The organism is Maricaulis sp. W15, from assembly GCF_001924955.1.
In the GTDB taxonomy this organism is placed as follows: domain Bacteria; phylum Pseudomonadota; class Alphaproteobacteria; order Caulobacterales; family Maricaulaceae; genus Maricaulis; species Maricaulis maris.
The window spans coordinates 399,817-457,487 of the sequence record NZ_LQXG01000012.1; the positions used below are offsets into that span (position 1 = coordinate 399,817).

53 protein-coding genes and 1 tRNA gene (2 of these 54 only partly in view) are annotated in these 57,671 nt (G+C 62.9%); 28 read left to right on the forward strand and 26 right to left on the reverse strand.

All coding sequences use genetic code 11. The annotated features are described in order from the left end of the window. Together AWH62_RS07315 and AWH62_RS07320 are read right to left on the reverse strand one after the other, a co-directional pair. Positions 1-302: the 5' portion of a CinA family protein gene (locus AWH62_RS07315; protein WP_075189817.1), read on the reverse strand. The gene continues 199 nt to the left of window position 1, outside the view; the window shows 302 of its 501 coding nt (coding positions 1-302); its start codon is at positions 300-302; the stop codon falls past the left edge of the window. Next, the gene (locus tag AWH62_RS07320) at positions 299-1,462 is read right to left on the reverse strand and encodes a bifunctional 2-C-methyl-D-erythritol 4-phosphate cytidylyltransferase/2-C-methyl-D-erythritol 2,4-cyclodiphosphate synthase (RefSeq protein WP_075189937.1); all 1,164 of its coding nucleotides are present in this window, start codon (positions 1,460-1,462) and stop codon (positions 299-301) included. Before AWH62_RS07320 ends, AWH62_RS07315 begins: the two co-directional genes overlap by 4 nt. 80 nt (positions 1,463-1,542) lie before the next feature. Here AWH62_RS07320 and dusB point away from each other — a divergent pair, with 80 nt between their 5' ends. The 10 genes from dusB (at position 1,543) to hflX (ending at position 13,934) form a co-directional block, all read left to right on the forward strand. Then, on the forward strand, positions 1,543-2,541 hold the full coding sequence (gene dusB / locus AWH62_RS07325; protein WP_075189818.1) for a tRNA dihydrouridine synthase DusB: 999 nt from the start codon (positions 1,543-1,545) through the stop codon (positions 2,539-2,541). After that, positions 2,538-3,602: a nitrogen regulation protein NR(II) gene (locus AWH62_RS07330; RefSeq protein WP_075189819.1), complete on the forward strand. Its 1,065-nt coding sequence runs from the start codon at positions 2,538-2,540 to the stop codon at positions 3,600-3,602. Before dusB ends, AWH62_RS07330 begins: the two co-directional genes overlap by 4 nt. Next, complete coding sequence (locus AWH62_RS07335; RefSeq protein WP_075189820.1) at positions 3,599-4,864, forward strand: sigma-54 dependent transcriptional regulator; 1,266 nt, start codon at positions 3,599-3,601, stop codon at positions 4,862-4,864. Before AWH62_RS07330 ends, AWH62_RS07335 begins: the two co-directional genes overlap by 4 nt. Before the next feature lie 72 nt (positions 4,865-4,936). Beyond that, positions 4,937-7,156, forward strand: coding sequence for a PAS domain-containing sensor histidine kinase (locus AWH62_RS07340; protein ID WP_198928866.1), 2,220 nt, complete (start codon positions 4,937-4,939; stop codon positions 7,154-7,156). 3 nt (positions 7,157-7,159) lie between these two features. Then, positions 7,160-8,548: a sigma-54 dependent transcriptional regulator gene (locus AWH62_RS07345; protein ID WP_075189822.1), complete on the forward strand. Its 1,389-nt coding sequence runs from the start codon at positions 7,160-7,162 to the stop codon at positions 8,546-8,548. A 21-nt stretch (positions 8,549-8,569) separates the two neighbouring features. Beyond that, on the forward strand, positions 8,570-9,943 hold the full coding sequence (gene trkA, locus AWH62_RS07350) for a Trk system potassium transporter TrkA (RefSeq protein ID WP_075189823.1): 1,374 nt from the start codon (positions 8,570-8,572) through the stop codon (positions 9,941-9,943). A 3-nt stretch (positions 9,944-9,946) separates the two neighbouring features. Then, entirely contained in the window at positions 9,947-11,350 is a 1,404-nt protein-coding gene (locus AWH62_RS07355; protein WP_075189824.1) for a potassium transporter TrkG, read from the forward strand. A gap of 10 nt (positions 11,351-11,360) precedes the next feature. After that, entirely contained in the window at positions 11,361-12,206 is an 846-nt protein-coding gene (locus AWH62_RS07360; protein ID WP_075189825.1) for a D-amino-acid transaminase, read from the forward strand. Positions 12,207-12,312: 106 nt separating this feature from the next. Continuing rightward, positions 12,313-12,585 carry an RNA chaperone Hfq gene (gene hfq, locus AWH62_RS07365; RefSeq protein ID WP_075189826.1) on the forward strand — a complete coding sequence of 91 codons (273 nt, stop codon included), beginning with the start codon at positions 12,313-12,315 and terminating at the stop codon, positions 12,583-12,585. After that, positions 12,582-13,934, forward strand: coding sequence for a GTPase HflX (gene hflX / locus AWH62_RS07370; protein ID WP_075189827.1), 1,353 nt, complete (start codon positions 12,582-12,584; stop codon positions 13,932-13,934). Before hfq ends, hflX begins: the two co-directional genes overlap by 4 nt. Before the next feature lie 16 nt (positions 13,935-13,950). Here hflX and mazG read toward each other — a convergent pair whose 3' ends face one another. The 7 genes from mazG to AWH62_RS07405 form a co-directional block, all read right to left on the reverse strand. Next, positions 13,951-14,772 (reverse strand): nucleoside triphosphate pyrophosphohydrolase, encoded by an 822-nt coding sequence (gene mazG, locus AWH62_RS07375; RefSeq protein WP_075189828.1) that lies wholly within the window; start codon positions 14,770-14,772, stop codon positions 13,951-13,953. A 330-nt stretch (positions 14,773-15,102) separates the two neighbouring features. Continuing rightward, positions 15,103-15,954, reverse strand: coding sequence for an MBL fold metallo-hydrolase (locus AWH62_RS07380; RefSeq protein WP_075189829.1), 852 nt, complete (start codon positions 15,952-15,954; stop codon positions 15,103-15,105). After that, a complete protein-coding gene (locus tag AWH62_RS07385) occupies positions 15,951-16,733 on the reverse strand; it encodes a TatD family hydrolase (protein WP_075189830.1) in 783 nt (260 codons plus the stop codon). The genes AWH62_RS07380 and AWH62_RS07385 overlap by 4 nt, the downstream gene beginning before the upstream one ends. Before the next feature lie 2 nt (positions 16,734-16,735). Next, positions 16,736-17,785 (reverse strand): DNA polymerase III subunit delta', encoded by a 1,050-nt coding sequence (locus AWH62_RS07390; protein WP_075189831.1) that lies wholly within the window; start codon positions 17,783-17,785, stop codon positions 16,736-16,738. Next, positions 17,782-18,417 carry a dTMP kinase gene (gene tmk, locus AWH62_RS07395; protein ID WP_075189832.1) on the reverse strand — a complete coding sequence of 212 codons (636 nt, stop codon included), beginning with the start codon at positions 18,415-18,417 and terminating at the stop codon, positions 17,782-17,784. The genes AWH62_RS07390 and tmk overlap by 4 nt, the downstream gene beginning before the upstream one ends. 3 nt (positions 18,418-18,420) lie before the next feature. Further along, positions 18,421-19,566, reverse strand: coding sequence for a D-alanyl-D-alanine carboxypeptidase family protein (locus AWH62_RS07400; RefSeq protein WP_075189833.1), 1,146 nt, complete (start codon positions 19,564-19,566; stop codon positions 18,421-18,423). 124 nt (positions 19,567-19,690) lie between these two features. Next, entirely contained in the window at positions 19,691-20,641 is a 951-nt protein-coding gene (locus AWH62_RS07405) for a septal ring lytic transglycosylase RlpA family protein (protein WP_075189834.1), read from the reverse strand. 123 nt (positions 20,642-20,764) lie between these two features. On the opposite strand from AWH62_RS07405, the gene AWH62_RS07410 reads away from it, so the two are divergent. After that, a tRNA-Ser gene (locus tag AWH62_RS07410) sits at positions 20,765-20,852 on the forward strand. 97 nt (positions 20,853-20,949) lie between these two features. Beyond that, positions 20,950-21,078, forward strand: a complete 129-nt coding sequence (locus tag AWH62_RS07415) for an entericidin A/B family lipoprotein (protein ID WP_075189835.1) — start codon at positions 20,950-20,952, stop codon at positions 21,076-21,078. 55 nt (positions 21,079-21,133) lie between these two features. On the opposite strand, the gene AWH62_RS07420 is transcribed toward AWH62_RS07415, so the two are convergent. From AWH62_RS07420 to AWH62_RS07430, 3 genes are read right to left on the reverse strand one after another with little or no spacing between them, the layout of a single operon-like run. Continuing rightward, a complete protein-coding gene (locus tag AWH62_RS07420) occupies positions 21,134-22,636 on the reverse strand; it encodes a RimK family protein (protein WP_075189836.1) in 1,503 nt (500 codons plus the stop codon). Beyond that, on the reverse strand, positions 22,633-23,121 hold the full coding sequence (locus AWH62_RS07425) for an N-acetyltransferase (RefSeq protein WP_075189837.1): 489 nt from the start codon (positions 23,119-23,121) through the stop codon (positions 22,633-22,635). Before AWH62_RS07425 ends, AWH62_RS07420 begins: the two co-directional genes overlap by 4 nt. Then, the gene (locus AWH62_RS07430) at positions 23,121-24,665 is read right to left on the reverse strand and encodes a bifunctional GNAT family N-acetyltransferase/carbon-nitrogen hydrolase family protein (protein WP_075189838.1); all 1,545 of its coding nucleotides are present in this window, start codon (positions 24,663-24,665) and stop codon (positions 23,121-23,123) included. The genes AWH62_RS07425 and AWH62_RS07430 overlap by 1 nt, the downstream gene beginning before the upstream one ends. A gap of 229 nt (positions 24,666-24,894) precedes the next feature. Here AWH62_RS07430 and msrP point away from each other — a divergent pair, with 229 nt between their 5' ends. Beyond that, entirely contained in the window at positions 24,895-25,881 is a 987-nt protein-coding gene (msrP, locus tag AWH62_RS07435; RefSeq protein WP_075189839.1) for a protein-methionine-sulfoxide reductase catalytic subunit MsrP, read from the forward strand. A 23-nt stretch (positions 25,882-25,904) separates the two neighbouring features. Next, positions 25,905-26,582, forward strand: coding sequence for a sulfite oxidase heme-binding subunit YedZ (locus tag AWH62_RS07440; protein WP_075189840.1), 678 nt, complete (start codon positions 25,905-25,907; stop codon positions 26,580-26,582). On the opposite strand, the gene AWH62_RS07445 is transcribed toward AWH62_RS07440, so the two are convergent. After that, the gene (locus tag AWH62_RS07445; protein ID WP_083635075.1) at positions 26,522-27,007 is read right to left on the reverse strand and encodes a hypothetical protein; all 486 of its coding nucleotides are present in this window, start codon (positions 27,005-27,007) and stop codon (positions 26,522-26,524) included. The two genes, AWH62_RS07440 and AWH62_RS07445, sit on opposite strands and share 61 nt — an antisense overlap. Before the next feature lie 114 nt (positions 27,008-27,121). Here AWH62_RS07445 and AWH62_RS07450 point away from each other — a divergent pair, with 114 nt between their 5' ends. The 3 genes from AWH62_RS07450 (at position 27,122) to AWH62_RS07460 (ending at position 30,680) form a co-directional block, all read left to right on the forward strand. Then, positions 27,122-28,246 (forward strand): M14-type cytosolic carboxypeptidase, encoded by a 1,125-nt coding sequence (locus tag AWH62_RS07450; protein WP_075189939.1) that lies wholly within the window; start codon positions 27,122-27,124, stop codon positions 28,244-28,246. A gap of 3 nt (positions 28,247-28,249) precedes the next feature. Continuing rightward, positions 28,250-28,696: a YaiI/YqxD family protein gene (locus tag AWH62_RS07455; protein ID WP_075189841.1), complete on the forward strand. Its 447-nt coding sequence runs from the start codon at positions 28,250-28,252 to the stop codon at positions 28,694-28,696. A gap of 121 nt (positions 28,697-28,817) precedes the next feature. Further along, positions 28,818-30,680: a M2 family metallopeptidase gene (locus tag AWH62_RS07460; RefSeq protein WP_075189842.1), complete on the forward strand. Its 1,863-nt coding sequence runs from the start codon at positions 28,818-28,820 to the stop codon at positions 30,678-30,680. Positions 30,681-30,742: 62 nt separating this feature from the next. Here the strand turns inward: AWH62_RS07460 and AWH62_RS07465 are convergent, their stop codons facing one another. Further along, complete coding sequence (locus tag AWH62_RS07465) at positions 30,743-31,327, reverse strand: HupE/UreJ family protein (RefSeq protein WP_233128273.1); 585 nt, start codon at positions 31,325-31,327, stop codon at positions 30,743-30,745. 164 nt (positions 31,328-31,491) lie between these two features. On the opposite strand from AWH62_RS07465, the gene kynA reads away from it, so the two are divergent. The 6 genes from kynA (at position 31,492) to AWH62_RS07495 (ending at position 36,694) form a co-directional block, all read left to right on the forward strand. Continuing rightward, complete coding sequence (kynA, locus tag AWH62_RS07470) at positions 31,492-32,340, forward strand: tryptophan 2,3-dioxygenase (protein WP_075189844.1); 849 nt, start codon at positions 31,492-31,494, stop codon at positions 32,338-32,340. Positions 32,341-32,344: 4 nt separating this feature from the next. Next, entirely contained in the window at positions 32,345-32,974 is a 630-nt protein-coding gene (gene kynB, locus AWH62_RS07475) for an arylformamidase (protein ID WP_075189845.1), read from the forward strand. After that, on the forward strand, positions 32,971-34,200 hold the full coding sequence (kynU, locus tag AWH62_RS07480) for a kynureninase (protein ID WP_075189846.1): 1,230 nt from the start codon (positions 32,971-32,973) through the stop codon (positions 34,198-34,200). Before kynB ends, kynU begins: the two co-directional genes overlap by 4 nt. 162 nt (positions 34,201-34,362) lie before the next feature. Then, positions 34,363-34,629, forward strand: a complete 267-nt coding sequence (locus AWH62_RS07485) for an Lrp/AsnC ligand binding domain-containing protein (protein ID WP_075189847.1) — start codon at positions 34,363-34,365, stop codon at positions 34,627-34,629. A gap of 26 nt (positions 34,630-34,655) precedes the next feature. Next, the gene (locus tag AWH62_RS07490) at positions 34,656-36,041 is read left to right on the forward strand and encodes an L-serine ammonia-lyase (protein ID WP_075189848.1); all 1,386 of its coding nucleotides are present in this window, start codon (positions 34,656-34,658) and stop codon (positions 36,039-36,041) included. Positions 36,042-36,169: 128 nt separating this feature from the next. Continuing rightward, positions 36,170-36,694 (forward strand): hypothetical protein, encoded by a 525-nt coding sequence (locus AWH62_RS07495; RefSeq protein WP_075189940.1) that lies wholly within the window; start codon positions 36,170-36,172, stop codon positions 36,692-36,694. Between the two features lie 47 nt (positions 36,695-36,741). Here AWH62_RS07495 and AWH62_RS07500 read toward each other — a convergent pair whose 3' ends face one another. The 5 genes from AWH62_RS07500 to AWH62_RS07520 form a co-directional block, all read right to left on the reverse strand. Beyond that, positions 36,742-37,812: an efflux RND transporter periplasmic adaptor subunit gene (locus AWH62_RS07500; protein WP_075189849.1), complete on the reverse strand. Its 1,071-nt coding sequence runs from the start codon at positions 37,810-37,812 to the stop codon at positions 36,742-36,744. Between the two features lie 22 nt (positions 37,813-37,834). Next, on the reverse strand, positions 37,835-40,918 hold the full coding sequence (locus tag AWH62_RS07505; RefSeq protein WP_075189850.1) for an efflux RND transporter permease subunit: 3,084 nt from the start codon (positions 40,916-40,918) through the stop codon (positions 37,835-37,837). Positions 40,919-41,054: 136 nt separating this feature from the next. Then, positions 41,055-41,714, reverse strand: coding sequence for a CoA transferase subunit B (locus tag AWH62_RS07510; protein WP_075189851.1), 660 nt, complete (start codon positions 41,712-41,714; stop codon positions 41,055-41,057). Next, positions 41,714-42,418, reverse strand: coding sequence for a CoA transferase subunit A (locus AWH62_RS07515; RefSeq protein WP_075189852.1), 705 nt, complete (start codon positions 42,416-42,418; stop codon positions 41,714-41,716). The genes AWH62_RS07510 and AWH62_RS07515 overlap by 1 nt, the downstream gene beginning before the upstream one ends. Positions 42,419-42,478: 60 nt before the next feature. Further along, complete coding sequence (locus AWH62_RS07520) at positions 42,479-43,405, reverse strand: YihY/virulence factor BrkB family protein (protein ID WP_075189853.1); 927 nt, start codon at positions 43,403-43,405, stop codon at positions 42,479-42,481. 91 nt (positions 43,406-43,496) lie between these two features. Between AWH62_RS07520 and AWH62_RS07525 the strand changes: the two genes are divergently transcribed. After that, positions 43,497-44,489, forward strand: a complete 993-nt coding sequence (locus tag AWH62_RS07525) for a YafY family protein (protein WP_075189854.1) — start codon at positions 43,497-43,499, stop codon at positions 44,487-44,489. Positions 44,490-44,496: 7 nt separating this feature from the next. Here AWH62_RS07525 and AWH62_RS07530 read toward each other — a convergent pair whose 3' ends face one another. Then, complete coding sequence (locus tag AWH62_RS07530) at positions 44,497-44,745, reverse strand: hypothetical protein (RefSeq protein WP_075189855.1); 249 nt, start codon at positions 44,743-44,745, stop codon at positions 44,497-44,499. 329 nt (positions 44,746-45,074) lie between these two features. Here AWH62_RS07530 and AWH62_RS07535 point away from each other — a divergent pair, with 329 nt between their 5' ends. Beyond that, positions 45,075-46,244 carry a pentapeptide repeat-containing protein gene (locus AWH62_RS07535; RefSeq protein WP_075189856.1) on the forward strand — a complete coding sequence of 390 codons (1,170 nt, stop codon included), beginning with the start codon at positions 45,075-45,077 and terminating at the stop codon, positions 46,242-46,244. An 18-nt stretch (positions 46,245-46,262) separates the two neighbouring features. On the opposite strand, the gene AWH62_RS07540 is transcribed toward AWH62_RS07535, so the two are convergent. Beyond that, positions 46,263-47,354: a CaiB/BaiF CoA-transferase family protein gene (locus tag AWH62_RS07540; protein WP_075189857.1), complete on the reverse strand. Its 1,092-nt coding sequence runs from the start codon at positions 47,352-47,354 to the stop codon at positions 46,263-46,265. A 95-nt stretch (positions 47,355-47,449) separates the two neighbouring features. Between AWH62_RS07540 and AWH62_RS07545 the strand changes: the two genes are divergently transcribed. Next, complete coding sequence (locus AWH62_RS07545; protein WP_075189858.1) at positions 47,450-48,766, forward strand: response regulator; 1,317 nt, start codon at positions 47,450-47,452, stop codon at positions 48,764-48,766. Here AWH62_RS07545 and AWH62_RS07550 read toward each other — a convergent pair. The 3 genes from AWH62_RS07550 to AWH62_RS07560 form a co-directional block, all read right to left on the reverse strand. Next, positions 48,763-49,062: a hypothetical protein gene (locus tag AWH62_RS07550; RefSeq protein WP_075189859.1), complete on the reverse strand. Its 300-nt coding sequence runs from the start codon at positions 49,060-49,062 to the stop codon at positions 48,763-48,765. The genes AWH62_RS07545 and AWH62_RS07550 overlap by 4 nt on opposite strands. 79 nt (positions 49,063-49,141) lie before the next feature. Continuing rightward, entirely contained in the window at positions 49,142-52,618 is a 3,477-nt protein-coding gene (gene mfd / locus AWH62_RS07555; RefSeq protein ID WP_143742979.1) for a transcription-repair coupling factor, read from the reverse strand. A 44-nt stretch (positions 52,619-52,662) separates the two neighbouring features. Continuing rightward, positions 52,663-52,956, reverse strand: coding sequence for a succinate dehydrogenase assembly factor 2 (locus AWH62_RS07560; protein WP_075189860.1), 294 nt, complete (start codon positions 52,954-52,956; stop codon positions 52,663-52,665). A gap of 76 nt (positions 52,957-53,032) precedes the next feature. Between AWH62_RS07560 and recG the strand changes: the two genes are divergently transcribed. Continuing rightward, positions 53,033-55,117: an ATP-dependent DNA helicase RecG gene (recG, locus tag AWH62_RS07565; RefSeq protein WP_075189861.1), complete on the forward strand. Its 2,085-nt coding sequence runs from the start codon at positions 53,033-53,035 to the stop codon at positions 55,115-55,117. Here recG and AWH62_RS07570 read toward each other — a convergent pair. Further along, on the reverse strand, positions 55,114-55,821 hold the full coding sequence (locus AWH62_RS07570) for a DUF502 domain-containing protein (protein WP_083635069.1): 708 nt from the start codon (positions 55,819-55,821) through the stop codon (positions 55,114-55,116). The two genes, recG and AWH62_RS07570, sit on opposite strands and share 4 nt — an antisense overlap. A 158-nt stretch (positions 55,822-55,979) precedes the next feature. On the opposite strand from AWH62_RS07570, the gene AWH62_RS07575 reads away from it, so the two are divergent. Beyond that, positions 55,980-57,182 (forward strand): DUF3089 domain-containing protein, encoded by a 1,203-nt coding sequence (locus tag AWH62_RS07575; protein ID WP_075189862.1) that lies wholly within the window; start codon positions 55,980-55,982, stop codon positions 57,180-57,182. 13 nt (positions 57,183-57,195) lie between these two features. Here the strand turns inward: AWH62_RS07575 and kdsA are convergent, their stop codons facing one another. Next, positions 57,196-57,671: the 3' portion of a 3-deoxy-8-phosphooctulonate synthase gene (gene kdsA, locus AWH62_RS07580; protein ID WP_075189863.1), read on the reverse strand. 373 nt of this gene lie beyond the right edge of the window; 476 of the gene's 849 nt are visible here — the last part of the coding sequence; its start codon lies beyond the right edge, outside the window — the gene reads right to left on this strand; the stop codon is at positions 57,196-57,198.

A 57,671-nucleotide genomic window follows, 5' to 3' on the forward strand; every position in this document is an offset into this window, starting at 1 on the left:
ACCGTGATATCAGCGTTCGAGCGCAACAGGGCTTCCTCGGCCATGCGACGGGCAACCTCGACCGAGACGGCGCCATTGGCCGCAATCACCCGGGCCGGAATGCCCAGCATCTCGGTCTTGGCGGCGTTGGAATAGGTCACGAAACCACGGTCGACGACGTCCGACGAGCCGGGAATCTCCGTCAACAGGCCGGCGACCATCCCGCCGGTGCAGCTTTCCGCCGTCGCAATCATCACGCCGGCGGTCTTGGCGCGGGCGATCAGGGTTTCAGCCTGCTCGATCAGGGAGTGGTTGAACATCATGCTGTCAGTCTCGCCGTGACAATGGCTTGCGCGGCCAGGCCTTCGCCGCGCCCGGTAAAGCCGAGTTTTTCCGTGGTGGTCGCCTTTATATTGACTCGCGCCTCCGGCAAGCCGAGCAGCTGCGCCACCCGCGCCCGCATGGCCACGCGATGCGGTCCGATCTTGGGCCGTTCGGCGATGATGGTCAGGTCGGCATGGACGAGCTCGCCGCCAGCGTCTTTCAGGAGTTTTACGGCGTGCAAAAGGAAGGCATCCGACCGCGCGCCCTTCCATTGCGGGTCCGATGGCGGGAAATGCTGGCCGATATCACCGGCACCGGCCGCGCCCAGAATGGCATCGGTGAGGGCATGCAGACCTGCATCGGCGTCGGAATGTCCCACCAGGCCCAGCCCGGCCCGGATCTCGATCCCGCACAGCCACATCACCTCGGCCGGCTCGAGCCGGTGCACATCATAGCCCTGACCGGTGACGGTGATCGTCTCGCTCATGATCTGTCTTTCTGCCCGGTCAAAATCATCCGCCGTCGTCAGTTTGAAATTCTCCGCCTCGCCGGGAACAAGCGCAACCTCACCCCCTGCCGCCCGGATCACCGCGGCATCATCGGGCAGGGCGGTGTCACCCAATTGCGCATAGGCGGCGAGCAGCGGCGCCAGATGGAAGGCCTGCGGCGTCTGCGCGGCGTACAGGCCGTCACGCGAGACCGGATCACCCATCGTGGTGCCGTCGTCGTCCGCGGACCGGAATAGCGCATCAGCGACCGGCAAGGCGGGGATAACTGCGTCGTGGGTCACCAGCGCGTCGACCAGGCGGTCGATCAGATTCTGGCCGACGAAGGGGCGGGCGGCGTCATGGATCAGGACGGCGTCGGCACCGGCCGCGCGAGCCGCCTCCAGACCGGCGCGGACCGAGGCGGTGCGGGTCGCGCCGCCGGGAATTGTATCCAGTTTCGTGCCCAGTTCCGCCTCGACCGCCGCGATATGGTCCTGGTCGGCCGGGTTGATCACCACGATGATGCCGACAAAGACCCGGCCTTGACGCAGACGATGAAGCGTACGGGCCAGCACGCTTTTGCCGGCCAGTTTGCGATACTGTTTCGGCACCCCGCCACCGGCCCGTTCGCCGCGTCCGGCGGCAACAATGACAGCAGCGATCTTCATCAACAGGCCTCGTGGATTGCCGCAGCGCAGCATACTCGCTAGCCTTCGGCCTTACGACGCACACCGAGGATTTGTCCAGCCGCATGCGCTTTTCGATCGACAGCCACGACATTGAAATACCGACGGTCCTGGCGCCGATGTCCGGTGTGACAGACCTGCCATTCCGTCGCCAGGCCCAGCGTTTTGGCGCCGGCATGGTGGTCTCGGAAATGGTCGCCTCGGACGCTTTGACCGCCGGACGCCGTGACATGATCCGCAAGGCGGCGCTCGATGCGTCGTTGAAACCCTGCGTCATCCAGCTCGCCGGACGCGAGGCTCACTGGATGGCCGAGGGGGCCAGGATCGCTGAGGATGCGGGCGCCGAAGTCATTGATATCAATATGGGATGTCCGGCCCGACAAGTGACCAAGGGCCTGTCCGGCTCAGCCCTGATGCGCGATCTCGACCACGCCCTGACCCTGATCGAAGCGACCGTCGGCGCAACCTCCAAACCGGTCACCCTCAAGATGCGGCTGGGCTGGGACCACGCCTCCCTGAATGCGCCCGACCTCGCCCGCCGGGCCCGCGATGCCGGCGTACGCCTGGTCACGGTGCATGGCCGAACCCGCCAGCAATTCTACAAGGGCGAGGCTGATTGGACCGCCGTCCGCGCCGTCGTCGAGGCGGTGGACATCCCGGTCATCGTCAATGGCGATATCGAGACGGCAGGCCAGGCCCGTGACGCGTTGCAACGCTCCGGCGCTGCCGCCGTGATGATCGGTCGTGCCGCCCAGGGCCGCCCCTGGCTGCTCGGCGAAATCGGTCGCGAACTGATCGGGCGGGAAGGCGGCGAAACGCCCTGGGCCGACAAGATCGACGCCCTCGGTCAGCAGTTCGAGGACAGCCTGTCCCATTATGGCGAAGCCTTGGGTATCCGTATGATGCGCAAGCATTTTGCCAGTTTCTGCGATGTTGAATGCGGGGCCGGTGATGCCGATTGGGTGCGCGCCCAACGCGCCAGCCTGTGCCGTTCGGACCGACCGTCCGAAGTCCATAGCGCCCTCGAAGGCCTGCGCGATGTGGCCGGACGTGCCGTCGCATGACGCCGGCAGCCACCCCGGGCACAGCCATCCCCGGCGCGGCCGAGCTCGCCGCCGATCAGGCCGCGATCCCGGTGCTGGTCTTTTCCGCTGAAGCGCGCTGCCTCTGGGCCAATACCCAGGCGGAGGAATGGCTCGGCCTGTCGATGCGGCACATGCGCAAGAGCCGGTTCGGAACGCTGTCGGCAACATGCGCCCATCTCGCCAACATCATCGAACAGGCCTGCGCCGCCAACCGCACCGTGGTTGCCCTTGGCCGCATGCTCGGCGGCCAGGGTCCGTTTGACGTCCATGCCCGTTGGTCGGACGAACACAGCCAGCTGATCCTGTCGGTCCTGCCGCACCAGGAAACCGGTGCCAAGGCCTCCGAGGCACCGGCCCTGGGCTTTGGCCGCATGCTCGCCCATGAGCTCAAAAACCCGCTCGCCAGCGTGCGCGGTGCCGCCCAGCTCATCCGCCGCGAAACCGACCTTGATGGCGCCCGCGACCTGGCTCGCCTGATCATCGACGATGTCGACCGGATCACCCGTCTGGCCGATCATTGGAGCCGTGTCGGGGATATCCAGCTGGGGCCGAATTCCGAGATCAATCTCAACCTGTTGGCGGTCAATGCGATGGACAGCCTGCATCGTGCCGATCCGGCGACCAAAGGCGTTCTCAAGGACAATTTCGACCCGTCCCTGCCAACCATCAGCGGCGATCCGGACCTGCTGATGCAAGCGGTGCTCAACCTGCTGCAGAACGCCTTTGATGCTGTCAAACCGGACCCGGCTGCGGAAATCATCGTTGAAACCCGCTTCGATGCCGGTCCGAAAAGCCGCACTGGCGGCAATCCGACCCCGCTCGTCCTGTCTGTCCGCGATAATGGACCGGGCATTCCCGATACGCTCGGATCGGGTATCTTTACGCCTTTCGTGACGACCAAGCCGGCAGGTGAGGGATTGGGACTGGCTTTCTCGGCCCGTATTGCCGCGCTGCATCATGGCCAGATCGATTTCGAGAGCCAACCGGGGCGTACGCTCTTCAATATCCGCCTGCCGATTGCCAAAAAGGACATGCCGTGACCGCGCGAATTCTGCTCCTGGAAGACGATGAAAGCCTGAAACTCATCCTGTCACGCGCGCTCGGCTCGGCCGGCTACCAGGTTCGCGCGACGGCCTCTCCCGATACCGCGCTCAACTGGATCCGCAATGGCGAAGGCGATCTCCTGCTTGCTGATGTCTTGCTCGACGGCACGAATTTCCTTGAAAACCTGGGTCTGGTGTCGCGTCTGCGACCGCAAATGCCGGTCATCGTGATGAGCGCGCAAGCCACCGCTTCGACGGCGATCGATGCGGCCAAGGGCGGGGTGTTTGAATATCTGCCCAAACCTTTTGATCTCGACGACATGATTTCAGCGGTTGGTGCGGCCCTTGGCGATGTGGCCAAGACCGGGCGCAGCCGGATGACTGACGAGCCGACCGGCTTCATCGGCCAGTCCTCGGCCATGCAGTCCTCGTTCAAGGCCATTGCCCGTGCTGCCACCAGCCAGGCGCATGTCATGATCACCGGCGAGCCCGGTGTCGGGAAACGTCAGGCGGCCGAGGCCCTGCTGCGCGCCCGCGGCATCTCGGCCGATGATGCGATCGTCGTGACACCGTCCAATACGGCAACGGAAATTTTCGGATCGACACAGGCCGCCCGCCAGGTGGTATGGCTCCGTCTTGAGGAGTGGAATGCCGAGCAGCAGCGCGCCGCCCGTGATGCGCTTGATGCCGGTATTGGCCGGGTCATCGCGACGGCGTCCCATTCACCGGAAGCGGCCCTCGATACACGCTTGGTGGCGCGACTGTCGGAATGCGTGATCACGGTGCCGCCATTGCGCGAGCGCCGCAGCGATATTCCTGCCTTGTGTGAGGCATTTCTCGGCCAGTTTGCTCGCCGTGACAAACAGAACGTCGTCCGGCTGTCCAAGGACGCCGTGCAGTATCTTCAGGGTTCGGCCTGGACAGGCAATGTTGTCGAACTGCGTTCGGTCTTGTCGCGCCTGTCGCTGGCCACCCGCGGCCGGGTCGCGGGTCTGGATGATGTTCTGGTGGCCTTCTCGGCTGATGCCGGTGATTCCCGTGAAGACCTCGACGTGCACGCCAATGCGATCGCGGCGCTGTCATTGACCCGCGACAATGCCCGCAATGTCGCGATTGATGCCATCGACCGGGCCTTGTTCGCGCAGGCGCTGGACCGGTGCGGCGGCAATCGTTCGCGGGCGGCTGAATTGCTCGGGCTGAACCGCAATACGCTCGCGCGGCGACTGGCCGAGCTGGATGGTGAAGACGCCGACATGTGACCCATGCAGCACGGGTGTTGATTGTGTGCAACAACGGAGTAATGATGCGCTTCTGCAACATGTGAGACACACTTGCCGAATACTGCATCGAAGCCATTGATCCGTAACATCTCACCGCGTTCCGCGGCGCTGTTTGGCATCGGTTTCGTCACCTCAGCGATTTTCCTGACCATCGCCGCAACCGGCTTGCTGGGCGATAATGGTCTGATGCGCCTGAACGACCGGACGGTGACCGCGCTCCTGATCGGCAATGCGGTGCTCATTCTCGGTCTGGGCGGTGTGGTGGTCGTGCGGTTCGTGCGGCGGGTCCGGGCCCGGCGTTTCGGCGAACCGACACCGCGGCTTCACCTTCGCTTTGTGGCATTGTTCTCGCTGGCCGCTGCCGCTCCGGCTGTGTTGGCGGCGCTCTTCCTTGGTGCAGTTCTCAATCGTGGTGTCGATTATTGGTTCGGCGAGCGCATCGCCACCGTCGTCGACGGCACGGCAATCGTGGCCGGCGAAATCTATGAACGAGAAACGCACGCGGCCGGCAACCGGCTGAGCGCCATGGTCGAGGCCCTGAATCAGCCCGATGCGGTGGAGGCCTTCAGCTCCAGTCGCATCCAGTATGTCTGGGGCCTGAGCGCACTGGCGGCGCAGCAAAGCTTCTCGGCGGCTTATGTCGTGGACGGACGCGGCAACCTGTTGGCCCGAACGCGATTCCAGGAGAACGAGCCCTATGTCGCGCCGTCAACCCGGCTCTATGAACTCGCCGATGAAGGCGAGGGTGGGGTCGCTGTGTCGACTCCGGAATTTTCCCCGGTCGGAACCGATGTTGTCCGCTTGCTGACCCAGCTGACGGCCTATGAAGACGCTTATCTCTACGCCTCTATCCCCATGAATGTGGACCTGTTCAGGCAGATGGAGGAGGCGCGGGTCGCGCTGCGCCGCGCCGACGAGCAGGAAAGTTCGATCCGGCAGACTTTCTTTTTGCTTTATTTCGAGGTGGCCGCGCTGATCCTGATCGGCTCGGTCTGGCTTGGCCTGAGCGCGGCGACCCGCGTCGTCACGCCGATTTCCCGCCTTGTGGCTGCGGCCGAACGGGTGCGTCGCGGTGATCTGGAGGCGCGCGTCCAAATGGGGCGCGATGATGACGAGATTGCCGCCCTGGCCCGCGCCTTCAACCGCATGACCCGGCAATTGCGCAGCCAGCGTCGCGAGCTGATCGAGAGCCATGCCGAAAGCGAACAACGCCGGGCTTTCATCGAGGCCATTCTGGCCGGTGTCCGGGCCGGTGTGATCGGCCTCGACAAGGACGACAAGATCACACTGATCAACCGTTCCGCGATCGGCATGCTGTCGCCCGGTTCGCACGATCAGATCGGTGCCCGGCTGGATGACATCACCCCGGCGCTCAGCGGGCTCGTCAATGAAGCACGCCGGCGTCCCGGCTCAGTCGCAGAAGCCCAGATCGATCTCGAGGCAGACGACGAACAAATCCGTCATATCACCGCGCGCGCATCGATGGATGAGGAAGCCGGCCTGGTGATCACCTTTGATGATGTGACGCGCCTTGTGACCGCCCAGCGCAATGCGGCATGGCGGGAGGTAGCCCGCCGCATCGCCCATGAGATCAAGAACCCGCTGACCCCGATCCAGCTGTCCGCCGAACGTATCCGCCGCAAGTATCGCGATGAGATAAAGAGCGATCTGGAGACTTTTGACCGCTGCACCGAAACCATCGTCCGCCAGGTCAGTGATATCGGTCGCATGGTCGATGAGTTTTCCTCCTTTGCCCGCATGCCGCAGCCCAAGGTCGAGGCGGTTGAACTTGGCGAGTTGACCAAGTCCGCCGTTTTTGCGCGACGCGTGGCGTCGTCCGGCATCGAAGTCAGTTTCGAAAAGCCGTCCGCCCCGGTGCTCGGCCTGTGCGACGCGCGGCTGTCCGGGCAGGCGCTTGCGAACATTCTCAAGAATGCGTCTGAAAGTGTCGAAGCGCGTATGGAAAGGGATGGCGGTTCGGGGGGCATTGCTGTCCAGCTGACCGAGCAGGATGGTTTCGCCATCATCTCTGTGACCGATGACGGGCTCGGCTGGCCGACCGCGAACCGGGAACGACTGACCGAACCCTATATGACCACGCGCGAGAAGGGGACCGGCCTTGGCCTCGCCATCGTCAAGCGCGTGATGGAAGACCATAAGGGGCGGCTCGAACTCGACCTGCCGCCCAGCGGAACGGGAGCGGTTGTCCGGTTGATATTCCCGCTCGCCGAACTGCCAGAACAAGAACTTCAAAGCACACAGGAGGCCTGATCGATGGCTCGCGACATTCTGATCGTGGATGATGAGGCGGATATCCGGGAGCTGATCGGCGGCTTGCTGGAAGATGATGGCTATGAAACGCGCGAAGCGGCGGATGCCGACGGCGCGCTGGGCGAAATCCGTGCCCGCAAACCTTCCCTCGTCATTCTCGACGTTTGGCTGCAGGGCAGCCGGTTGGACGGGATCGAACTGCTCGACGAATTCCGGGCCATTGATGCCAACATGCCGGTCATCGTGATTTCCGGCCATGGCACGATCGAGACCGCCGTCGCCGCGATCCGCAAGGGCGCCTACGACTTCCTGGAAAAACCCTTCAAGAGCGACAAGCTTCTGCTCACCGTGACACGCGCGCTGGAAACCAGCCGCCTGCGCCAGGAAAATGCCCAGTTGCGGGCACGCAGCGAGGCACAAAGCTCGCTGATCGGCGATTCCAGCGGCATCGTGCAGGTGCGCCAGCTTATCGACCGGGTCGCGCCGACCAATAGCCGTGTCCTCATTCGCGGCCCGTCGGGCGCCGGCAAGGAATTGGTAGCCCGGCTGATCCACGACAACTCGCCGCGCGCACAGGCCGACTTTGTCGCGGTCAGTGCGCCCGGCATGTCACCGGAGGGCGTCGAGGAGGAATTGTTCGGCCGCGAGAATGAGGACGGCAGCGTCAAGCATGTCGGCCTGCTGGAGCGCGCCCATGGCGGCACGCTCTATCTCGACGAAATCGCCGACATGCCCAAGGACACGCAGAGCAAGTTGTTGCGGCTCTTGGTCGAGCAACGTTTCCGGCGCATCGGCGGAGCTGCCGATGTACAGGTCAATGTGCGGGTGATTTCCTCGACGGCGCAGGATCTGGCCGGCCGGATACAGGGCGGCTTGTTCCGCGAAGACCTCTATCACCGCCTGGCCGTGGTGCCGGTGCAGGTGCCGCCCCTGGCGGACCGGCGCGAGGACATCCCGGCCCTGGTCGGTCATTTCGTGGACCGTCTAACAGCCTCTGCCGGCCTGCCGCGTCGCCGCTTCGGTGAGGATGTAATGGCCGCCTTGCAGGCCCATGGCTGGCCGGGCAATGTTCGGCAGTTGCGCAACAATATCGAACGCCTGCTCATTCTGGCGACCGGCGCGATGGATGAACCGATCACGCTGGACTCGCTGCCGTCAGAAGTCGTGACGCGGGAAAACCAGGATGTGGGGTTTGACGCCGAGAAGATGATCGCCTTGTCTTTGCGCGAGGCGCGGGAGAATTTCGAGCGTGAATACCTCAAGGCGCAGATTGACCGTTTCGGCGGCAATATCTCACGCACCGCAGCCTTTATCGGCATGGAGCGGTCGGCCTTGCATCGCAAACTCAAATCGCTCGGGGTTGGCAGCCCGCAACGCGAAGGCGCGGCCTGACGCCGGACGGATGGATATCTCATGAAAGCGATTGTCTGCGGAGCAGGGCAGGTTGGTGTGGGTATCGCCCGCGCACTGGCGCGCGAAGGGAATGCAGTCACGGTCGTCGACTGGTCGACCGAGCTGATCGACAATGTCGTCACCGATCTCGACGTCCAGGGCATTGTCGGCCACGGCTCGCACCCGGACGTGCTGGAGCGCGCCGGCGCCGCCCAGGCGGACCTGTTGGTCGCTGTCACCCATTCCGATGAAGTCAACATGGTGGCCTGTCAGGTCGCCCATTCGCTGTTCCACACCCCGATGCGAATCGCCCGCGTGCGAGCACAGAATTATCTCGACCCGGCCTGGGGCGACCTGTTTTCGACAGGGAATATGCCGGTCGATGTGGTGATCTCGCCGGAGCTGGAGGTTGGCCGGGCGATCCTGCAGCGGGTCGAAACGCCGGGTGCATTCAACACCGCCGTCTTTTCCGGCGGGCGGGTGCAATTGCTGGGACTGCGCCTTGACGAAAACTCGCCCGTCGCCGGCTCAACCACCGAACAGGTCATGGAGTTGTTTCCCGATCTGCGCCTGGCCGTGGTCGGTGTGCAGCGCGAGCAAACACTCTTCATTCCCAAACTGCACGACCCCTTGCTGGCCGGTGATGACGTCTATGTTGTCACCGAAAGCCGCCAGGTGCGCCGCATACTCGATATCTTCGGACGCAATTCCGAACAGATCCGCCGCGTTGTGGTCGTCGGCGCCGGCAATATCGGTGTCTATGTGGCGCGGGCGCTGGAGCGGGCCGGTGGCGTCAAGGTCCGGCTGATCGAGGCCAACAAGGCGCGCGCCGAAGCCGCCGCCGAACGCTTGAAAAAGACGGTCGTCCTGCATGGCGACGGGCTCAATGCCAAGCTGATGCGTGAAGCCGGCGTCGCCGATGCCGAACTTGTGGTCTGCGTCACCAATGACGACAAGGTCAACATGTTGTCCGCCGTCATGGCCAAGCGGGAAGGGGCCGAACGTGCCCTGTCGCTGATCAATGACCGGGCCTTTGAAAGCCTGCGCGATGCCCTCGATATCGATGTCCTGATCGATCCCCGGGCGACCACGGTCTCGACCATCCTCCAGCATATCCGGCGCGGCCGGATCACGGGGCTGCAAAGCCTGGGTGGCGGCCAGGCCGAAGCGCTGGAGGGCGTTGCCCTGTCCACCTCACCGCTGGTCGGCAAGACGCTCGACGAGCTGGAATTGCCGGACGGGGTTGCCTTGGGTGCCGTGGTGCGCGGCGACAAGGTGATCCTGCCCTGCGACGAGGGCCGCATCCGCGAGAATGACCGGGTCCTCCTGTTCTGCAACACCGCGCTCATTCCCAAGGTTGAGCACCTGTTCCGCGTCAGCCTCGAATATTTCTGAGTCATGACGCCTGTCGCCTTTCTCCGGCCGCTTGGCGCGCTCTGGGTTCTCCTGGCGGGCGTGGCCCTGTTTGCGGCCTTCGTGGCGGCGGCGGTCGGCGAGCCGCATCTTGCGCCGCTGTTCGGGACGACGGCGCTGATTGCCTTCATCCCCGGCATCTTCATCCTGACAGCGACGCGGGGCCTGCAATCAAAAGCGAGTGCGCTCGATGCGCTGGGTCTGGCGCTTCTATCCTGGATTACCGCGCCGGCCATGGCGGCCCTGCCGTTCTGGCTGACCGGGTATTTCGATCCGATCGATGCTGTATTCGAAGCTTATTCGGCGGTCACGACGACCGGTGCGACGCTATTGCCGGCCGAGGATTTGCCACGCTCGCTGATCTTCTGGCGCGCCATCCTGGCCTGGCTGGGCGGTTATGCGTCGCTACTGCTCGCGATCGGCATTTTCGCGGCACTCGATCGGGACATTCCGGCGATCCGCAAGTCGGCGCTTTTGACGCTACGGTCCGACAATGTGTTTTCCCACTTGCCGCAAGCGGCACGGCGCATCGGCGTCATCTACACCATTTTGACATCGCTGATCTGGCTCGGTCTCCTGTTTGGCGGCAACGGATTGTTCACCTCGACCGTGCTGGCAATGAGCGCCATTTCGACCAGCGGCTATACGGTCGCCGATGGTGGCCTGTTGGCCACGATCGGTCCGATCTCGACACTGTGGGTGGTTATTGGCTGCCTGCTCGGCTCGTTGAACATTGCCCTGTTCTGGGATGTCCTCCGTGACCGCTCGGTCCTGCGCGATCCCGACATTCTCGGCATCAGCGCCCTGATTATCGGTTTGGGCTTCTTTTATATCCTGGCGCGGCCCGGGACACCGTTTTCGGACTTCATGGATGCTGCCTTCATCGTGTCCACCAGTGGGTTCTCCGCTGGCGGTGGCGTGATACCGGCTCTCGCGGCATCGATCTTTGTCGCGCTGATCGGCGGAGCGGCAGCGTCGACGACAGGCGGCATCAAGGTGTCGCGGATACTGTTGTTGTGGAAACGCATGGGCGCCGAGCTTGCGGTCCTGTCCGACCCGCGAAGCGTTGTCCCGGTGAGCTTTCGCGGCCGCCGGGTACACGAGACGGCTTTGGTCGGGATCTGGGCCTATGTGCTCGCCTTCGTTGGCTCGATCGGATTGGGTACGATGGCGCTGACGGCGGCCGGTCTCAATTTCGAGGATGCTTTCCTCGCGATGACGGCGGCGCTCGCCAATATCGGCCCGTTGTTCGACCAGTCCGAGCCCTTGGCGAGCTGGTCGCACCTGCCCGACCAGACCAAACCCATCCTTATTTCAGCCATGATTTTGGGGCGTTTGGAAGTGCTCGCCGCGATCGCCGCCGTGTGGGCACTCTTCATCAGGAAGTGACGAAAAACCAATGCGCTTTGCCTATGTCAACGGACGCTTCTGCCGTCATGGCGATGCCGCCATTCATGTCGAGGACCGCGGCTTCCAGTTCGCCGACGCCGTCTATGAGGTCTGGAGCGTTCGCAACGGACAATTGATGGACGCGGACGGGCATTTCGGGCGTCTGGCCCGGTCATTGGGGGAATTGCGCATTCCCGAGCCACGCTGCCGTCCGGCGCTGGAACATATCATCCGCGAACTCCTGCGCCGCAACCGGATCCGCGACGGGCTGGTCTATCTGCAGGTTTCACGCGGGCAGGCGAGGCGGGACCATGCGTTTCCGAAAAAGCCGATCACCCCGACCATCGTCCTGACCTGCAAACGACTCGATTTCGCGGCGGCCGATGCCCGTGCGGCGACCGGAATCGCGGTGATCACCGTTCCCGACGAGCGCTGGGCGCGTTGTGACATCAAAACTGTCAACCTGTTGCCAAATGTCCTCGCCAAGCAAATGGCGGTGGAGGCCGGGGCTGTCGAGGCTTGGCAAGTCGACGCAGACGGCTTCATCACCGAGGGCAGTTCGACCAATGCCTGGATCGTGACCAAGGCCGGCACATTGCTCACACGGCAGGCCGATCATGGCATACTTCACGGCATAACTCGCGCTCGAATTATCGAATGTGCCCAAAGGCTTGGACTTGATGTCGTGGAACGCGCCTTCACCCCGGAGGACGCGCTGGATGCGCGCGAGGCTTTCCTGACGTCCGCGACTTCGTTCGTGACACCGGTAGTTTCGATTGACAATCATGTGATTGCCAATGGCGAACCCGGTTCACTGACCTCCGCGCTCCGCGAGGCCTATCTCGGCGAGGCGTGAGCCCATAATCCAGCTTCCCATGCAAAATGAAGTGGTTGCAGGGCAAGGCAGGGGCTGTATACCCTACATACGAATCGCTGATCAAAGCGACGCATGCGGAGCCAACATGTCGCACGATAAAAAACAAAATCTCCAGGATGTCTTCCTGAACTCTGTGCGTAAAACGAAGACGCCCCTGACCATTTTCCTCGTCAATGGGGTCAAGCTGCAGGGCGTTGTCACCTGGTTCGACAATTTCTGTGTCCTGCTTCGCCGCGACGGGCTGTCCCAGCTTGTCTACAAACACGCCATCTCGACCATCATGCCGGCCGCACCGGTCTCGTTGTTCGAGGATGACAAGGCGGATGAAGACGCAGCGGAAGAGAGCGCCACGGATTGATTGAGCGCGAGGCGCCGGTATCACGCGCCCTTGTCATTCATCCCGCCAGCCGCGCTGACATGGAACGCGCCGAGGCGCGTCTCGAAGAAGCCTCCGGATTGGCCGAAGCCCTCGACCTTGAGGTCGTGGACGCTTCCATATTGCAAATCCGCAAGATCGACAGTGGCCGCTATTTCGGCCGCGGAAAGCTCGCCGAACTGGCTGAGATGATTGCCGATCTCGAGGCCAATGTCGCGGTAATCGACACCGCCCTGTCGCCGATCCAGCAACGCAATCTGGAAAAAGCCTGGAATGTGAAAGTGATCGACCGGACCGGTCTGATCCTGGAAATTTTCGGCCAGCGCGCGCGTACAAAGGAAGGTGTGCTGCAGGTCGAACTGGCCCGTCTGGCCTATGAACGCTCGCGCCTGGTGCGGACCTGGACCCACCTGGAACGCCAGCGTGGCGGCCGCGGCTTCCTGGCCGGCCCCGGGGAGACACAGATCGAGACCGACCGGCGTCTGCTGAACGAAAAAATGGCCAAGCTGCGCCGTCAGCTCGACGAGGTCCGCCGGACGCGCGCCTTGCACCGCTCGAAGCGTCAGGATGTGCCGTTTCCGACGGTCGCGCTGGTTGGCTACACCAACGCAGGAAAGTCTACGCTTTTCAATTCGTTGACGGGTGCCGGCGTGTTCGCCCAGGACATGCCGTTTGCGACCCTGGATCCGACGGTGAGGGCGGTCGATCTGCCCGGTGGCACCCGTATTCTCCTGTCAGACACGGTCGGCTTCATTACTGACCTTCCGACCGAGCTTATCGCGGCCTTCCGGGCGACGCTGGAGGAGGTTCGTGAGGCGGACCTTCTGGTCCATGTCATCGACTCCTCGGATCCGGATCGCGACGGCCGGATCAAGGATGTCGAGAGCGTGCTGGATGCGATCGAGGCCGGGCCGGCGCACGAACAAGCCATGCTGGAAGCCTGGAACAAGGCGGATCGACTGGACGAAGACGGCGCCGAAGACCTCGCCATCACGGTTCAGATGGCCAATCTGAAGGCCGGCCGCCCGGTCAAGCTCGCCTTGTCGGCGGTGACCGGTGAGGGCGTCACCGTGCTCGTCGAAGCCGTCGAGCGGGCCTTGTCACGCGAGAATGAGCGGCTGGAAATCCGGATTCCGCCACAGGACGCGCGCGCCTTGGCCTGGCTGCATGCGCATGGCGATGTGTTGGCCAGCAAGATTGATGCGGAAACCGGTGCCACCACGATGCAGGTTCGCCTGCACCCGGTCGAGGCCGGACGGTTTCGCGCGCAATTCCCCGAACTGGCAATCCCGCAGGGGATTGGCGAGGTCGAGGACGAAGATGATTTCTGACCGGACCTGCCGCTGATCAGGCCGGTTCGGCGGACGATTTCTCGATCCGCTTGGCCTCGTCCCAAAGTGCTTCCATGGCGTCCAGGGACGTGTCTTTCATCGCCTGACCGCGGGCGGCGAGCGTGTCCTCGATATGCCGAAAGCGGCGCTCGAACTTGGCATTGGCGCTGCGTGTTGCCGCCTCGACATCGACCTTCATCTTGCGACCGAGATTGGTGCACACGAAGATCAAATCACCGATCTCCTCGGCGACCGCGTCGGCATCATCGGCCGCCATGGCTTCACGCACCTCGGCCAACTCCTCGTCGACCTTTTCCAGAACGCGGTCAGCGGTCGGCCAGTCAAAGCCGACCGTGGCGGCGCGCTTTTGCAGTTTCTGGGCGCGTTTGAGGGCGGGAAGGGCGACCGGCACATCGTCGAGCAGGCTCTCGCCCTTGTCCGAGGACTTTCGTTCGGCCGCCTTGATCGCCTCCCACTCAGCTGTCTGCGTCTCGGAATCGCGCGTGTCGGCATCTCCGAACACGTGCGGGTGACGGCGGATCATCTTGTCATTGATGGCAGCAGCGACATCGTCGAAGCCGAACAGACCGGCTTCAGCGGCGATCTGGCTGTGAAACACGACCTGGAGGAGGAGGTCACCCAACTCGTCCTTGAGCTCGTCATAGCGTTTGCGCTCGATCGCATCAGCGACCTCATAAGCTTCCTCGATCGTGTAGGGCGCGATGCTCGCGAAATCCTGTTCCAGATCCCAGGGGCAGCCGCCATCGGGATCACGGAGCTTCGCCATGATGACGCGAAGACGGTCGATAGGGGCGAGATTTTCGGGCGGCGTGGTCATGACGTCTCCGGATTTGTCGAGCGCAGTTTCGTCGCGACCATAATCCGATTTGCCGCGCTGTAAGCCCGCCGCCGATACTTAAAGCAGGAAGAAAATTCAGACCTCTCATACCACGCGAACGAATTCCTCGCTGATAGTGTGCCTTAAGTAGGTGGTGCGTCGCATTGAATTTATTCGATAAATTGGATGAGGCGGCACTACCGGGTGTCGGCGCATCTCGTTGCTGACGCACGTCCGTTTAGCGCATAATAAATATTATGAGAAATAAATGATGGATTTATCGAGCCCGGCGCTGCGCGAAACTGCGCGACAAAGTGCCGATCAAATCAGTCAGTCGCGGATCGAAATCACGCCGTCGACCTCTTCCACCATGAGACCGTCATGCCCTGGATGGACTCCGTCCGGGAGTCGCGCGGCGAGCTCGGCATGGTCGAGTGTGATGTGGAGATTGGTCAGAATGCCGATCGGCGCATCGACCCGGCTCAGTGCGGCGAGCGCCGCATCGACGTGAAAATGTGTCGGATGCGGTTCGTCGCGCAGCGCGTCGACGACCCAGCAAGTCACGCCGTCGAGAATTTCGGCGCTATCCTCCGGCAGTCCGTTGATGTCGGCCGAGTACGCGATCTGACCAATCCGGAACCCGAGCGATCGGATCCGGCCATGTTCCTGGTCAAACGGGATGATCGCAACCTCGCCGCCCGGACCGCCGACCAGCACGCGTTCGCCAAATGCCGGCATGTGACGCTGGTCCAGGATTGGCGGATAGCCGGAATTCGGTGCCGCCTGAAAGGTATAGCCAAAACGAGTGGTCAGGGTTTTCGCGGTCGCGGTGTCCATCCATACCGGAATGCGCTGGCGCTGCAGATAGGCAAAGGCGCGCAGGTCATCAATGCCATGGGTCTGGTCGGCATGGTCATGCGTCATCAGGACACCGTCGATCCGCGTCACGGCGGTCGACAACATCTGCTCGCGGAAATCCGGTGATGTGTCGATAACGACCCGGGTCACCGCCTCGCCACCCGCCAGATCGGCCTGGGAGTGTGCATGCTCGACAAGCGCGGAACACCGCCGACGCCGGTTTCTCGGGTTGGCGGGGTCACAATCGCCCCAATCACCATTGGCGCGTGGCACGCCGCCGGATGATCCTGTTCCCAGGAGCGTCAGGCGGGTGACCCCACTCACGGACCCGGGACCCGGTCAAACAGGCGGAAGAAATTCTCGGTCGTGCGTCGCTCGCACTCTGCTTCGCTCCAACCTTTCACCGCCGCCAGGCCGCGCGCCACATCCGGCAGGAAAGCCGGCTCGCAGCGGCGTCCACGGTGCGGCATGGGCGCCAGATACGGGCAATCGGTCTCGACAATGACCCGGTCGTCGGCAACCTCGTCGCGGAACACCACGCGGACCTCGTCGGCCTTTTTGAAGGTGATGATTCCGGAGGCGGCGAAATAGGCCCCCAGCCTCGACGCCCGTCGGGCCAGTTCGGCGCCGCCGGTGTAACAATGCAAGAGCGGGCGAAATGCCCCCTTCCCCATTTCCGCTTCCAGCAGATCAGCCATCGCCTCGTCGGCGTCACGCGTGTGCAGGATGAGCGGTAAATCGGTTCGACGAGCCGCTTCGATATGAGCAACAAGCGATTGAAATTGTTGATCCCTGGGCGAGTAGCCGTAGTGAAAATCCAGACCGGTTTCGCCAATGCCGACGACTTTGGGATGGGCGGCAATCTCGATCAACTCGTCCGCTGTAATGTCCGGACGATCCTTGGCATGGTGCGGATGCGCGCCGATCGTGCACCAGATATCGTCATGCGCTTCAGCAATCGCGGAAACAGCTTCAAAATCAGCAAGCTGGCAACAGATGGTGATCATGCGTCCCACACCGGCCGCCCGGGCTCGGTCGATGACCGCATCAAGATCCTCGGCGAATTGCTCGCCGTGCAGATTGACGTGACTGTCGATGAACATGTCTAGGCGCGGGCCTTTTCCTTGCGCGCAACATTGCGGACCTGGCCGAGCGCGCTCAAAATTGTCTGCTTGGGGTCGAGATAAAGGGCGTTGGCGTCGCGGACAAGCGTGTTGAGGTTACGCCAGCTATCCAGCCAGTCCGTTGCGTCGCGACCGGCCTCGGCTCGGTCACGCGCCTGGACACGGATCGCATTGGCCAACACTTCATAAAACAGGTCGCGCATCTCCTCCTGCCCCTTCAGGCTGAGGCGGTCAGCGATTTTGCGGATATCAGCGTCACTGGCTGCTGCACCGCGATCCACCAGAAGATTGACCTCGGCCGCCAGCTCGACACCTCCACCGGCAATCAGCGTCAGCGCCCGACCGGGTGCGCCGCCGGCCAGTTTCGAGGCTGCCAACGCCGACCCGGCATTGTCGGCGGCGCCCGTCTCTTCCAGCCAGCCCGCTGTGGCTTCGACCGAAGGCGCGCGAAGCGCCAAGCGACGACAGCGCGACCGGATGGTGGCAGGCAAACGTCCCGGCGTATGCGTGACCAGGAAAAGCACGCCGCGATGCGGCGGTTCCTCAAGTGTCTTGAGGAGTGCGTTGGCGGCGTTGTTGTTCATGTCGTCGGCACTGTCGACAATGCAGACCCGCCAGCCGCCACCGCCCGAGCTCATTTCAAAGAAATGCGGTGCCCGGCGCGCCTCCTCGACCGTTATCTCGCCGCGCCATCGCTTGCGCTTCTCGTCCCAGGGGCGCCGCAATAACAGAAGATCCGGCGTGGCTTGCGACTCGATCAGCTTGCAGACCGGGTCCTGCGCACTGGCGCCGAGCGGTCCCGCTTCCGGCATCGCGCGGGCTCCCAATACACGGCGCGCGGCGCGCCAGGCCAAGGTTGCCTTGCCGACGCCGCGCGGTCCCGTGATCATCCAGGCATGATGCAGGCGACCGCTCTGCCAGGCGTCGGCGAAGGCCTGTTCGGCGGCGTCATGGCCAAACACGTCGTAGCGTTCGCGTGGCGGCAGGCAGCCGGGCTGGACATCGGAGCCAATATCCGGATCGGTACTCATGTGGTGGCGATCAGCCGGGTGTCGATTGCGGTCATGGCTGCGTCAAGAAGCTGGTCGGGCGTGGAAGCGCCGTCCAGGACGGCGCATCGTTGCGGCGCCTCGGCGGCAATGTCGAGAAAAGCCTGACGCAGGCGCTGATGATATGCGGTATCGAATTTTTCAAACCGGGTCGCTTTTTCGCCCCGCTCCACCGTCCGTTCCAGACCGGTCGCCGGATCGAGATCGACGACCAGGGTAAGATCGGCGTTGAAGTCTCCGAGTGCGAAATGCTGCAGCTCGGCCAGATCAGATGCCGACAATCCGCCTGCCACGCCTTGGTAGGCCCGGGTGGAATCGGCAAAACGGTCACACAAAACCCAAGCGCCACAGGCTAGGGCCGGCTTGATGCGTCGTTCGACATGGTCAACGCGCGCCGCAAACATGAGCAGGGCTTCGGTGCGCGCCGACCAGCGTTTGACATCGCCATTGAGAAGAATGTCACGGAGGAGTTCAGCCCCCGGCGTCCCCCCCGGCTCGCGGGTCACCACGACGTCAATCCTGCGCTTGGCCAGTTTTTCGGCCAGCCCGCGGATCAGTGTGGTCTTGCCAACGCCCTCGCCGCCTTCCAGCGTGATGAATTTCCCCGCCGCCACGTCTCAGCCTCGCAACATGTGAGCAAGGGCAGCACCAATCCGGCCCATCAGGCCTTTCTGGGCGACGCTTTCTGCGGCAACGAGATCGTATTCGCGCGGCGGATAATCGGGGGCTTCAACGATCAGCGTGCCGACGACATCGCCTTCATTGACCGGGGCAACAAGCGGGCCGTCATAACTGACCGTGACACTGAGATCGCGCCGGGCGCGGCGATGCAGCCCGGCCGTGATGTCAGCATTGACCCGCAACGCAACCCGTTCCGCTTCGCCCATGAAAACCTCGGCTTGGTGATCAACCACATCACCAGCTTCGAACAGGCGGTAGAGGCCGTAATCCGACAGCGCTGCCCGCATCATGCGCTCGGCTTCGGTGGCGCGGGCGGCGTTCGACGTCATGCCATTGAAAACGATGATGCGGCGCTCGCCATCACGCTCGGCCGAGCCGACAAGCCCGTAGCCGCTTTCCTCGGTATGGCCGGTCTTCAGCCCGTCGGCACCGGAAAACACGCCCAGGAGCGGATTACGGTTATACTGGCGGATGCCGTTATACGTGAATTCACGCTCGGCCCAGAGACCGTAATAGTCCGGATGATCCTCGATCAGGATCCGGGCCAGACGGGCCAGGTCGAGGGCGCTGATGCGGTGATCGGGGTCAGGCCAGCCGGTCGCGTTGGCGAAGCTGGCGCTGGTCAGGCCAAGCTCATGGGCCCGATCGGTCATCATGTCGGCAAAACCCCGCTCGCTGCCACCGATCGCTTCGGCAAGCACGATACAGGCATCATTGCCGGACTGGATGATCACGCCGCGCAGAAGGTCCTCGACGCGGGCCCGCGAATTGACCTCGAGAAACATGGTGGAGGAACCGGACGCCGCACCGCCGGTCCGCCAGGCATGTTCAGAGACCGGGAGCTCGTCATCCAGTGACAATGAGCCGGCTTCAAGAGCCTCGATGACCATCAAAACGGTCATCATCTTGCTCATCGAGGCGGGCGGCATCGCCTCCTCGCCATTGCGCGAGAACAGGACTTCACCGGTCTCGGCGTCAAGAATGACGGCGTGGCTGGCATCGGTCTGATACGTGGCCTGTGCCGCAAGCGGCGCGGTGATCACGAGCGAAAGAAGGAAGGCAAATGCTGATAAGACGCGCACGTCGATACGCTCCCTGGCCGGAATCGGAACTGCTTCGAGGCGAGATGAGCATTGAAGCGCGGCAAGACGATGGCGTCCAGCGCCGCGGTCACGAAGACGGCAGTGGCCGGGACAACATCCCCGGTCAGTTCATCGCGACAATGCGTGTTTCATAGACGCCCCAATCGGCCAGCGAGCCGCGCGCAGCCTGGGCTGCGGAGCGATCGGCCCAGCGTCCGAAGAAGACCCGCCAGACCTGTCCGCGACCGGAATTGCCGGCTTCTACCCAGACCTCACCGGCACCATCCAGGCGCCGGGCGAAGGATTGGGCATTGTCGGGATCGGAAAAAGCACCCAGCTGCAGTGAGAAGGATCCGGACGGGGTGCTGGCCGGCTGCCAGGCCGGGCTTGGCTCGATCGTGGCCGGTTCAACCGCGGCAACTTGTGTCGTGACAGGCATTTGGGCCGGCACTCGTGTCGGCGTCGGGTCGGCATTGGCTTGGTAGACCCGATTGGGCGGTGCTCCGGCTTCATGGGCTGGTCCGAGATATCTGACCCGGACATGCGCCAGCCCCGTACCGATATAGTCGAGCTCCGTCGCCGCCGCACGGCTGAGATCGATCAGGCGATTGTCCACAAAAGGGCCGCGGTCGTTGAGCCGAACGATCACCGAACGGCCGTTTTCCAGGTTTGTGACCTCGACGATCGAGGGAATCGGCAGGGTCGTGTGAGCCGCCGTCATCGCATGCTGGTCGAAAATTTCCCCATTCGCGGTCGGACGGCCATGAAAATTGGGTCCGTACCAGGAGGCGATTCCGGTTTGATCATAGCTGTCATCACGTCGCGGCTGATAAGTCCGCCCGGCCACCGTGTAGGCACGGCCGACTTTTTGGTGGTCACTCGATGCGGCGATCAGGCCGCGTGTACTGACTGGTGCCGATGCGCGGGTCGCTGTATTGGTCGCCGGTTGCCACTGGCCTGCGCTGGCGGTTGTTGGGCCTCGGCCGGAATAACGACGCAGGTTGTCGGGTGTCGATGAACAAGCCGCCACCAGGCTCAAGCCCAGGGCCGCCAGTAAAAGCCGCCATTTCCGCACGACGCGATCACTCCGTTTTCAGATCTCGGTCCAGTCACCTGTTTAGCGCAGAATGGTGAAAGGAGCGTAAGCTGCATCTGGAGAGTTGCGCATCGGGCGCCAAGCCGTCTATTTGAAGCGACCGGAGGGGTGGCAGAGTGGTCGATTGCGGCGGTCTTGAAAACCGTTGAACCGCGAGGTTCCGGGGGTTCGAATCCCTCCCCCTCCGCCACTCGCTCGGCAACCGGCCCCGGCGCCGCGATAAAAGTGGCGTTGCCGCCCCAAGCGTCATCGGGCATTCTGCTCATCTCATATCAGCAGAGGTCGCCATGAAGAGAATCGTCACTTTTGCCGCCGTCGCGCTTTTTGCGGTCAGCCTCGCCGGGTGCAACACAATCCGCGGTGCCGGGCAGGATATCGAGCGGGCCGGCGAGGCCGTTCAGGACGCAACCAACTAGACCGAGAGAAACCAAGCTTGTTTGGGCGCCAACAACAGGCGCAACCGCCGACAATTCACGGCTTGGCCGCGACGGTATTGGCAGCGACCGTGTTGGCAGGCGTTCCGATGCGGGCTTCGAGGCGTCGGGCGAACCAGCCGATGATGGCTTCCCAAAGCTTGTCTTTGAGCACGGCGCCTTCGACATCGCTTTCCAGGTTCGGGTTGTCATTGATCTCAATGACATAGACGCCGTCCGGCGTTTCCTTGAGGTCGATGCCGTAAAGGCCTCGGCCGATCAATTTGGCGGCGGCGAGCGCTGTTTCGATGACGGCTGGCGGCGCGTCGGCGACATCAAAACTCGCAAACCCGCCCTCCAGCGATTTGCCGCCGTCGAGATGCTTTATGATCTGCCAATGGCCCTTGGCCATCTTGTATTGGCAGGCAAACAGCGCCTCCCCGTCCAGCACGCCAACCCGCCAGTCAAAACTGGTGGGCAGGTATTCCTGGGCGATGATCAGCGCAGTATCCTCGAATAATTGCTTGGCCCGCACCCGCAGGTCGGCCTCGGTCGAGACCTTGTGGACGGAGCGCGAGAAAGACCCGTCCGGCGCCTTGAGCACGACCGGCGTTCCCAAACGGTCCATCAACCCGTCCAGCGACTGATTCTCGTCGATCACTTCGGTGCGCGGCGCCGGCACGCCGCCCAATTCCAGCAATTCCTTCAGGAAGACCTTGTTGGTGCAGCGGATCATCGACGTGGTGTCGTCAATTACCGGCATGCCCTCCTGTTCGGCCCGGCGGGCGAAGCGATAGGTGACATTGTCGATGGCTGTCGTCATGCGGATGAAGAGCGCGTCGTATTCGGCGAGGCTGGCCAGATCGTTGGGGCCGATCGGAGCGACTTCGACGCCCATGCGGGCCGCCACTGTCGCCAGCCGCTTCAGCGAGGCGGGCCTGGACGGCGGCATGTCTTCGGACGGGTCGGTCAGCACTGCGAGCGACCAGCGTGCCGGCGCCTTTTCCTTGCGGTCCGACCAGCCACGCTGGGTGTGGCGTGCCAGGGCATCGAGAAAGAAGGCTCGCGCCTCGCCCCTGAGCGCATTGGGCGCCAGCGGCCGGATCCGTTCGATCGCCTGTCCCGATTTGGTGAGCGTGACTTCCAGTACCGGCACCCGGAACCAGTCGAACAACAGCTTGCCGAAGCGTCCCAGGCCGGGCTGGTCCACGCGACCGAAGGCAACCGTCAGGGCGGATGGCAACGACGCCGCGTCGGTGCGCTCGCGGGCCAGAGCCGCATTCAGTTCCGGCAAGGCCTGGGCATAGAGTGTCTTGCGCGACAGCTCGACCATGGTCTGGGCCGTCGGCGCAATCCGGTGACCACGGGCCTCGGCCAGCAGGGAGGCGTAATAGCCTTGCGTCTGGTAACCATAGGAACGCGCCAGATTGAGGATATTGGGGCGCCGCTGGGTGAACAGCCCCGGATTGGCGAGATAATCGCGGACTCGCAGGACTTTGTGCGGGGTCTCGTGTTGGGCGAGATCATTCGGGAATTCGACAAGGATGAGCCAGTCGCTCACGAGGGGCCATGCTCCGATGGAAGGGTCGTGGAACCGGTCCCGACGGGGCGCTCCAGAACCAAGGCTGTTTCGCCGTCCTCGTAATAGGCAATTCGCTTGTCATGCAAGCGAAAACCGAGGCGCTCATACAATTTGACCGCGGCCTTGTTCGAGGGCCGGACTTCGAGCCGTACACGGTCGCAATTCTCGGCCGCGGCGCAGGCGCTGGCGGCCCGTAAAAGCGCGTCCGCAATGCCCTGGCGTCGCGACACCGGATCGACGGCCAGCGAATAGATGCGGGCCACCGCACTGCCTGTGCGCAGGCTGAGGGCCAGATAACCGCCCTGCCCGGTTTCGGAATCCGCAAGGAAGAAGCGCGTGCGACCACCGGTCAGCATGCGCAGGAGGTTACCGCGCGCAAAACGATCAGCGGTGAAGCTTGCCGCCTCGATTGCGTCGATGCGATCAATGTCATCCCGCACCGCCAGGCGCACCGGGGGCGTCATCAGGCTTTCCAGTCGACCTTGTAGAGATCGAAGCGGCGATCGCGCAGATTGCGGACGGTGCCTTCCTGCCGCGCCCAATCGAGGTCGGTGAGATCGAGATCGGCGATCGCGACGGTTTCGACATTCTCGGTGCACTCAGCCGCTATCCCGTCGCGGGCAAAGCGGAAGTCGCACGGGGTGAGAATGCAGGACTGGGCGTATTGGATATCCATGTTTTCCACACCCGGCAGATTTCCGACATTGCCGGACATCACGACATAGCACTGGTTTTCAATCGCCCGGGCCTGGGCGCAATAACGCACCCGCAGATAGCCTTGGCGATTGTCGGTGCAGAAGGGCACGAAAAGCAGCTTGGCGCCCGCATCGACCAGCTTGCGGGCCAGTTCCGGGAATTCGCTGTCATAGCAGATCAGCACGCCGATCGGCCCGCAATCGGTGGGGATGGTGATGATCTCGTCGCCGCCCAGGATATTCCACCAGTGACGCTCGGACGGCGTCGGGTGGATTTTTTCCTGGGCGTGGACCGAACCGTCACGCAGGAAGACATAGGCGACATTCTGGATATCGCCATCCTCGGTCCGGGTCGGGTGAGATCCGCCGATGATGTTGATATTATAGCTGATCGCCAGCTCGCGCATTTTCTCGACGAAATGCGGCGTGTATTCGGTCAGGCGTTCAATGGACTGGGCCGGGGTGAGACGGGTCTCCTCCAGCGCCAGAAGCTGCAGGGTGAAAAGCTCCGGAAACACCACGAAATCGCAGCGATAGTCCGATGTGACATCGACGAAGTATTCGATATTGCTGATGAATTCGTCGAAACTCTCGACCCGGCGCTGCTGGAATTGCACCGTCGCGACCCGAACAATGTCCTTTTGCCCCGGCGGAGCGTTGTCACTCAGTTTTTGTTCAACCGCATAGGGATTGCGCCACACCATGTGGCTGGCCCAGCCACGCGAGGCGCGGTCGCTGGGCAAATAGGCTTTCAGGACGCCGATTGGCTCAAAGCCCATGCGCGCCTGGAAGCGGATCACCGGATCGGCGATCTCCTGGGCCATGACCGCATCGAGATAGCCCTTGGCGGTGGGGTATTGCTTGCGTTTGCGCTGCCAGTTCGGCATCCGGCCGCCGAACACGATGCCTTCCAGCTCATAGCGCTCCGCGAGTTCCTTGCGGGCATCATACAGACGCTGACCGATCCGCAATCGGCGCCGCGCCGGATCGACACAGACCTCCATGCCGTAGAGCCACTCGCCTTTCGGATTATGGCGCGAGGCATAACCGCCACCGGTGATCGCATCCCAGGTGTGCGGTTTCAGCGCGGTCTCGCCATCAATGATGAAGCTGGCCGCATAGCCGACGATCTGGTCCTCATACTCGACGACCACCTGGCCATCGGCAAAATTGCTGATCTGGCCCTGCAGCATGCCGGCGGAATAGGCGCCCATTTCAGGATAGACCCGACCGACCAGATCAATGATCCGGGGAATATCGTCCAGCGTGGCATTACGGACATTGAGCGTCGAGCGACCGGGTTGGCTGGGCAATCATATCCCCTGTAAGGCGTTGACCCCGGCCCATGGCCGCAGGTGCTTTCAAGACTGATCCGTAGAGCAACCATCAGTGTCGTCAACGACAATATTGCCGGCATAACTGCAAGCTTCACCCCTGTTTTCGGGTAACATCCGCGCGCAAAGCGATCACGAAACCGTAGACGGGGCAGACGCGCGGCCAAATCGGCTTATCTCTTGAGGCAAGCAGGCACGGAAACCACACATGTTCTTTCGCACCTCCCGCCCCTGGCAGGCCCGAGAATCCGAGGTCACACCCAGGGGCTTGTTCCTCAATCGCCGCAAGATCATCGCTTCGGGCGGCGCCTTGGCCCTGTCAGGTCTGGCGGCGTGTGAAGCGGAGTCGGGCAGCCAGCCGCGCGGTGGCGCGGCCTCCGGATCGCGACCGACCAGCGGTGCGCTTGACTATCGTGGCACCGCTTATGACGTCGCCGACGCCCAGACGCCCTACCCGGCCGTGACAGGCTATAACAACTTCTACGAATTCGGCGTCGGCAAGGATGATCCGGCCCGTTATGCCGACGCGATGACGACGGATCCCTGGTCGATCCAGGTCGAGGGCCATGCCGGCCGCACGGGTCGGTTTGCGCTCGAGGATGTCGTCGATTTCTCGAACCTTGAGGAACGCATCTACCGGCTGCGCTGCGTGGAGGCCTGGTCGATGGTGATCCCATGGGTTGGTGTGCCGCTGGCGCAGGTCCTGGCGGCCTTCGAGCCGACATCGGACGCCCGCTATGTCCAGTTCGAGACCAAGCTGGATCATGACGAGATGCGGGGCACGCGGTTCCGGGTGCTCGACTGGCCCTATGTTGAAGGCCTGCGCATGGATGAGGCGATGAATGAGCTCGCCTTCCTGGCTGTTGGCCTGTACGGCGAAGTGCTTCCCAACCAGAACGGCGCTCCGGTGCGTCTCGTCGTGCCTTGGAAATACGGCTACAAGTCCATTAAATCGATTGTGAAAATCCGTTTCGTGTCGGAACAGCCCGAAACCAGTTGGAACCGGTCGGCGCCGCGCGAGTACGGCTTTTATTCCAACGTCAATCCGAACCGTGCCCATCCCCGCTGGAGCCAGAGCTCCGAGCGCGTCATTGGCGGCAATGTCTTTGCCCGGCGGGATACGGAGATGTTCAATGGCTATGCCGAACAGGTGGCTCACATGTATGCCGGCATGGACCTGATCGAGAACCACTAGGCCGGACAGGATAATTTCGCCCCATGGCACGCAATCCGGTTCTGCGGACATTCAGCCGTCATATCATGAAGCCGCTCGCCTTCTGGCTTCTCGCCCTGCCCGGCCTGTGGCTGGGTTGGCAATGGGCGCTATTGCTCAGCGGCCAACCCCATGATCTCGGCTTCAATCCGATCGAGACCACGCACCGTTTTCTCGGTGATACCGCCATCCGCATCCTGCTTGTCTCGCTGGCGGTGACGCCTGTGCGTGATCTGACCCGGTGGGGACCGGTCATGATGATCCGGCGGCGGATCGGGCTGGCCGCCTTTTGGTATGCATTGCTGCACATCCTCGCCTATCTGGGCCTGGATCTTTTTTTGGCCGCCGGGATGAGTGTCTCCGGTGCCCTGGCGGGTCTGTGGCGCGATGTCGCCGAACGGATCTATATCACGCTCGGCATGACGGCTTTCGTGCTGCTCATTCCGCTCGCGATGACATCATTCAACCGGGTGCAGCGCTGGCTCGGCAGCCGGCGCTGGCAAGGCCTGCATCGCCTTGTCTACCCGATCGCCATCCTGGCGGTCTTCCATCACGGCTTCATGGTCAAGGGCAACCAGCTGGGCCCATGGATCCATGGCGGCATACTGGCGCTGTTGCTGGGCTATCGCTTGTTCGGGATGATCGCCCGGACGAGATCACAACCCAGCGCCAAGGCCTCCTGACGCTTGATCACCAGCAGGGTGAGGCAGGATAGCCAAACCAGACAGGCCGCCACGAACAGGCCGCCGCCATCGCTATTGGGATCGATGCCGAGCGGGGTGAAGAGATGGAAGCTGATCGCGCCCGTCATGATGGCCAGTCCGAGCGCGCTGCCGAGCAGCTGGAAACGGCGAAATGCCGGTATAAATCCAATCAATAGGAGCGTGGAAGCAAGGAGTTCTACCGATCCGATGACGTATTGGCTGAAGAGTCCGGCGTGGTCAAACAGGCCCGGCGCGCCCCAGCCGGCGGCCCATCCATCGAGCCGCCCGAAGATCACTTGTGTTTCCGGCGCATCGGTAAATTTGTAGCGCAGCGAGTCGAGAAAGATCGCTGAAACAAAGAGTGGCAGCCCGAAGCGGACGGCCCGTGAAAGCCAGATCATCATGTGCATGTCTCCCAAGCCGCGACGCAGGCACGCCGTCGATTGCTCGTGCGATATGGTCTATCACGGTCACAAGCGAGTCACCCTTTAGCGAGGAAAGCGGAGCACATTATGGGCCTGCACATCACCGACGCCTTTGACAGCGGCAATATCGAAGTTCTCGACGCCGCCGATCCGGCCCGTATTCGCCTTGAAATCCGCAAGGATAATGGCTCCGACTTCTATCAATGGTTCCATTTCCGCGTGACCGGCGCGATGGGCGAGCCGCTTTCCATGGCAATCGAGAACGCCGGCGGCGCGGCCTATCTGGAAGGCTGGCCGGGCTATCAGGCCTGTGCCTCCTATGATCGCGAAACCTGGTTCCGGGTCGACACCGATTATGCCGACGGCACCCTTACCATCCACCATCTGCCCGAAGCGGACACCGTCTGGTTCGCCTATTTCGCCCCCTTCTCGATGGAACGGCATCAGGATCTGATCGCCTGGGCGCAGCTGCATCACGCTGTCGAACTGGAAGTGATCGGCGAGACGCTGGATGGCCAGACGATGGACCTGCTCACGGTGGGCGAACAGGACAGCGCCACCCGAACGATCTGGGTCACGGCGCGCCAGCACCCCGGCGAGACCATGGCGGAATGGTGGATGGAGGGTTTTCTCGGCCGCCTGCTTGACGATGACGATCCGGTTGCCCGCAAGCTGCGCGAACAGGCCGTCTTTTACATCGTGCCCAACATGAATCCCGATGGCTCCAGGCGCGGTCATCTGCGCACCAATGCCAAGGGCGTCAATCTGAACCGGGAATGGGACAAGGCGACGATCGAGAATTCTCCGGAAGTCTTCCACGTCCTGGGTCGCATGCGCGAGACCGGGATCGACCTGGCACTCGACGTCCATGGCGACGAGGCCCTGCCCTACAACTTCATCGCCGGCGGCGAAGGGTCCCCGAATTTCGATGAGCGCGGGCAGGCGCTGCTGGACGGCTACAAGGACGCGCTCTGCCTCGCCAGTCCGGATTTCCAGACCGAGCACGGCTATGATGTCGACGCGCCCGGCACCGCCAACCTCTCCGTCTGCACCAATTATCTCGCCAATGAATTCAAATGCCTGGCGATGACTTTGGAGATGCCCTTCAAGGACAATGCCGACCTGCCGGACCCGGAGTTCGGCTGGTCGCCCGAGCGTTGTCGCAAGCTGGGGGCGGCCAATCTGGATGCCATGCTGGCCCTGGTCAGCGAGCTTTAGCGCATGACGATTTATGTCGATGCCGACGCCTGCCCGGTGAAGGACGAGATCATTCGGGTCGGAGAGCGACACCAGGTCGAGATGCTGTTTGTCTGCGATGGCGGATTGCGGCGACCGAACTCGCAATGGGCGCGGCTGGTGATCGTCGAGGGCAAGCTCGACGCGGCCGATGACTGGATCGCGGAGCATATCGGGCCGGGCGATGTTTTCGTCACCGCCGATATTCCGCTGGCAGACCGTTGCATAAAGGCGGGCGGGATCGGGATTGATCCGCGCGGCAAGCTCTGGACGGTGGACAATATCGGCGCCGCCCTGGCAACCCGGAATTTGATGACCGACCTGCGTGAAGCCGGGGCTGTCACCTCCGGTGCCAAGCCTTTCGGCCCCAAGGATCGCTCGGCCTTTCTCGACGGAATGGAACGCGTGATGCGGGCCGCTGCGGCCAAATAGCGCTAACATCCGATTTTTCAGCACACATTTGCGTGGCGGTGGCTTGACCTGCACGGCAAGCGCCGCAGGATAGCGCGCGATAGCCAAACCTGCCTGACACGGCAGACGGGGAGAGATGATCATGAAACGTTTGATGACGGGCGCCGCTGCGAGCGCCCTTCTGCTTGCTCTGGCAGGCTGCAGCGCGCCGACCGAAGGGCCGGCTGCGAACACCGCCGATCAGGCAGCGAACACCTCGGTTGATGCACCGGTTACGCTGGCCGATGCCGAGCGATTCCTGGCCGACGCCGAGAGCGAGCTGCGTGAATTCAGCGAGTTCGGTGCGCGCACCGCCTGGGTGCAGAACAATTTCATCACCTATGACACCAATTGGCTCTTGGAGCGCATGTCGACCCAGGGCACCGAGATTGCCGTGCGCCTGGCGACCGAGACCGCGCAATACAATGATCTTGAGCTGACCACCGAGATGGCGCGCAAGATGAATGTCCTGCGGGCCGGCATCACCCTGCCCGCCCCCTCCGACAGTGCGGCCGCGGCGCGCCTGTCCGAGCTGGCGACCCGCATGGGGTCGGCCTACTCGACCGGTCTGATGGAAATCGACGGCGAGATGGTTGATCACAACGAGCTGGAAAACATCATGCGGACCAGCCGCGATCCCGAATTCCTGTCGCATGTCTGGGCTGGCTGGCGTGACAGCTATGGTCCCGAGCAGATGGCGACGGATTATGCCGAAATGGTCGAGATCGCCAACCAAGGTGCTCGCGATCTGGGCTTTTCCGACCTCGCGGAGATGTGGCTGTCAAACTACGACATGCCGGCCGACGAGATGGAGGCCGAGGTTGAGCGTCTTTGGGGCCAGGTCGAGCCGCTCTATGAACAACTCCACTGCTATGTCCGTGACGACCTCAACGAGCTTTATGGCGACGAGGTCCAGGCCGCCGAAGGTCCGATCCGGGCCGATCTGCTGGGCAATATGTGGGCCCAGTCCTGGGCGGCCCTGTCCGACGTGGCGTCGGTCAGCGATGCCGGCCCGGCCTATGATCTGACCCAGCTTCTCGTCGACGCCGAATACGACCCGATCCGCATGACCGAGACGGCGGAAAGCTTCTTTACGTCACTGGGCATGGAAGAGCTCCCGGACACATTCTGGGACCGCTCCCTGATCACCCAGCCGCGTGACCGCCAGGTCGCCTGCCATGCGTCGGCCTGGAATCTCGACAGTGTCGATGATCTGCGCATCAAGATGTGTACCCGCGTCAATGCCGATGATTTCGTCACCGTGCATCATGAGCTGGGCCACAACTTCTATCAGCGCGCCTATAACCAGCAGGACTTCCTCTTCCAGGGCGGTGCCCATGACGGTTTCCACGAAGCCATCGGTGATTTCATCGCCCTGTCTGTGACACCGGATTATCTGGTCCAGATCGGCCTGCTCGATCAGGCCGATGTGCCGGATGCTTCCGCCGATCTCGGCTTGTTGATGGATACGGCCCTCGACAAGATTTCCTTCCTGCCCTTCGCCATCATGATGGACCAGTGGCGCTGGCGGGTGCTGCGCGGCGAGATCCAGCCGGAAAACTACAATGACGCCTGGTGGGAATTGCGCGAGAGCTATCAGGGTATTGTGCCGCCCGTTGAACGCGGCGATGGCGCTTTCGATCCGGGCTCGAAATACCATATCGCCAATAATGTTCCCTATCTGCGCTATTTCCTGAGCTTCATCATGCAGTTCCAATTCCATGAAGCGGCTTGTGAAATGGCCGGCTGGGAAGGCCCGCTGCATCGCTGTTCGATCTACGGCAATGAGGAAGTCGGCGCCCGCTTCAACGCGATGATGGAAATGGGCGCCAGCCAGCCCTGGCCGGACGCGCTGGAAGCCTTCACCGGCACCCGCGAGATGGATGGTTCGGCGATCATTGCCTATTTCCAGCCGCTGATGACGCATCTGGAAGAAGAGAATGCCGACCGCAATTGCGGCTGGTAATCAATCCATCGGGTTGAGTCAAAGGCGGCGCCGCACCGGGGCCGCCTTTTTTGTTGCTCGCCTTAGCCGCCGAGGAAGACGCGCTCGATGGTCCACCAGATCGCCATCAGGGCAATGGCCGCCGAGGCAATCCGCACCAACCGCGGATACCAGCTCGTATCGGCAAAGCGGTGAAGGACAAGCCAGCACACGCCGACAATCGTCAACTGCCCCGCTTCGACACCAACATTGAAGCTCAGGAGGGAGGGCAAAATCTGGTCCTGCGGCAGGCCGTAGTCGGACAGGACCCCGGCAAATCCCAGACCGTGGAAAAGGCCAAAGGCGAAGACGATCGCCGGACGCCAGCGCGTCATGTCCTTGAAGACCAGGTTTTCGATGGCGACGAAGGCGATCGACAAGGCGATGATCGGTTCGACAATCGCCGGATCCAGCGTCACATAACCCAGCGTGGCGAGGCCGAGCGTGAGCGTGTGGGCCAGGGTGAAGGCGGATATCTGCCAGATCAGCGGCTTGATCCGGGTCGAGGCGAAAAACAGTGCCAGCACGAACAGGATATGATCCAGCCCCATCGGCAAAATGTGGACATAGCCCTGGCGCAGATAGAGGGCGATTACGTCCCAGACGGTTTGTTCCACTGCAGTTTCCAAGACACGCTCCCCGATTGACGGGCCGCAGGCTAGGCAGGCGTGGCGGGCGCTTCAAGCGTGCGGCGCGGTTGCCAGTGAGCCTTGTTAGCCCCTACACCTCGACGCAACGACGACGGCATCCGCGAGTCGGTCAGACGCGCGACCGGAGAACGGGGAGTAACGGCATGAGTGAGGGTTTCACCACCCAGGTCGATGTGTCTGGTGAGGGCATTCACTGGGATTTCAAGGACGAGATGTCCTATGGCGGCTATCTCGCGCTCGACACGCTTCTGGCGGCGCAAAAGCCGATCACCGACGAGCATGACGAGATGCTGTTCGTGATCATCCACCATGTCGCCGAGCTGTGGATGAAACTTCTGCTTCACGAGACCGGTGCCGCTTTGGACGACCTGCGCCGCGATGATGCCGGCCCGGCCTTGAAAAAGTTCGCGCGCGTCAGCCGTATCCAGGAGCAATTGATTCAGGCTTGGGAAGTCCTGGCCACCATGACGCCCGCCGATTACCTCGCCTTTCGCGACAAGTTGGGCGCGTCCTCCGGTTTCCAGTCCTTCCAGTACCGCACGCTGGAATACCGGCTTGGAAACAAGAATGGCGCCCTCGCCCGCGTCCATGCCAGCAACCCGCCGGCCCACAAAATGGTCAGCGACGCGCTCAACACGCCCAGCCTGTGGGACGAGGCGCTGCGCTGGCTGTCGCGCAAGGGTTATGACATTCCGGCCGACAAGCTGGAGCGTGACTGGTCGCAGCCCTATGAGGCGAGTTCCGCCGTCGAAGACGTCTGGCGGACGGTCTACCGCGACAGCGACACGCATTGGGAAGCCTATGAGCTGGGCGAAAAACTGGTCGATCTGGAACACAAATTCCAGCAATGGCGCTTCAATCACATGAAAACCGTCGAGCGCATCATCGGCTATCGCCGCGGCACCGGTGGCACGGGGGGCGTCTCCTATCTGGTCAAAGCGCTTGATCTGCGCTTCTTCCCGGAAATCTGGACCGTACGGACTTCGCTCTGACGCCATGGCCAAGCTCTGGGACATATCGCAAACGCTTCGCCCTGCCCTTCCGGTCTGGCCGGGCGACACCGCCTTCAAGTGCGAGGCGGTCTGGACGATCGGGCCGGACTGCCCGGTCAAGGTCTCGCGCCTGACATTGTCGACCCATAGCGGCGCCCATGCCGATGCGCCCAGCCATTACGACCCGCACGGGATCGACATGGCTGCGACCGACCTCACCCCCTATGTCGGACCATGTGTCCTGCTGACCGCCAGCGGCGATCGTTCACACGTGCGCCCTGACGATCTCGACTGGACCCGGATCACCGGCGAGACGCGGGTGCTGGTCCGCACCTATGCCGAATTCCCCCATGAACGCTGGGATTCGCACTTCCGCGCCCTGCACGCCGACACGATTGGCCGCCTCGCCGCTGTCGGCTGCCGCTTGATCGGGGTCGATGCCGCCTCGCTCGATCCGGAAACCTCCAAGACCATGGACGCACACCATGCCGTGCAGCGTCACGATATGCGGATACTGGAAGGCCTTGTCTTCGACGACGTGCCCGATGGCCGCTACGAGCTCATCGCCCTGCCACTCAAGATCGCCGGCGCCGATGCCGCGCCGGTGCGCGCTGTATTGAGAGACGTGCCATGACCCGCCTGGATGATGTCCGCGCCCTTGATGCGGCCGACCCGCTTGCCGGTTTCCGCAACCGCTTTGCCCTGCCCGAAGGCGTGATCTATCTCGACGGCAATTCGCTGGGCGCCTTGCCGGCCAATGTTCCGGCCCGCATGGACCGCATGATCCGCGAGGAATGGGGTGTTGATCTCATCCGCTCCTGGAACACGCATGACTGGATCAACGCGCCGCGGCGCCTGGGGGCGAAGATTGCCCGATTGATCGGCGCCAAACCGCATGAAGTGGTCGCTGGCGAGTCGACATCCGTCAATATTTTCAAAGCACTCACAGCATGTCTTCAGCTGGCGCCGGAGCGGTCCGCCATTCTTTCCGAGGCCGGGAATTTCCCGACTGATGCCTATATGATGGAAGGCTTGGCGGCCCTGTCCGGTGGGCGCATCCGGCAAAGCCTGGTCGCCAGCGACGCCATCGAGGCGGCGCTCAACACCGATGTCGCAGCGCTTTTGCTGACCCATACGCACTACAAGTCCGGTCGCCTGCACGATATGGCCGATCTGACCGCCAAGGCGCAACAGCTCGGCATTCCGGTGATCTGGGATCTCAGCCACAGCGCCGGCGCCCTGCCGGTCGAACTGAATGCCTGCAACGCCGATTTCGCGGTCGGTTGCGGCTATAAATATCTCAATGGCGGGCCGGGAGCGCCGGCCTTCCTGTTCGTTGCCGAACGCCATCACGACGCGATCTTCCCGGTCCTGTCCGGCTGGCTGGGCCATGCCCGACCGTTTGACTTCCGCGATGACTACGAGCCGGCGGCCGGCATTGACCGTTTTCAGTGCGGCACGCCGGCCATTCTCGGCATGGCGGCGCTGGAATGCGGGCTCGACATCATGCTGGAAGCCGACATGGCGACCGTCCGCGACAAGTCGCAGGCGCTGGGTGATCTTTTCATCGAGCTGGTCGAGGATCGCCTCGAGGGATTTGACCTGCGCAGCCCGCGCGAGGCTGCCCTGCGCGGCTCGCAGGTCTCGATCGCGCACGAAAACGGTTATGCCATCATGCAGGCGCTGATCGCGCGCGGCGTGATCGGGGATTTCCGGGCGCCGGACATATTGCGCTTCGGCTTCACCCCGCTTTACGTCGGTTATGAGGATGTATGGACGGCGGTCGACACGCTGGCCACGATCATGCGGACAGGCGAATGGCGTGAAGACCGCTTCAATGTCCGCGCCGCCGTGACCTGAGCCTGACCCCCGGTACCTGTTTCGTACTCCGGGACCTGTTTCGCACTGGCGAACGATCCGCCGGGGTCGGGAATGCACGGTTCAACCCGCCGCCACTTGTCGATACTGTCCACCCGCCGCGCCAGAGTCGGCATTTGAATCAGCCGCCGCGAGGAGTTTGCCATGCGTCAATTCTACGTCTTCATCAAATGCGAGCTGGGTCACACCTATGACGTCGCCGCCAAGCTGGTCGATGATCTCGACGAAGCGCCAATGGTGCATTCCATCTCCGGCGCCTTTGACCTGCTGGCCCGGTTCACGCTGAAAGACGAGGCCGATATCGGCCGCTTCGTGAACCAGAAAGTCCAGACAATTCCGGGCATCAAGGACACCCAGACCATCATCTGTTTCAACGCCTTTACCCGCGACCAGGGTCTCGGCGACGGCTGACCCCCACGTCAAAGTGAGTACATGCCATGCATTTTGGTGTCTTCGACCTGTTCAAGATCGGTGTTGGTCCGTCCAGCTCGCACACGGTCGGCCCGATGAAAGCCGCGAAGGTCTTCGTCGAGCGTGTGCTGTCGGAGACCGCCGAACAGCCGATCGCACAGCTGCAGACCGAACTCTATGGCTCGCTTGCGCTGACGGGACTCGGTCATGGCACCGACACCGCCGTTCTCCTGGGTTTGGAGGGGCACGACCCCGCGCGGATCAATCCGGACAGTATTCCCGCCCGTTTGGCCCGCATTCGCGAGGACAAGACGCTGAAACTCGCAGACGGCCGCGAGATCGGGTTCGAGGAACGCCGCGATCTTGATTTTCGCGGTGATATCCGCCTGCCCTTCCATGCCAATGCGATGAAGTTCCGCGCCCTCGGTGAAGATGGCAGCGTTTTGCGCGAAGAGATTTGGTATTCGATCGGCGGCGGTTTCGTGATCGACGAGCACGAGGCCGGGCGCAACTCCGCCGCCGATGTGAAAGAGGGCGAGCCCTACCCGTTCAACTCGGCCGCCGAGCTGCTCGAAATTGGTGAGCGAACCGGCTTGTCGATCTATCGCATCATGCTCGCCAATGAGCGCACCTTCCTGCCCGAGGACACGATCCGGGCCGGGATTGATGGGCTGTGGCGGGCCATGGAAGACTGTATCGATCGCGGTCTGCGCCATGATGGCGTCCTGCCCGGTGGCCTCAACGTCAAACGCCGCGCTCCCAAAATGCATCGCGACCTAGTGACCGAGCCGGTCGATCCCAAGAAAGATCCGCTGGCGGCGATGGACTGGATCAATCTGTGGGCCATGGCCGTCAATGAGGAAAACGCCGCCGGTGGCCGTGTCGTCACGGCGCCGACCAATGGCGCTGCTGGCATCATTCCGGCCGTGGCCCGCTATTTCGACAAATATCATCGCGACCAGGATGACGAGGAAGCGCTTCAGCGCTTCTTCCTGACTGCTGCGGCCATCGGCTCGCTCTACAAGAAAAACGCGTCCATCTCCGGCGCCGAGGCCGGGTGTCAGGGTGAAGTCGGCGTTGCCTGCTCGATGGCTGCCGCCGCGCTCGCCGCCGCCATGGGCGCCAACAATGCCCAGATCGAGGACGCCGCCGAGATCGGCATGGAACACAATCTCGGCCTGACCTGCGATCCGGTCGGCGGGCTGGTCCAGATTCCGTGCATCGAGCGAAATGCGATCGGCGCGATCAAGGCCATCGACGCGGCCCGGCTCGCCTTGCGGGCGACCTCCTCGGACATGAAAGTCTCACTCGACCAGGTTATCGAAACGATGCGGCAGACCGGCGTCGACATGCAGGAGAAGTACAAGGAAACCAGCCAAGGCGGCCTCGCCGTCAACGTGGTTGCCTGCTAAATCAGAATGCACGCAAAGGTGTAATCGTGTCGTGTTCGAATTTGTGGTAGATTGCGCATCCCGGCCGGAATGGCCGGAGTGTAGTTCGCAGTTTCCTGTCTCAAACGAGCAATATGAAGGCGAACATCATGACATCTTCCCACACCAACAATGTGATCCTGCAGTCCGACGATATCCAGTCGATCACCTATATCGACGGCACATTCGTCATTACCGACGGCCAGCCCTATGATTCCGGCCCGACGCCGAAAAACCTCGGCAAGGGGCAATGGGAAATCACGGTCAATTGCGGTCGCAAGAAATCCGACCCCGTGGCCGACAAGTTCAACGGGCTTTGCGGTGGCGCACTCCACGAATACGCGCCGCAGGGTGGCGGTGGCGGAACGCCGGACCAGTTGAACTTCATGTTCGGCGTCCAGGTCACCTTCGCCAATGCGACACCCATTACGCTCTACCTCGCCCAAGGCAGCAATTCGTCGCACAATAACTGGTGGATCGGCGGCCAGAATGTCGTCAATGACGGCAAGCCCGACCTCATTCTCATTTCCAACAATCTGCCCATTCAGGTCATGCGCCTGTCCGGGTCGGTGTCGGAAATCGTCTTCGAGACGTTGGCAACCAGTGTTTCCAAGGACAAGCTCGCGACCGCGTAGCGGTCGTCGGCGCCACCGGGCAGTCCCTCTCCCCCCGGGCTGTCCGGTCAGGCGTCCTCGCCCAGCTCGGTGACTGTCCGTCCTTCTGACAGGGTCTCGGCGCCGGAGACGACCACCCGGTCACCCGCTTCAACCTCGCCGGCAATGGCGATATAACCGTCGGTGCGCACGCCCGGTGCAACTGCGACCTGGTGCGCGATGTCGTCATCATCAATCACGAAGACGAAATTGCCATTGGCGCGCAGGATGACCGCGTCATAGGGCGCGGCGAGTTGGGTCCGCGGTGTCTCCGCTGGCAGGGCGACACGGGCGGCCGAGCCGATGATCCAGTCCGACCCTTCCAGATCAATCCGGACTTCGAATGTCCGCGATACGGCGTTGCCGACGGGAATGATGGCCCGGATCGGGGCGCGAATGGCGCTGGCATCGGACAGGGACAAAGTCACATCCATGCCGACACGCAGGAAGGGCGCCACCGCCACCGGCACCTGGGCGACCGCTTCCTTGTGTTCGATATCGACAAGGCGGGCGATATCGCGACCCGGCGCCGACAATTCCCCGACCTGGATCAGGCGCTCGGCGACGCGGCCTGCGAACGGCGCCCGGATCTGGGTGCGCTCAAGGGCAAGCTCGGCCCGGTCGAGCGCCGAGCGCGCCTCACGTGCGTCCTGGACAGCCAGGTCGCGGGCCAGTTCAACCTCGCGCAAGCGCGTCGCCGGCACGGTGCCGTTTTCTGCCAATTGTTGATAACGCGCTGCCTCGGCACCCTGGTAGCTGGCATTGGCCGCGGCGCGGGAATGGCGTGCCCGGGCGGATTCCAGGTCGATCCGGGCCTGGCGGTCATCCATCTGGGCAATCAGTCCGCCCTCGGCAATCTCGTCGCCCGGCTCGGCGATGAAGGTGATGCGGCCGGATGCCTCGGCGGCAATCTGGGCATCATTGCGCGACATGACACTGGCCGGCGTCATGATCGTCCGCGCCATGTCCAGCGACACGACTTCCGCAGTGCGCACCACGGCGGGGGGCGGCGCCTGCTGCGCGTGAACTGGCGCCACCGAGGCCAGACCGATGGCGAGGGCGAGCGGTACGAGTGTCCGGATGAGCGTGAGTGCCAACATGTATGTGTCTTCCCTTTCGGGCCTATTCGGCCGGGATTGTCTGTGTCGATTGTACGCTCGATTTACGGGCGCCCTCTCCCAGCCGCAGCAGGCAGGGAATGAGGATGAGGGTGAAGACCAGGCTGATGCTCATGCCCCCGACGATCGCCGCAGCCAGCCCGCGATAAATCGCGCTGCCGACGCCGGGAACCAGCAACAGCGGCAGCATGCCCAGCAAACTCGTCATGGTCGACATGAAGATCGGCCGCAGGCGCATTTGCAATGCCTGCTCAACGGCCTCGCGGCGGCCAAGCCCGTCACGCTCGCCCTGCCGGGTCTGGTCCACCAGCAGGATGGCATTGTTGATCACCAGGCCGAGCAGGATGACGAAACCCATCATGGTCAGAAGATCGAGTGGCTGGGTGACGAAGAGGTTGAGGATCTGCAGCATCGCCACACCGCCAACGCCCGCCAGCGGAATCGAGACCAGTACCAGCACCGCGTCGCGCAGCGAGCGGAACATGCCGGCAAGGATCAGGAAGAGAATGACCATCGCCATGCCCATATTCATCAGCATGGTGTTGATCGCCCGGTCGAGACTGTCGGCACTGCCGCCATAGATCACCGAGCCATCGGCCGGCAACTCAGCGCGGATGGCCGGTTCGACCTCGTCCTGGACCACGGTCAGGATTTCTTCCAGCGAGACGCCCTCGGGCTGGTTGATATTGATGGTCACCGTGCGGCGGCGATTGAGACGCTGAATGCCCCCGACACCCACTTCCTCGCGGATCTGGACGAGATCACCCAGCGGCACCACGGCACCGGTCGGCGTGGCAATCGGCAGGCCGGCGAGCTGGTCCGGCGTGTCCCAGCCTTCCGAACGCAGGATGATGTTCATCCGGCTTTCGCCATCGAAATATTCGCCGATGAACTGGCCGTCGCCGAGCATGGAAATCATGCCGGCCACATTGCGGCGGGCCCAGCCCGCTTCCTGGATGCGGCGGTCATCAGGCACCAGGGTCAGGCGCGGCTGGGTCGATTGCGGCGGCGGATTGGCATTGATGTTGACGCCCGGGAAGCGCTCGCGCAGCAGCTGCAAACCGACCTGGGTCGCCCGCGCCCGCGCGCCTTCGTCCGAGGACTGGATATTGACCTGGATATTACCGCCCTGTGAGAAGCCGCCGAACAGATTACCCTGTTGGGCAAAGCCGATCACATCGGGAATGCCGGTGATGATCTCTTCGCGGACGATGCGTTCCAGCTCGCCAACGCGCGACTGGTCCTGCACCCGGATGCCCGCCGTCGCACCGCCACCGCCGGGGAAAGTGCCGAAATAATAATTGCGCAGAGCCGGTTCGCGCTCGCCGGACATGTAGGGCGCGAGGCGTTCGATCACCGTGGCCGCGACTTCCTCTTCGATCCAGTCGAGATTGGAGCCGGGCGGGAACATGAAGAAAGCATCGACAGCGTCGCGTTTGACCGGCGGCAGATAATCCATCGCCGGACGCGAGAACCAGGTGAAGGCCAATGGCAGGGCAATCAGCAAGGCGGCGACACCGATCCGGCGGCGCGGGCTGTCGCTGATCATCAGCACGAACCCGCCGATCCGGTTGAGAATAGGCTGCCGCGTGACAGTGGTGCGGTCCCGTATCCAGTATTTCGCCGCCACCGGCAGGATGGTCACGGCGACGATCATCGAAATCGCCACCCCAACCGCGATGGTCACGGCCAAGTCGGCAAAGATCTGGCCCTCCGCATTGCGGGTGAAGATGATGGGCAGGAAAATCGCCACGGTCGTCGTGGTCGAGGCCAGAAGTGCGCCCCAGACCTGCTGGGCGCCCTTGTCGGAGGCGGTGTCCGCATCCTCCCCGGCCTCGCGTCTTCGGATGATGTTTTCCAGCACAATGATCGCCGCATCCATCACCATGCCGGTGGCGAAAGCGAGACCGGCGAGCGAAATCACATTGAGCGAGCGTCCGAGCAGGAACAGCACGATCAACGTCGACAGCAAGGAGACGGGGATGGCCAGCGAGATGATCAGCGTCGCCCGCGCCCGGCGCAGGAAAAGCCAGAGGCCGAAGATCGCCAGCGCGACACCGAGCGCGAGATTTGTCCTCAAAAGGTCGATGGCGCGCATGATGAAGACCGACGCATCAAAGGACGGAGCCATGACGAGCTGGCGCTCGGCGAGAAGGTTTTCATTGATGTCGGCCACTTCCGCCTTCACCGCATCAAGCGCCGACAGGACATTGGCGCCGGGTTGCCGGCGCACCTCGATGCCCATGGCTGGATTGCCGTTCTGGTAGGTGAAATTGTTGCGCTCGCCGAAATTGACCGCGACCGTCGCGACATCGCCCAGCCGCACCGGCGTGCCATCGCGCCAGACAATGACCAGCTCGTCCAATTCCTCCGGCTCGAATTCGCCCTCAAACCGCATCTGATAGGACCGCCGGCCGATCTCGGCATTGCCGCCAGAGACGTCGGAATTGTTGACGATGGCACCGGAAATCTGCGGCAGGGTCACGCCCAGGGCGGCCGCGCGATACGGGTCGATCGTGACCTGCAGCTCCTCGGGGCGCTGACCCCAGCCGATCTGTACGCTGGCAACACCGGGAATGGCTTCCAGCCGCGGAATGACGGTGTCTTCGACGAAGGCGGAATAGTCGTGGATCTCGTTCGGATTGCCCGGCAGCGCCTGCATGAAGAACCAGATCAGGCTCTGCTGCGCGTCACCGCCAAAACCACCGATATTGGGGCCGACGGCATCGCGCGGCAAAGGTGGCAATTGCGACAGGCGGTTCGATATCTCGATCGCCGTCTGGGTCATGTCGGTTTCAAGTGCGAAAGTGAGATTGATGAAGGCCGAGCCCTCACCCACGAACACGCGCATTTCCTCCAGCCCCGGAAGGCCGGTCAGCAATTGCTCCTGCGGTTCGATGATCTCGCTTTCCATCTCCAGCGGCGAGGCGGAGCGCCAGAAAGTCGCGATATTGACTTGCGGCCGCTCGGTATCAGGAAAGAGCTGGATCGGGAGTTTGGTGAACGCCACGACGCCCATCAGGGCAATCAGGGCGATGCCGACAAAAACGGCGGCCGGATTGTTCAGCGACAAACGTGTCAGTGGCATGTGAGTCTCCCCTCGCATGCCGGTCCTAACCGAGTACACATGTCCGTGAGTGTGAAACGCAGATTAAACAATGCTAAGGCGGCTCACGCATCCGTGAGCCGCCTCGACATTTCAACAGCTTGTGTGTGCAGCTCGATCAGGCAGGCTCGTGCTGGAGCAGGCTGTCCGACACCGCGTATTTCGCTTCTGTCTGCTGTGCCACCAGGTCCAGCGAAACGCCGGGTGCCAGTTCGATCAGCTTGAGACCATCCTCGACCACATCAAACACGCCCAGCGTGGTGATGATGCGGTGGACACAGGCCTTGCCGGTCAGCGGCAGGGTACATTCCTTGAGCAGTTTCGGCTCACCCTTCTTGTTGGCGTGATCCATGATCACGACGACGCGCTTGACGCCGGCGACCAGGTCCATGGCGCCGCCCATACCCTTGACCAGCTTGCCCGGGATCATCCAGTTGGCAATGTCGCCGCCCTCGGAAATCTCCATCGCGCCCAGGATGGATAGGTCGATATGGCCGCCCCGGATCATGCCGAAACTGTCAGCCGAGGAGAAATAAGACGTCCGGCGCAGCTCGGTAATGGTCTGCTTGCCAGCATTGATCAGGTCGGCATCGACCTCGTCATCATAGGGGAACGGCCCCATGCCCAGCATGCCGTTCTCCGACTGCAGGGTGACATCGATATCCTCAGGAATGTGATTGGCCACCAGGGTCGGAATGCCAATGCCGAGATTGACGTAGAAACCATCCTGCAATTCCTGGGCGGCGCGGGCCGCCATTTCATCACGTGTCCAGGCCATTATGCGACCTCCCTCTCACGAATGGTGCGTTGTTCGATGCGCTTTTCAAAACTGCCGACAAACAGGCGCTGGACGAAAATGCCCGGCGTGTGGATCTCGTCCGGATCCAGCGAGCCGAGCTCAACGATTTCCTCGACCTCGGCCACGGTGACCTTGCCGGCGGTCGCCATCATCGGGTTGAAATTGCGTGCTGTTTTGCGGAAGACGAGATTGCCCTGCGGGTCGGCCTTCCAGGCCTTGACGATGGAGACATCAGCCTTGAGGCCGGTTTCCATGATGAAGGTCTCGCCGTCGAACTCGCGATGTTCCTTGCCCTCGGCGATCAGCGTGCCGACACCGGTCTTGGTGAAGAAACCGGGAATGCCGGCTCCGCCAGCGCGGATACGTTCGGCCAGCGTACCTTGCGGATTGAATTCCAGCTCGAGTTCGCCGGACAGGAATTGGCGCTCGAACTCCTTGTTCTCACCGACATAGGAGGAGACCATTTTCCTGATCTGCTTAGCGTCCAGCAACACGCCAAGGCCGAAACCGTCGACGCCGCAATTGTTGGAGATCACGGTCAGGTCCTTGACGCCGGACTTGTGCAGAGCGGCGATGGAATTTTCCGGAATGCCACACAGGCCGAACCCGCCGGCCATGATCGTCATCCCGTCGAAGACCAGCCCGTCAAGCGCGGCCTGGGCGTCGGCAAAAACCTTTTTCATGCGAACCCCGTTTCAAAGTTGATATTCGGTTCATGTTTATATCGCGCAAGCCGCAAATTGCTAGCCCGCGTCTGATGTCGGCCCGCCCTCACCGGTTTGATCGGTCCGGGCCGCCTTGACCCGGTTGTCGATCTCGATCGCCAGTGCACCTCCGAAGAAGACGGCATAGGCCGACCAGTAAATCCACAACAGGAAGACGACAAGTGCACCAAGTGACCCATAGACGCTGAAATCGATCACTTCGCCGACATAGGTGGAAAATCCTTTCGACAGGCCCAACCACAGGGATGTGGCAACGATGGCCGCCGCTGTCGAGGCCCGCCAGCTCACCGCTGCGTGCCGTTTGCGCATGGTCACGCGATAGAGAAGCTCCAGCGCGATGAACATGAAAGCCGCTGCGGCCGACCATTCATTGATGATCGAGTCCATGTCCAAGGCTTCCAGCCCGAGCATGCGGAACAGACGGGCAAGCAGGACGGGAATCAGCAGCACCGCGAGATTGGCGGCGGTCAGCAAGGCACCACCGACCAGCACGCTCATCATGGCGAGGATGTTGAACTGGAGAATATTGCGGATATCGCGATCTTCGGCGAGATGATTGAGGCCGGCAATGATCGCCTTGGCGCCGCGCGAGGCCGCGAAAAGTGCGATCAGCAAGGCGATAAAGCCGTTCAGCGACAGGGCGGCAATCGGCGCGTCGGCCAGTCGTCCCATCTGTCCCAGAACGAAATCCTGTGCCCCTGGCGGCATGACTTCGGCAAACCGGGCGATCTGTTGTTCGGCATCGGTTGCCGAGAAAACCAGACCATAGACCGACATCGCGAGGGCGATTGCCGGGAACAGGGCCAGCATGCCGAAGAAGGAGGCCCCACCGGCGAACAGCATGACATCGCGCGCCATCGATCGGCTGACGGCGGCAATGATGACGGCGGCGAAACGGATCAAAAAATGATGTTTCGGCGGGTTCGGGTTGAGTGGCGTGTTCATGTCCTGTCGAATGCAAATCGCGCGCCGCTGAGTCTAGCAGACCAGGCCGGTTTCAGGCGCGGAAAATCAGACCGGTAGTCAGGACGTCGACATGTCATTTTCCAAAGCTGTTGACCTGCTCCGGCTGGCCCGCCTCGCGACCAGCTTTAATGGCATTTCGTTGAGCGAGATCGAGGCTGAATTCGGCTGTGTCCGCCGCACGGCACAGCGCATGACCCAGGCGTTGGAACAGGTGTTTCCGGACACCGAAGACCATGTCGATGGCGAGGGCATCAAGCGCTGGCGGGTGCCGCGTCGCCGGGTCGGCGAGTTTTTTGCGCCGCAGGCCGATGAAGTTGCGGCACTGGAACTGGCGCTCTCGACACTTGAGCGCGACGGTCTTGGCCGTGAGGCCGGCCAGTTGCGCAGCCTGCGTTCGAAGATTGATCTATTGATGCCGGACCGTGGCCGGGCCCGGGTCGAGGCCGATGAGGAAGCCTTGCTGGAAGCCATGGGGCATGCCGCCCGCCCCGGACCACAACCCGCGTCGGATCCGCAAGTCGATGCCGCGATCGCCGATGCCCTCAAAGGCCCCTTCGTGCTGAAAATCCGCTATCGCGGCCGCCGCGACGAGACGGCGCGGGACCGCTGGATCGAACCCTATGGGCTTCTGCTCGGCGCCCGGCGCTACCTGGTCGGTCGCGACCGCGACCGGACGGACGGCCATATGCGGCACTTTCGCGTCGAGGACATCGAGCAGGCCGAAGCCACGGCCGACTGGTTCGCCCGCGAGGACGGATTTGATTTCGACGCCTATGCCAATCGCGCCTTTGGTGTCTTCCAGGATGAGCGTGAATTCGGCGAAGTGGTGTGGAAATTCAGCCCGGACGCGGCACCACATGCGGCGCGATATCGCTTCCATCCCGGCCAGACCAGCCAAACCGGTGAAGACGGGGCGCTCACAGTGCGTTTTGAGGCCTGCGGCTGGCTGGAAATGTGCTGGCATCTTTATGCGTGGGGTGACCAGGTTGAAGTGCTTGCCCCACCGGAACTGGCCGAGATGGTCCGCGAGCACCGCCGCAGCGATTTTCCCGGCCTGCCATGACGGAAAACTAGCGGATCGCGATCCGCACGGTTTCTGCCGGCTGCCAGGACGGCATGGAATGGCCGTCCGACGTGCTCATGGCCAGCTGATAGCCCTTGTTCAAATAGCGGCAGACCGAGCGCAGGTCTTCCACGTGCAAACAGTCGATCTCGTCACCGGGACGCTGCATGCGGTAAAAACCATCGCGGAAACGGTGCGGCACCACATTGCGCAAGCCGCTGACACCTTCGACATAAGCATTGATCGCGATAGCCATTGTGATCTCTCCATACGTGCATTCGCTTCGTTGAGGATCACAATGACAGGGGTGCCAGACAAAACCTGTCACCCCTTCCGGGGCCTGTCATTTCAGGCGCCCACAAAGAAGAAACGCCGATCATTGGGGGTGATCGGCGTTTCGGGGGCTATCTTTACGATACCGAGTTCAGCGAACGAGCGAGGGACTAAAAAGATTGTCCGCTGATCTCGAGGATGAAGATGACGCACGCCCCCTGAACCCGACATGAACGCTTTCCTGAACGGCTATCCATCGTCTAACCTGTCCCGGCTACTCCCCGACTCCAGACTGCCAGACCGGACCCGCGCTTGCCCCAGCCCGCTGTTTCTTCCATCGACCAGATCGCGCTTGACCGGATCTGCGAGGCCCATGAACGCCTGCTCGCCGGAAAGCCGGGCGGGCAATTGGCGCGCTTGGCCGGTCAGGTCCTGACCGGATTGTCGCTGACTGGTCGAAACCTGTCTGATGCGGATCTGCGTGATTGTGTGATGACGGGCTGTGATCTGAGCGCAGCGGACCTGCGTGGCGCCCGACTGGCCGGCGCCCGTCTCGATGCGGCCAATCTGGCCCGGTGCCAGTTGGACGGTGCGGACCTGCGCGGCTGCGACTTTACCGCTGCCGACCTGACAGCCAGCCAATGCTGCGGCGCGGATTTCCGTGAACTGGCACGACCGGCATCGCCGGGCGTCAGCCGCTCAGAATCGGCCAGCCAAGCAACCCGGTTGGATGCTGCTCGCCTGTCGGGCTCGGTCCTTGATGGTGCCCGCCTTGCAGGCGTCAGCGCTCGTGGCGCCCAATTCGACGAAACCAGCCTGGCCGGCACCCGCTTTCATCGGGCCGATCTGGAAGGCGCGGTCTTTGCCGGCGCCCTGATCGCCACCACCAGTTTTGGCAGTGCCAATCTCACCGACGCCGATTTTCGGGGCGCGGACGAGACCGGCGCCGATATGGCAATGGCGACGACCAAGGGCATGCTGACCGGCGCCCTGCCCGACAAACGCCAATTGCCGGACCTTCCGCCCGACAGTGACAATCGGACCCCGCAACAGCGCATTGATGATCACATCAAACGTGTCCGGACCGGCGGCAAGGAAGGCAGTCCGGCCCGGCTGGACGGTTGCGATCTGCGTGCTGTCGCAGGGCTCACCGGGGCGTCGCTCACGGCGCTGCAGGCGGTACAGGCCAATCTGAGCGGGCTTGACCTGCGCGGCGCCGAGCTGCAGGGCGCGCGCCTGACCGGGGCCGATCTACGCCGTTGTGACTTGCGCCAAACCGATCTGCGCGGCGCAGACCTGGCCGGCGCCAATCTCGCGCATGCCGATTTGCGCGGTGCCTGTCTCGACCCGCTGACGCTTGGTGGTGGACGCGAGCTGCCAGTCAATCTGACGGACGCACGTCTGCGCTTTGCGGACCTGCGCGATTGCGATCTGTCGAAGGCCCGCACAACAGGCTGCGACACGGCCCATGCCCGCACCTGAACGGGTCAGGGCCTGACGTCAATCATCCAGCCAGTCGGCCAACACGGCCTCACGGTCGGCGCCGGGCGTCGGCGCCTGTCCCTGGATCGCACCGGGCGTTCGTGAAAAGCGCGGCGCCGGTGCCGCCTGGCGAACCCCGTCCAGCTCGACATAAACACCGCGTTCCACCATGTGCGGATGCGTGGCCGACTCCTCAAAGTCCAGAACCGGCGCAAAACAGGCATCGCTTCCTTCGAGCAAGTTGCACCAGTGATCGCGGGACTGGCTCTTGAACAGGGCCGCCAGTTCGGCTTTTGCCTCGGGCCAGCCCTTGCCGCTCCAATCGGCTGGCCGTTTGCCGCCGTCAAAGCCCGTCTTCTCGCACAGCAGCGCATAGAATTCCGGCTCGAGCGGGCCGACCGAGATGAAACCGCCATCGGCGCACTCATAGACCGTGTAGAAGTGCGCGGCACCGTCGAGCAGGTTGGTGCCGCGATCACGAGACCACAGGCCAAGCGCAGCCAGCTGGTGCTGCGAGGCCATGAGGGACGCCGCCCCGTCGACGATTGCGGCGTCGACAACCTGGCCCTCGCCCGTCGCGCGGGCATGGTGCATGGCGGCGAGCACACCAAAGCCCAGATACATCGCCCCGCCACCGAAATCGCCGACAAGATTGAGCGGAATGGCCGGCTTGTCGGTGTCCCCGATGGACCCCAAAGCCCCGGTCAGGGCGATGTAATTGAGGTCATGACCGGCAGCATGGGCCAGCGGGCCAAACTGACCCCAACCGGTCATTCGCCCGTAGACCAATGCCGGATTACGCGCCAAGGCGACGTCCGGGCCGAGACCCAAGCGTTCCATCACGCCGGGTCGGTACCCCTCCAACAGAATATCCGCCGATGCGATCAGACGCAGCGCGATTTCGAGTTCGGCCTCGCTCTTGAGATCGAGCGCGACCGAGCGTCGCCCCCGGCCCAACACGTCCGCCGCGCCCAGCCCAAGCGCGTCCGGGCGGTCAATCCGCACCACGTCCGCGCCCATGTCCGACAGCATCATGGCGCAGAAGGGAGCCGGACCCAGACCAACAAACTCCACCACTTTAACGCCTTTTAGAGGACCTTGGGCTTTCATGGGGCTTCACCTCTCGAATCGATTGTTTTGAAAGCGTGGCACTTGTGACAAACTCGCGAAACACCGGAGGACCGGGGACGATGGCTGGGGGACGAATGGGACGCGAACTCGACGTCCTTGTATTTGGCTTGTCCGACCGCGTGGAGGCCTTGGCTGAAAAGCTCGGGCGCCTCGCGCTGAATTGTCGTCTCGTCCGCGCTGACAGTCCGCCGGCACGCCGCCATCATTACTGGGCCGTCGGCGTTGTGCTCGCCGAATGCGACCGCGATGTCGAAGACGGCATGAAGGCCTTCCAGCGTTTTGCACCGGGCGAACGGCCGCTGCTCGTGGTCGGGCCTGACAGTTATGGACCGACCGACTTGGTCGATGCCTGGATCCGTGAGCCGGCATCGGCGGTACAGATTGCCGCCCGCATCCGCGCCCTTTTCCGCCTGCATACGATGGAAATCATCGCTCGCCGGCGCACCGAGGTCAGCGCGCTCTACGGGCAGAAACCGGGTCTTGTCGAGCGTCAGGACCAACCGCCCTGTGTGCTTTATGTCGGTGACGCTTCGCCGCGTTTCATGGCCCTGCAGCACACACTCGCCTCGGTCGATGCCGAGGTGATCGCCGCGTTCTCGTCCTATTCCGCCTTCGACTACCTGCACGAGCGCGCTTTCGATGCGGTGGTTCTCAATGCTGCCGGCAAGCGCGACATTGCTTTCACGATCTCGTCGGCAATGCGTCGCAATGCGCGGCTTTATCATACGCCCGTATTGTTGTTGACCGACGATGTTGACCCTGGCGCCGCAGAAGAAGCCTTTGCCCGCGGTGTGTCTGATCTCCTGCCGCCGCGCACCGATGATGACGAGTTGCGCGAACGCGTCCTGACCCTGACCGCCGAACGTCGCCGCCGACGCGAAGCCAAGGCGATCCTGGAATCGTGCCGCGACACCCGTTCGCTCGACATCGAGACCGGCCTGTTTCACCCGGCCTACCTCGTTTCACACATCCAGGACCTGCTGAACGAGACCGGCCGCGACCAGCTGCATTTCTCGTTGATCGCCTTGCAGACTCTGTTGCCCGAGGGCAGCGAACGTCCGGACGACGTCTCCGCCGAGAAGGCGCGCCGCCAGTTTGCCGCCATGCTGCGCCACTTGCTGCGGACCGAAGATGCGGCGGCCCGGTTTGAGGATGATGTCTTCCTCGCCGTCCTGCCCTTTACCGATCCGGCAGGTATTGATTGTGTCGCCGCGCGTGTTGCCGCAATCGCCGAATGCACCGCGTTTGAGAGTGATGATCCGCTGCGTCCCTTCCGGCTCAGCGTCCGGGCCGCACCGGTCCAGACCCGGCCCGGTGAAACTGCAGACGCCCTGGTTGAACGCGCACTGGCCAGCCTGGTCCGGCCGCGCCCGATCATCGCCAGCGCCTAATCTTTAGCGGCGGCCTCACGACCGGCCAGCAGCCAGACCCCTGTCGCCAACAGCAACAGGCTGACCGCCATGGTGCCACCACCGGCCAGCCAGAGCGTGCTCGCCTTGTTGAGTGTATTCTCTGCCCCGCCACGCGCGATGATCAGAAAGCCTAGCGGCATCACCATCATGGCGAGTTTGAGCAGGACGCCTCCGGCGGATCGCAGACGTGTCCGGGCGCGCATCATGACCAGCAGAAAAACCAGCCAACCCAGACCTGTCAAAAGTTGGAATACCGGTTCGAGATACTCTTTCATGTCGATGTCTCCCCAAGGCAGGCGCCGAGGGTAGACACAAGTCGGCAACCGGCAGATCCCCTGTTCAAGGGAGAGCCGTCTAACTTGCGGACTTTGCCTTGGTCGCCAGCTCCGCAAGCGGCGCCATGGCCCGCTCGATCGCGCGCAGACGATCCTCCGGTTCATCCCATTCCGCCCGCAGCACCAGCTTGTGGTCCGGACGCACCTTGAACAGGGCCGGATTGGCGGAGATATGAGCGATCAGGCCGGCCGGATCGGCAAAACGGTCATTGCGGAAATGGATGACAGCACCCTTGGGTCCGGCATCGACCTTTTCAATCCCGGCCTTTTTGCACAGGGCCTTGACGGCCACGACCCGCAGCAGGGTCTCCACCTCACGCGGCAAGGGTCCGAAACGGTCGATCAGCTCGGCCGCATAGCCCTCACGTTCGGCTTTCTCGTCCAGCGAGGACAGGCGGCGATAAAGCTGCAGGCGCACGTCGAGATCAGGAACGTAGTGATCCGGGATGAGGACCGCACCACCGGCATTGATCTGTGGCGACCAGTCCCCGTCATCGCTCTCATCACCGCCCGAGCGCAGCGAGGCGACGGCTTCTTCCAGCATCGACTGATAGAGCTCGACGCCGACATCCTTGATATGCCCGGACTGTTCTTCGCCGAGCAGATTGCCACCGCCGCGCAGATCGAGATCGTGGGAGGCCAGGGTGAAGCCGGCGCCAAGTGAATCGAGCGATTGCATCACTTTCAGCCGCTTTTCGGCGCTGTCGGTGATCTTCTGGCGCATCGGCGTTGTCAGATAGGCATAAGCCCGCGTCTTGGACCGCCCCACTCGTCCGCGCAGCTGGTAAAGCTGGGACAGGCCGAACCGGTCGGCGCGGTGCACGATCAGCGTATTGGCGGTCGGGATGTCGATCCCCGATTCAATGATCGTGGTCGACAGCAGAACATCATACCGGCCCTCATAGAAGGCGGTCATGATGTCCTCGAGCTGGGAGGCCGCCATCTGGCCGTGCGCCGCCACGAAACTGATTTCCGGCACACCTTCCCTCAGGAAACGCACCGTCTCCTCCAGATCGCTGATGCGCGGCACCACAAAGAAGGCCTGGCCGCCACGATATTTCTCGCGCAGCAAGGCTTCACGCACGCTGACCGGGTCAAAGGGCGCGACATAGGTGCGCACCGCCAGTCGATCGACCGGCGGGGTGGCGATGATGGACAGGTCCCGAATGCCGGTCAGCGCGAGTTGCAGCGTGCGCGGGATCGGTGTTGCGGTCAGCGTGAGAACGTGCACGTCCGAACGCAATTCCTTCAGCCTTTCCTTGTGCTTGACCCCGAAATGCTGCTCCTCGTCGACAACGAGAAGACCCAGATCCGCGAATTTCACCGTCTTGGCCAGCAGCGCATGCGTGCCGATGACGATTTCGACCTTGCCGGCCGCCAATTCGTCCCGCGTTGCCTTGGCTTCCTTTGCCGTCACCAGGCGCGACAACAGCCGCACCTTGACCGGCCAGCCACGGAAGCGATCGGAGAAGGTCTTGAAATGCTGACGCGCCAACAGCGTCGTCGGGGCCACGACCGCGACCTGCTGCCCGCTCAGGGCGACCACGAAGGCCGCGCGCAATGCCACTTCGGTCTTGCCGAAACCGACATCACCGCAGATCAGCCGGTCCATCGGCCGACCCCTGCCAAGATCGGTCAGGACATCATCAATGGCGTTGAGCTGATCATCGGTCTCCGGATAGGGGAAGGCGGCACAGAACTCATCGAATACGCCGGAGGCCGGTTCGATCGGATCGGCGGTCCGGGCCAGGCGTTGAGCCGCGATCTTGATGAGCTGATCTGCCATGTCGCGCAGGCGCTTCTTGGCCTTGGCCTTGCGCGCCTGCCAGGCGACTCCGCCCAGCTTGTCGAGCTGGGCCGTTTCCGACTCGGCGCCATAGCGCGACAACAGCTCGATATTCTCGACCGGCAGGTAAAGCTTCGCCGCACCGGCATATTCCAGCTCGATACAGTCATGCGGTGCGTCCTGCACCGGCAGGGTCTTCAGGCCGAGAAAACGGCCCAGGCCATGATCGGCATGGATGACCAGATCGCCCGGCGACAGCGATCCGGCCTCAACGATGATATCGGCCGATTTGCGTTTCTTGCGCGGTCGCGCAAGGCGGTCGCCGAGAATGTCCTGCTCGGACAGCACTGCCAGCGTGCCGGTCTCGAAGCCACGCTCGAGCGGCAGCACGGCGCGGCACACACCGCCCTTCCCGCCGGACGCGACATCGCGCCAATTGTCGACAAGCGGGATGCGCGCGATGCCGTGATCGTGCAGCACGCTGGCCAGGCGCTCCGACGCGCCACCGGTCCACGAGGCCAGCATGACGGTCTTGCCATCCGCCGTCAGCGCTTTGATATGCGAGGCGACGGCGTCGAACACATTGGTGTTCTCGGCCGCCCGTTCGGCCGTGAAGCCGCGGCCCTGCTTGCCGCCAATATCAATGGTCTGGGCGCCGGGCTCGCGGAAGGCCGTATAGCGACGAACCGGGCGCTCCTTGAGGGCCGCATCCCAGTCCTGCGGTGCGAAATAGAGCGCCTTGGCTGGCAGGGCGCGATAGGTCGGCGCCGACAGCGCCGATTCATGCTTGCTCTCGCCGGCGGCAATTCGCGCATCGTAATAGTCGGAGACCTGACTCAAACGCTCGTCCAACGCTTCATCGGCGAGATGATCAATGGCGATCAGACTGTTGTCCGGCAGATAATCGAAAGGCGTGTCGAGCTGTTCATAGAAGAGCGGCATCCAGTGTTCGACCCCGGCCGGACGGGCGCCGACGCTGACAGCCTCATAGACCGGATCGCCGCCACGCACGGCACCGAATGTCTTCACAAAACCCGAGCGGAAACGCGAAATACTTGCTTCGTCCAGAAGCACTTCACTGACCGGCGTGAAATCAATCGATTTGAGCTGGCGCAGCGAGCGCTGGGTCTCGGGATCGAAAGCCCGGATCGATTCCAGCGTATCGCCAAAGAAATCCAGCCGGACCGGCTCTGCGGCGCCGGGCGGATAAACATCCACGACGCCGCCACGCACGGCAAAGTCACCTGGCTCCATCACCGTCGCGGCGCGGGCATAGCCATTGACGGTGAAATGGTGGATCAGCGCGTCCAGATCGACACTACCGCCAGGGCGCACGGCGATACCAACCTCTTGCAGCCCGGCCCGCGGCGGCACGCGCTGGGCCATCGCATTGACGGTGGTGACGACGAGCACGGTGTCCGGCAGCGTACCCGACGCCAAACGCGCCAGCGTCGCCGCTCGGCGGGCGGCAACACGCGGACTCGGCGAAATCCGGTCATAGGGCTGGCAGTCCCAAGCCGGCAGGCGCAGCAATTCGGTGTCCGGCGCAAAAAATTGCAGCGCCGAGACGAAGGCGGCAGCCCGGGAATCATCGCGCGCGATGAAGACATTCACACCGCCGCGCAGGCGTGCTGTGTCTACGAAGACAAGCGCGTCCAGACCTTCCGGCGCCCCGCACACGGTCGCTTGGCCGCGCACGGCGGCAATCATTTCAATTTCGGACAAGCCGGTCGTCGTCGCGTCGCTCACAATGCCTATTCCTTCGGTCCGTCACCGAAAGCGGCGTCGGCATCAACACGAAACCCTTTCAACGCGTCCATGACCGGCGTGTCGAACCGGTCCGGCGTTGCGGCCTTGCCGATGATCCAGGCATAGATATCGGCGTCATTTTCGTCGAGCAGGGCTTCGAACGCGTCGAGCGAGGCCGGCGACAGCCCGTCGAGATGCGCGTCGGCGAAGCGCCCGAGAATCAGGTCGGCCTCCTTGAAGCCACGGCGCCAGGCGCGAATGCGCAGTTTTTTGCGTTGGGTTTCGATGTCATCAGTCATGACCGGGGCATATAGTCCTCCCCATCGCCGCCGTCGACCGGTGGCAGCCGCACAACTTGCCGATAAGGTGCATGCCATGCGCCCCGAGATTCTCTTTCCGCTCTTTCAGGATGTCACCAAATTGCCCGGCATCGGCCCGCGTCTGGCAACGCTGGTGGAGAAAGTCTGTGGCGGGCGTATCCGCGATATCCTGTTCACACCGCCGACGGGCGTTGTCGATCGCAGCCGCGGGGTCGAGATCGCCAACTCGCCGACTGGCGAGATCGTGACCCTCACCGCGGTTGTCGAAACGCATATCCCGGCCCAGCGCCAGGGACAGCCCTACAAGGTGCGCATGCGTGACGAGACCGGCTTCCTGCACCTGATCTTCTTTCACGCCCGCCGCGATTATCTCGCCAAACTCCTGCCCGAGGGCGAAACACGGGTCGTTTCCGGCAAGCTCGAACGCTTCGGGTCGGAAATCCAGATCGTGCATCCCGACCTCGTCGCCAGCGAGGACGAAGCCAGCGAGATGGCGCTGATCGAGCCGGTCTATCCGCTGACCGCAGGGCTCAGCGCCAAAGTCATGCGACGCGCGGTAGAAGGGGCGCTGACTTTCCTTCCGGCTCTGCCGGAATGGATCCCCGGGGATGTGCGCGGCGAACATGGTTGGCCGGACTTCAAGGCCGCGATGAAAGCGCTGCACGCGCCGGAAGGCGCAGTGTCGCTGGCCCCGGACAGGCCCGAGCGCGAACGGCTGGCCTTCGATGAGATATTTGCTCGCCAGTTGGCCCTGCAGATCGTCCGCGCCCGGCGTCGGGCCCAGCCAGGCCGGGCGCTGGAAGCTGACGGCAAGCGCGTCGAAACCGTGCTCGCCAAGGCGCCCTTCAACCCGACCGGCGCCCAGCTGCGCGCTTTCGAGGATATCCGCGGCGACCTGCGCTCAGACGCTCGCATGACCCGTCTGCTGCATGGCGATGTCGGCGCCGGCAAGACCTTCGTCGCCGCTCTTGCCGCCGCCCATGCCGCCGATGCCGGCGTCCAGACGGCGATCATGGCACCGACCGAAATTCTTGCGAGGCAACACGCGAAAACATTGTCGCAAATGCTGGAACCCGCAGGTATTTCCGTGACTGCATTGACCGGCCGCGACAAGGGCAAGGCACGCACGGCCATCCTCGAACGCATGGCTGCCGGCAGCGTCAATGTTGTGTGTGGCACGCATGCCCTGTTCCAGGACGGAATCGAGTTTGCCGATCTCGGCCTGGTGGTGATTGATGAACAACACCGTTTCGGCGTGTCGGACCGGATGCGCCTGACCTCGAAGGGGCGGCGGCCGGATACGCTGGTCATGACGGCGACGCCGATCCCGCGCACATTGTCCCTGTCGGTCTATGGCGATCTCGATGTATCGCGGCTGGACGAGAAACCGGCCGGGCGTATCCCGCCGGAGACACGGCTGGCTTCGATGGACCGGCTCGACGAGGTGGTCGAGGGCGTACGTCGGGCGATCGGACGCGGCGACCGGGTCTATTGGGTCTGCCCGCTGGTCGAAGAAAGCGAGATGTCGGAGCTCTCCGCCGCCGAAGACCGCTGGCGCCATCTGCGCGCGGCGCTGGGCGATGAGCGTGTCGGCCTGTTGCACGGACGCATGAAGCCGGCCGAGAAGGAAGACATTGCGACGCGTTTCCGGGCTGGCGAAATGGATGTGTTGGTCGCGACCACGGTGATCGAAGTCGGCGTTGATGCCCCGGACGCGACCGTGATGATCATTGAGCATGCCGAGCGTTTCGGCCTGGCCCAGTTGCACCAGCTGCGCGGCCGGGTCGGGCGCGGCGACAAGCCATCCTCCTGCCTGCTGCTCTACAAGGGGCCGCTGGGCGACACGGCCCGGGCCCGCCTGGAAATGATGCGCGAGACCGATGATGGGTTCAAAATCGCCGAGGAAGACTGGCGCCTGCGCGGGGCCGGCGATCCGCTCGGTCTGCGCCAGAGCGGGCTGCCACAATTCCGGCTCGCCGATCTGGAGGCCCATTCAGAGCTGATCGAACTGGCCAATGACCATGCCCGCCTGATCGTGCATCAGGACCCGGAACTGGCGGGCGAACAAGGCGCCGCGCTGCGCACCCTGCTCTACCTGTTTGACCATGATCAGGGCGTGCGTTTCCTGCGCTCGGGCTAGTCGGGCTTGTCGGATTTGCCGCCATCGACCGGCTCGACCAGGTCGACAGCATCTGCGACACCGACCGGCAGTTTGGCCTTGACCTCGTCCGGCAGCTTGTCCGGTGTGACCATCCCGAAAGAGATGATCAGCTTGGCCGCCTCCTCGACCGACATGTCAACATGGATCGTATTGGAGCGCGGGGTGTAGAGCAGGAAACCCGAGGTCGGGTTGGGGGTGGTGGGCACAAAAAGCGCCACGACATCATCACTGATCTTGCGCTTGAGGTCGCCCTGGCCCTGAGCCGAGACGAATGCGACGACATAAAGCCCCTTCATCGGGTATTCGATCAGCACCACTTCCTTGAAGGAATTGGCCTTGCCGGAAAAGACCGTCTCCATGATCTGTTTCAGTGCGCCATAAACATTGCGCACCAGCGGCACGCCATTGAGGATGCGATCACCGATGCCGATCAATGTCCGCCCGAAGATATTGGCAGCCAGGGCGCCCAGCGCGGTCAGCAGCAGGACGGCGATCAACACACCCAGTCCGGGGATGGTGAAATCGGCCGGCAGATAGGTCTCGGGATTGTAGCGCGCCGGGATCAGGGGCTTGACCACATTGTCGACGAAGCCGACGAATGACACGATGAGGTAGAAGGTCACGCCCAGCGGGGTGGCGATGACAATGCCTGTGAGGAAACTATTGCGAAGCCAGCGAAACATGGCGCTCCCGTCCTGATGACTTCCGGCCGGATAACACCCGGGCCAGCGTAAACACTACCCCCCGGCAGCCGGGTCAGCATAGGGTAAGGCAAATGGGTCGCCAATCGCCCGACACAATGTTCGCACGATGCGTTGAGTAACAGGGGAATACCAAGCACATGCTCGCGAATCCGATCACGATCGCGCGCTGGATGGTCCTCGCCGGAACCGCCGGCGTCCTGGTCATCGCAGCGCTGGCGAGCTGGTTCCTGCGTGACCAGATCTTCCAGACCTTCCAGGACCCGGGCGAACCCTTCCAGACCTATACGCCGCCAACCGGTGCCGATTATGCCAATGCCAATGCCTGGTACGCGCTCGGCGTGCCGGACGACGATGAAGAGGCGGCGGTGTTCTTCGTGCATCCGACCACCTATTCCGGCGGCGCCAACTGGAATGCGCAACTCGACAAGGAGAGCGCCAACCAGGCCGTAATCGACATCGCCCTGCCCAATTACGCCGCGCCCTTCGCCCGATCAGGCACGCTTTACGTGCCGCGCTACCGCCAGGCCTCGCTCTATGCCTTCATGAATAATCGCGAGGACAGCGTGCAGGCCCGCCTTTTTGCCTATGACGATGTCGAGCAGGCCTTCGATGCCTTCCTGCTGCGGGTCGGCGATGACAGGCCGATCTTGCTCGCCGGCGTTGGCCAGGGCGGATTTCATGTTCTCGGCCTGCTTCTCAATCGGTTTGCCGATGCTCCCGCCCTGCGCGCCCGCCTTGTGGCGGCCTATGTCATTGATACCCCGGTTCCGCTCGACCTGTTCGCGGGCCCGCTGGCGACCATTCCACCCTGCGAGACAGCGGAGGATGTACGCTGCGTGCACGCATATTCCTATGCCCGGCCGGACGATACCGACCGGATCCGCATCCTGACCGAACGGACAATGAGCTGGACGCCCAGCGGCGATCTTGCCTTTGTGGAAGGTCGCGGCCTGTTATGCGTCAATCCTGTTCTCGGCACACGAAGCAGCGAGTATGCGACCGCGCGCCAGCATCGCGGCGGCGTTGCCGCCGAGGGTCTGCCGCCCGACACGACACCGGCGCCGATACCCGGGCAGACGAGTGCGCAATGCGCTGACGGTATCCTGTTCGTCGATGAACCGCGTCACCGTGACCTGCAACGCCCCCATCGGCTTGCCGAGGATTTCCGCGAACCGCCCTTTAATCTTTTCTATGAGGATTTGCGGCTGGATGCGGCCCGCCGGGCCTTTGCCCTGACCAGCATCCTGCAGGAGGAACGGCGCTGGGCGCCGCCGCTTGAGACGCTGGAAGAGGTTGAAGACGCGCCGGTGGTTCCGATCCCGGACCGGCGCGAATTCTGATCCCCGAAGTCGGCTAGTAGCCCTTGGCGACGGCGTCGAATTCCAAAAGGCGCTTCACCAGTGCTTCGAACTCATTGAGCGGGACCATGTTGGGGCCGTCCGACGGTGCGTTGTCCGGATCGGGATGGGTTTCCATGAAGACCGCCGCAACACCGATCGAAACCGCCGCCCGCGCCAGCGTCGGCACGAATTCGCGCTGACCGCCCGATGAGGTGCCTTGCCCGCCCGGTTGTTGCACCGAATGGGTAGCATCGAAAACTACCGGCGCACCGAATTGCGCCATGATCGGCAATGAGCGCATGTCGGACACCAGCGTGTTGTAGCCAAAGCTGGCCCCGCGCTCACAGGCCATGATGTTGGGATTGCCGGCAGCCGCCAGCTTCTCGATCACGTTTTTCATGTCCCAAGGGGCCAGGAATTGACCCTTTTTGACGTTGATCGGCTTGCCGGTCTTGGCGGCGGCGATCAACAGGTCAGTCTGGCGACACA

Bases quoted from the DNA above. Each gene is read 5' to 3' on its own strand.
- dusB (WP_075189818.1), top strand. From the start codon at position 1,543: ATGCGCTTTTCGATCGACAGCCACGACATTGAAATACCGACGGTCCTG.
- AWH62_RS07330 (WP_075189819.1), top strand. From the start codon at position 2,538: ATGACGCCGGCAGCCACCCCGGGCACAGCCATCCCCGGCGCGGCCGAG.
- AWH62_RS07345 (WP_075189822.1), top strand. From the start codon at position 7,160: ATGGCTCGCGACATTCTGATCGTGGATGATGAGGCGGATATCCGGGAG.
- trkA (WP_075189823.1), top strand. From the start codon at position 8,570: ATGAAAGCGATTGTCTGCGGAGCAGGGCAGGTTGGTGTGGGTATCGCC.
- AWH62_RS07355 (WP_075189824.1), top strand. From the start codon at position 9,947: ATGACGCCTGTCGCCTTTCTCCGGCCGCTTGGCGCGCTCTGGGTTCTC.
- AWH62_RS07360 (WP_075189825.1), top strand. From the start codon at position 11,361: ATGCGCTTTGCCTATGTCAACGGACGCTTCTGCCGTCATGGCGATGCC.
- hfq (WP_075189826.1), top strand. From the start codon at position 12,313: ATGTCGCACGATAAAAAACAAAATCTCCAGGATGTCTTCCTGAACTCT.
- mazG (WP_075189828.1), bottom strand. From the start codon at position 14,772: ATGACCACGCCGCCCGAAAATCTCGCCCCTATCGACCGTCTTCGCGTC.
- AWH62_RS07385 (WP_075189830.1), bottom strand. From the start codon at position 16,733: ATGTTCATCGACAGTCACGTCAATCTGCACGGCGAGCAATTCGCCGAG.
- AWH62_RS07390 (WP_075189831.1), bottom strand. From the start codon at position 17,785: ATGAGTACCGATCCGGATATTGGCTCCGATGTCCAGCCCGGCTGCCTG.
- AWH62_RS07415 (WP_075189835.1), top strand. From the start codon at position 20,950: ATGAAGAGAATCGTCACTTTTGCCGCCGTCGCGCTTTTTGCGGTCAGC.
- AWH62_RS07425 (WP_075189837.1), bottom strand. From the start codon at position 23,121: ATGACGCCCCCGGTGCGCCTGGCGGTGCGGGATGACATTGATCGCATC.
- msrP (WP_075189839.1), top strand. From the start codon at position 24,895: ATGTTCTTTCGCACCTCCCGCCCCTGGCAGGCCCGAGAATCCGAGGTC.
- AWH62_RS07440 (WP_075189840.1), top strand. From the start codon at position 25,905: ATGGCACGCAATCCGGTTCTGCGGACATTCAGCCGTCATATCATGAAG.
- AWH62_RS07445 (WP_083635075.1), bottom strand. From the start codon at position 27,007: ATGATGATCTGGCTTTCACGGGCCGTCCGCTTCGGGCTGCCACTCTTT.
- AWH62_RS07455 (WP_075189841.1), top strand. From the start codon at position 28,250: ATGACGATTTATGTCGATGCCGACGCCTGCCCGGTGAAGGACGAGATC.
- AWH62_RS07460 (WP_075189842.1), top strand. From the start codon at position 28,818: ATGAAACGTTTGATGACGGGCGCCGCTGCGAGCGCCCTTCTGCTTGCT.
- kynA (WP_075189844.1), top strand. From the start codon at position 31,492: ATGAGTGAGGGTTTCACCACCCAGGTCGATGTGTCTGGTGAGGGCATT.
- kynB (WP_075189845.1), top strand. From the start codon at position 32,345: ATGGCCAAGCTCTGGGACATATCGCAAACGCTTCGCCCTGCCCTTCCG.
- kynU (WP_075189846.1), top strand. From the start codon at position 32,971: ATGACCCGCCTGGATGATGTCCGCGCCCTTGATGCGGCCGACCCGCTT.
- AWH62_RS07485 (WP_075189847.1), top strand. From the start codon at position 34,363: ATGCGTCAATTCTACGTCTTCATCAAATGCGAGCTGGGTCACACCTAT.
- AWH62_RS07490 (WP_075189848.1), top strand. From the start codon at position 34,656: ATGCATTTTGGTGTCTTCGACCTGTTCAAGATCGGTGTTGGTCCGTCC.
- AWH62_RS07495 (WP_075189940.1), top strand. From the start codon at position 36,170: ATGACATCTTCCCACACCAACAATGTGATCCTGCAGTCCGACGATATC.
- AWH62_RS07500 (WP_075189849.1), bottom strand. From the start codon at position 37,812: ATGTTGGCACTCACGCTCATCCGGACACTCGTACCGCTCGCCCTCGCC.
- AWH62_RS07505 (WP_075189850.1), bottom strand. From the start codon at position 40,918: ATGCCACTGACACGTTTGTCGCTGAACAATCCGGCCGCCGTTTTTGTC.
- AWH62_RS07510 (WP_075189851.1), bottom strand. From the start codon at position 41,714: ATGGCCTGGACACGTGATGAAATGGCGGCCCGCGCCGCCCAGGAATTG.
- AWH62_RS07515 (WP_075189852.1), bottom strand. From the start codon at position 42,418: ATGAAAAAGGTTTTTGCCGACGCCCAGGCCGCGCTTGACGGGCTGGTC.
- AWH62_RS07520 (WP_075189853.1), bottom strand. From the start codon at position 43,405: ATGAACACGCCACTCAACCCGAACCCGCCGAAACATCATTTTTTGATC.
- AWH62_RS07525 (WP_075189854.1), top strand. From the start codon at position 43,497: ATGTCATTTTCCAAAGCTGTTGACCTGCTCCGGCTGGCCCGCCTCGCG.
- AWH62_RS07530 (WP_075189855.1), bottom strand. From the start codon at position 44,745: ATGGCTATCGCGATCAATGCTTATGTCGAAGGTGTCAGCGGCTTGCGC.
- AWH62_RS07540 (WP_075189857.1), bottom strand. From the start codon at position 47,354: ATGAAAGCCCAAGGTCCTCTAAAAGGCGTTAAAGTGGTGGAGTTTGTT.
- AWH62_RS07545 (WP_075189858.1), top strand. From the start codon at position 47,450: ATGGGACGCGAACTCGACGTCCTTGTATTTGGCTTGTCCGACCGCGTG.
- AWH62_RS07550 (WP_075189859.1), bottom strand. From the start codon at position 49,062: ATGAAAGAGTATCTCGAACCGGTATTCCAACTTTTGACAGGTCTGGGT.
- mfd (WP_143742979.1), bottom strand. From the start codon at position 52,618: ATGATTGCCGCCGTGCGCGGCCAAGCGACCGTGTGCGGGGCGCCGGAA.
- AWH62_RS07560 (WP_075189860.1), bottom strand. From the start codon at position 52,956: ATGACTGATGACATCGAAACCCAACGCAAAAAACTGCGCATTCGCGCC.
- recG (WP_075189861.1), top strand. From the start codon at position 53,033: ATGCGCCCCGAGATTCTCTTTCCGCTCTTTCAGGATGTCACCAAATTG.
- AWH62_RS07570 (WP_083635069.1), bottom strand. From the start codon at position 55,821: ATGTTTCGCTGGCTTCGCAATAGTTTCCTCACAGGCATTGTCATCGCC.
- AWH62_RS07575 (WP_075189862.1), top strand. From the start codon at position 55,980: ATGCTCGCGAATCCGATCACGATCGCGCGCTGGATGGTCCTCGCCGGA.